Origin of the sequence: Streptomyces sp. NPDC006476, assembly GCF_040612015.1 — a bacterium.
In the GTDB taxonomy this organism is placed as follows: Bacteria; Actinomycetota; Actinomycetes; order Streptomycetales; family Streptomycetaceae; genus Streptomyces; species Streptomyces griseorubiginosus_B.
The window spans coordinates 286,733-343,285 of the sequence record NZ_JBEXPK010000003.1 but is presented as its reverse complement, the minus strand read 5'-3'; the positions used below and the strand labels follow the sequence as shown (position 1 = coordinate 343,285).

General features: G+C 72.1%; 49 protein-coding genes and 2 pseudogenes (2 of these 51 only partly in view). 25 read left to right on the top strand and 26 right to left on the bottom strand.

Annotated features, from left to right (window positions below; translation table 11 throughout):
* From ABZZ74_RS05485 to ABZZ74_RS05475, 3 genes are all read right to left on the bottom strand, one after another.
* Positions 1-167 carry the 5' portion of an SSI family serine proteinase inhibitor gene (locus ABZZ74_RS05485; RefSeq protein WP_356762005.1) on the bottom strand. The gene continues 250 nt to the left of window position 1, outside the view, so only the first 167 of its 417 coding nucleotides appear in the window; its start codon is at positions 165-167; the stop codon falls past the left edge of the window.
* Complete coding sequence (locus ABZZ74_RS05480; protein WP_356762064.1) at positions 164-1,513, bottom strand: M14 family zinc carboxypeptidase; 1,350 nt, start codon at positions 1,511-1,513, stop codon at positions 164-166. Before ABZZ74_RS05480 ends, ABZZ74_RS05485 begins: the two co-directional genes overlap by 4 nt.
* 164 nt (positions 1,514-1,677) lie before the next feature.
* Positions 1,678-2,229, bottom strand: a complete 552-nt coding sequence (locus tag ABZZ74_RS05475; protein ID WP_133041623.1) for an FHA domain-containing protein — start codon at positions 2,227-2,229, stop codon at positions 1,678-1,680.
* Positions 2,230-2,402: 173 nt separating this feature from the next.
* Between ABZZ74_RS05475 and treZ the strand changes: the two genes are divergently transcribed.
* The gene (gene treZ / locus ABZZ74_RS05470) at positions 2,403-4,148 is read left to right on the top strand and encodes a malto-oligosyltrehalose trehalohydrolase (RefSeq protein WP_356762004.1); all 1,746 of its coding nucleotides are present in this window, start codon (positions 2,403-2,405) and stop codon (positions 4,146-4,148) included.
* A gap of 537 nt (positions 4,149-4,685) precedes the next feature.
* Here treZ and ABZZ74_RS05465 read toward each other — a convergent pair.
* The 12 genes and pseudogenes from ABZZ74_RS05465 to ABZZ74_RS05410 form a co-directional block, all read right to left on the bottom strand.
* Positions 4,686-5,627, bottom strand: a complete 942-nt coding sequence (locus ABZZ74_RS05465; protein ID WP_356762003.1) for an aminoglycoside phosphotransferase family protein — start codon at positions 5,625-5,627, stop codon at positions 4,686-4,688.
* 46 nt (positions 5,628-5,673) lie between these two features.
* Complete coding sequence (locus ABZZ74_RS05460; RefSeq protein ID WP_356762002.1) at positions 5,674-6,801, bottom strand: aminopeptidase P family protein; 1,128 nt, start codon at positions 6,799-6,801, stop codon at positions 5,674-5,676.
* A gap of 117 nt (positions 6,802-6,918) precedes the next feature.
* Entirely contained in the window at positions 6,919-7,536 is a 618-nt protein-coding gene (locus ABZZ74_RS05455) for a LysE family translocator (RefSeq protein WP_356762001.1), read from the bottom strand.
* 76 nt (positions 7,537-7,612) lie between these two features.
* Complete coding sequence (locus tag ABZZ74_RS05450) at positions 7,613-8,197, bottom strand: PDZ domain-containing protein (RefSeq protein WP_356762000.1); 585 nt, start codon at positions 8,195-8,197, stop codon at positions 7,613-7,615.
* 117 nt (positions 8,198-8,314) lie between these two features.
* A pseudogene (locus tag ABZZ74_RS05445) lies at positions 8,315-8,839 on the bottom strand (LysR substrate-binding domain-containing protein); the annotation flags it as partial.
* 32 nt (positions 8,840-8,871) lie between these two features.
* Positions 8,872-10,749: an O-aminophenol oxidase PhsA gene (gene phsA, locus ABZZ74_RS05440; RefSeq protein ID WP_356761999.1), complete on the bottom strand. Its 1,878-nt coding sequence runs from the start codon at positions 10,747-10,749 to the stop codon at positions 8,872-8,874.
* 101 nt (positions 10,750-10,850) lie between these two features.
* On the bottom strand, positions 10,851-13,007 hold the full coding sequence (gene cyc2, locus ABZZ74_RS05435; protein WP_356761998.1) for a germacradienol/geosmin synthase Cyc2: 2,157 nt from the start codon (positions 13,005-13,007) through the stop codon (positions 10,851-10,853).
* A 99-nt stretch (positions 13,008-13,106) separates the two neighbouring features.
* The gene (locus tag ABZZ74_RS05430) at positions 13,107-13,859 is read right to left on the bottom strand and encodes an ABC transporter ATP-binding protein (RefSeq protein WP_356761997.1); all 753 of its coding nucleotides are present in this window, start codon (positions 13,857-13,859) and stop codon (positions 13,107-13,109) included.
* On the bottom strand, positions 13,856-14,716 hold the full coding sequence (locus ABZZ74_RS05425; protein WP_356761996.1) for an ABC transporter permease subunit: 861 nt from the start codon (positions 14,714-14,716) through the stop codon (positions 13,856-13,858). Before ABZZ74_RS05425 ends, ABZZ74_RS05430 begins: the two co-directional genes overlap by 4 nt.
* Positions 14,686-15,462: an ABC transporter permease subunit gene (locus tag ABZZ74_RS05420; RefSeq protein WP_356761995.1), complete on the bottom strand. Its 777-nt coding sequence runs from the start codon at positions 15,460-15,462 to the stop codon at positions 14,686-14,688. Before ABZZ74_RS05420 ends, ABZZ74_RS05425 begins: the two co-directional genes overlap by 31 nt.
* A gap of 17 nt (positions 15,463-15,479) precedes the next feature.
* The gene (locus ABZZ74_RS05415; RefSeq protein WP_356761994.1) at positions 15,480-16,451 is read right to left on the bottom strand and encodes an ABC transporter substrate-binding protein; all 972 of its coding nucleotides are present in this window, start codon (positions 16,449-16,451) and stop codon (positions 15,480-15,482) included.
* 56 nt (positions 16,452-16,507) lie between these two features.
* On the bottom strand, positions 16,508-17,371 hold the full coding sequence (locus ABZZ74_RS05410; RefSeq protein ID WP_356761993.1) for a TIGR03619 family F420-dependent LLM class oxidoreductase: 864 nt from the start codon (positions 17,369-17,371) through the stop codon (positions 16,508-16,510).
* A gap of 130 nt (positions 17,372-17,501) precedes the next feature.
* Between ABZZ74_RS05410 and ABZZ74_RS05405 the strand changes: the two are divergent.
* Positions 17,502-18,763: pseudogene (locus tag ABZZ74_RS05405) on the top strand (cytochrome P450).
* 6 nt (positions 18,764-18,769) lie between these two features.
* Here the strand turns inward: ABZZ74_RS05405 and ABZZ74_RS05400 are convergent.
* Both ABZZ74_RS05400 and ABZZ74_RS05395 read right to left on the bottom strand, forming a co-directional pair.
* Entirely contained in the window at positions 18,770-19,951 is a 1,182-nt protein-coding gene (locus ABZZ74_RS05400) for a damage-control phosphatase ARMT1 family protein (protein ID WP_356761992.1), read from the bottom strand.
* Between the two features lie 22 nt (positions 19,952-19,973).
* Entirely contained in the window at positions 19,974-20,621 is a 648-nt protein-coding gene (locus ABZZ74_RS05395; protein ID WP_356761991.1) for a ScbR family autoregulator-binding transcription factor, read from the bottom strand.
* A 396-nt stretch (positions 20,622-21,017) separates the two neighbouring features.
* On the opposite strand from ABZZ74_RS05395, the gene ABZZ74_RS05390 reads away from it, so the two are divergent.
* Positions 21,018-21,662: a ScbR family autoregulator-binding transcription factor gene (locus ABZZ74_RS05390; RefSeq protein ID WP_356761990.1), complete on the top strand. Its 645-nt coding sequence runs from the start codon at positions 21,018-21,020 to the stop codon at positions 21,660-21,662.
* Between the two features lie 253 nt (positions 21,663-21,915).
* A complete protein-coding gene (locus ABZZ74_RS05385) occupies positions 21,916-22,854 on the top strand; it encodes a lytic polysaccharide monooxygenase (RefSeq protein ID WP_356762063.1) in 939 nt (312 codons plus the stop codon).
* A gap of 18 nt (positions 22,855-22,872) precedes the next feature.
* Here ABZZ74_RS05385 and ABZZ74_RS05380 read toward each other — a convergent pair whose 3' ends face one another.
* Positions 22,873-23,526, bottom strand: coding sequence for a Tat pathway signal sequence domain protein (locus tag ABZZ74_RS05380; protein WP_356761989.1), 654 nt, complete (start codon positions 23,524-23,526; stop codon positions 22,873-22,875).
* A gap of 684 nt (positions 23,527-24,210) precedes the next feature.
* Here ABZZ74_RS05380 and ABZZ74_RS05375 point away from each other — a divergent pair.
* From ABZZ74_RS05375 to ABZZ74_RS05340, 8 genes are all read left to right on the top strand, one after another.
* Positions 24,211-24,864: a DUF6230 family protein gene (locus ABZZ74_RS05375; protein WP_356761988.1), complete on the top strand. Its 654-nt coding sequence runs from the start codon at positions 24,211-24,213 to the stop codon at positions 24,862-24,864.
* The gene (locus ABZZ74_RS05370) at positions 24,864-25,298 is read left to right on the top strand and encodes a DUF6114 domain-containing protein (RefSeq protein ID WP_356761987.1); all 435 of its coding nucleotides are present in this window, start codon (positions 24,864-24,866) and stop codon (positions 25,296-25,298) included. The genes ABZZ74_RS05375 and ABZZ74_RS05370 overlap by 1 nt, the downstream gene beginning before the upstream one ends.
* A gap of 160 nt (positions 25,299-25,458) precedes the next feature.
* A complete protein-coding gene (locus ABZZ74_RS05365) occupies positions 25,459-26,256 on the top strand; it encodes an SAM-dependent methyltransferase (protein ID WP_356761986.1) in 798 nt (265 codons plus the stop codon).
* Between the two features lie 193 nt (positions 26,257-26,449).
* Complete coding sequence (locus ABZZ74_RS05360; protein ID WP_356761985.1) at positions 26,450-27,463, top strand: substrate-binding domain-containing protein; 1,014 nt, start codon at positions 26,450-26,452, stop codon at positions 27,461-27,463.
* A gap of 164 nt (positions 27,464-27,627) precedes the next feature.
* Positions 27,628-30,474 (top strand): nitrate- and nitrite sensing domain-containing protein, encoded by a 2,847-nt coding sequence (locus ABZZ74_RS05355; RefSeq protein ID WP_356761984.1) that lies wholly within the window; start codon positions 27,628-27,630, stop codon positions 30,472-30,474.
* Between the two features lie 13 nt (positions 30,475-30,487).
* Positions 30,488-30,919 carry a roadblock/LC7 domain-containing protein gene (locus ABZZ74_RS05350; protein ID WP_133041600.1) on the top strand — a complete coding sequence of 144 codons (432 nt, stop codon included), beginning with the start codon at positions 30,488-30,490 and terminating at the stop codon, positions 30,917-30,919.
* A 1-nt stretch (position 30,920) separates the two neighbouring features.
* The gene (locus tag ABZZ74_RS05345; protein WP_133041599.1) at positions 30,921-31,277 is read left to right on the top strand and encodes a DUF742 domain-containing protein; all 357 of its coding nucleotides are present in this window, start codon (positions 30,921-30,923) and stop codon (positions 31,275-31,277) included.
* Positions 31,264-31,839, top strand: a complete 576-nt coding sequence (locus ABZZ74_RS05340) for an ATP/GTP-binding protein (protein ID WP_356761983.1) — start codon at positions 31,264-31,266, stop codon at positions 31,837-31,839. The genes ABZZ74_RS05345 and ABZZ74_RS05340 overlap by 14 nt, the downstream gene beginning before the upstream one ends.
* Before the next feature lie 19 nt (positions 31,840-31,858).
* Here ABZZ74_RS05340 and ABZZ74_RS05335 read toward each other — a convergent pair whose 3' ends face one another.
* Complete coding sequence (locus tag ABZZ74_RS05335) at positions 31,859-33,367, bottom strand: M81 family metallopeptidase (RefSeq protein WP_356761982.1); 1,509 nt, start codon at positions 33,365-33,367, stop codon at positions 31,859-31,861.
* A gap of 16 nt (positions 33,368-33,383) precedes the next feature.
* Positions 33,384-34,580 (bottom strand): ROK family protein, encoded by a 1,197-nt coding sequence (locus ABZZ74_RS05330; protein ID WP_356761981.1) that lies wholly within the window; start codon positions 34,578-34,580, stop codon positions 33,384-33,386.
* Between the two features lie 181 nt (positions 34,581-34,761).
* Here ABZZ74_RS05330 and ABZZ74_RS05325 point away from each other — a divergent pair, with 181 nt between their 5' ends.
* Genes ABZZ74_RS05325 through ABZZ74_RS05305 form a run of 5 tightly spaced genes read left to right on the top strand, consistent with a single transcriptional unit; the run spans position 34,762 to position 41,019 of the window.
* The gene (locus ABZZ74_RS05325; protein ID WP_356761980.1) at positions 34,762-36,501 is read left to right on the top strand and encodes a peptide ABC transporter substrate-binding protein; all 1,740 of its coding nucleotides are present in this window, start codon (positions 34,762-34,764) and stop codon (positions 36,499-36,501) included.
* 3 nt (positions 36,502-36,504) lie between these two features.
* Positions 36,505-37,464, top strand: coding sequence for an ABC transporter permease (locus ABZZ74_RS05320; protein WP_356761979.1), 960 nt, complete (start codon positions 36,505-36,507; stop codon positions 37,462-37,464).
* Entirely contained in the window at positions 37,461-38,345 is an 885-nt protein-coding gene (locus ABZZ74_RS05315) for an ABC transporter permease (protein WP_356761978.1), read from the top strand. The genes ABZZ74_RS05320 and ABZZ74_RS05315 overlap by 4 nt, the downstream gene beginning before the upstream one ends.
* Before the next feature lie 50 nt (positions 38,346-38,395).
* A complete protein-coding gene (locus ABZZ74_RS05310; RefSeq protein WP_356762062.1) occupies positions 38,396-40,063 on the top strand; it encodes an ABC transporter ATP-binding protein in 1,668 nt (555 codons plus the stop codon).
* Entirely contained in the window at positions 40,060-41,019 is a 960-nt protein-coding gene (locus ABZZ74_RS05305) for an ROK family protein (protein ID WP_356761977.1), read from the top strand. Before ABZZ74_RS05310 ends, ABZZ74_RS05305 begins: the two co-directional genes overlap by 4 nt.
* A gap of 183 nt (positions 41,020-41,202) precedes the next feature.
* Here ABZZ74_RS05305 and ABZZ74_RS05300 read toward each other — a convergent pair whose 3' ends face one another.
* Positions 41,203-42,165: an ABC transporter substrate-binding protein gene (locus tag ABZZ74_RS05300; protein WP_356761976.1), complete on the bottom strand. Its 963-nt coding sequence runs from the start codon at positions 42,163-42,165 to the stop codon at positions 41,203-41,205.
* Between the two features lie 360 nt (positions 42,166-42,525).
* On the opposite strand from ABZZ74_RS05300, the gene ABZZ74_RS05295 reads away from it, so the two are divergent.
* The 4 genes from ABZZ74_RS05295 to ABZZ74_RS05280 are packed head-to-tail and all read left to right on the top strand — an operon-like array spanning position 42,526 to position 46,997.
* Positions 42,526-45,456: an ATP-binding protein gene (locus ABZZ74_RS05295; protein WP_356761975.1), complete on the top strand. Its 2,931-nt coding sequence runs from the start codon at positions 42,526-42,528 to the stop codon at positions 45,454-45,456.
* Complete coding sequence (locus ABZZ74_RS05290) at positions 45,453-45,932, top strand: roadblock/LC7 domain-containing protein (RefSeq protein WP_133041590.1); 480 nt, start codon at positions 45,453-45,455, stop codon at positions 45,930-45,932. The genes ABZZ74_RS05295 and ABZZ74_RS05290 overlap by 4 nt, the downstream gene beginning before the upstream one ends.
* 56 nt (positions 45,933-45,988) lie before the next feature.
* Positions 45,989-46,408 (top strand): DUF742 domain-containing protein, encoded by a 420-nt coding sequence (locus ABZZ74_RS05285; protein WP_133041589.1) that lies wholly within the window; start codon positions 45,989-45,991, stop codon positions 46,406-46,408.
* Positions 46,395-46,997 carry an ATP/GTP-binding protein gene (locus ABZZ74_RS05280; protein ID WP_133041588.1) on the top strand — a complete coding sequence of 201 codons (603 nt, stop codon included), beginning with the start codon at positions 46,395-46,397 and terminating at the stop codon, positions 46,995-46,997. Before ABZZ74_RS05285 ends, ABZZ74_RS05280 begins: the two co-directional genes overlap by 14 nt.
* Before the next feature lie 99 nt (positions 46,998-47,096).
* Here ABZZ74_RS05280 and ABZZ74_RS05275 read toward each other — a convergent pair whose 3' ends face one another.
* The 3 genes from ABZZ74_RS05275 to ABZZ74_RS05265 are packed head-to-tail and all read right to left on the bottom strand — an operon-like array spanning position 47,097 to position 49,599.
* Positions 47,097-47,768: an ABC transporter permease gene (locus ABZZ74_RS05275; RefSeq protein ID WP_356761974.1), complete on the bottom strand. Its 672-nt coding sequence runs from the start codon at positions 47,766-47,768 to the stop codon at positions 47,097-47,099.
* On the bottom strand, positions 47,765-48,475 hold the full coding sequence (locus ABZZ74_RS05270; RefSeq protein ID WP_356761973.1) for an ABC transporter permease: 711 nt from the start codon (positions 48,473-48,475) through the stop codon (positions 47,765-47,767). Before ABZZ74_RS05270 ends, ABZZ74_RS05275 begins: the two co-directional genes overlap by 4 nt.
* On the bottom strand, positions 48,472-49,599 hold the full coding sequence (locus ABZZ74_RS05265; protein ID WP_356761972.1) for an ABC transporter ATP-binding protein: 1,128 nt from the start codon (positions 49,597-49,599) through the stop codon (positions 48,472-48,474). The genes ABZZ74_RS05270 and ABZZ74_RS05265 overlap by 4 nt, the downstream gene beginning before the upstream one ends.
* A 225-nt stretch (positions 49,600-49,824) precedes the next feature.
* Here ABZZ74_RS05265 and ABZZ74_RS05260 point away from each other — a divergent pair, with 225 nt between their 5' ends.
* Genes ABZZ74_RS05260 through ABZZ74_RS05245 form a run of 4 tightly spaced genes read left to right on the top strand, consistent with a single transcriptional unit; the run spans position 49,825 to position 53,100 of the window.
* Positions 49,825-50,061 (top strand): hypothetical protein, encoded by a 237-nt coding sequence (locus tag ABZZ74_RS05260; protein WP_356761971.1) that lies wholly within the window; start codon positions 49,825-49,827, stop codon positions 50,059-50,061.
* A 37-nt stretch (positions 50,062-50,098) separates the two neighbouring features.
* Positions 50,099-51,055 carry an ATP-binding cassette domain-containing protein gene (locus ABZZ74_RS05255; protein WP_356761970.1) on the top strand — a complete coding sequence of 319 codons (957 nt, stop codon included), beginning with the start codon at positions 50,099-50,101 and terminating at the stop codon, positions 51,053-51,055.
* A complete protein-coding gene (locus tag ABZZ74_RS05250; protein ID WP_356761969.1) occupies positions 51,052-51,852 on the top strand; it encodes an ABC transporter permease in 801 nt (266 codons plus the stop codon). Before ABZZ74_RS05255 ends, ABZZ74_RS05250 begins: the two co-directional genes overlap by 4 nt.
* 27 nt (positions 51,853-51,879) lie before the next feature.
* Positions 51,880-53,100 carry a cytochrome P450 gene (locus ABZZ74_RS05245; protein WP_356761968.1) on the top strand — a complete coding sequence of 407 codons (1,221 nt, stop codon included), beginning with the start codon at positions 51,880-51,882 and terminating at the stop codon, positions 53,098-53,100.
* Here ABZZ74_RS05245 and ABZZ74_RS05240 read toward each other — a convergent pair.
* The gene (locus ABZZ74_RS05240) at positions 53,090-56,251 is read right to left on the bottom strand and encodes a BTAD domain-containing putative transcriptional regulator (protein ID WP_356761967.1); all 3,162 of its coding nucleotides are present in this window, start codon (positions 56,249-56,251) and stop codon (positions 53,090-53,092) included. The two genes, ABZZ74_RS05245 and ABZZ74_RS05240, sit on opposite strands and share 11 nt — an antisense overlap.
* A gap of 26 nt (positions 56,252-56,277) precedes the next feature.
* Positions 56,278-56,553, bottom strand: the final stretch of a protein-coding gene (locus ABZZ74_RS05235; RefSeq protein WP_356762061.1) for an FAD:protein FMN transferase. 441 nt of this gene lie beyond the right edge of the window; the window shows 276 of its 717 coding nt (coding positions 442-717); its start codon lies off the right edge, out of view; it ends in the stop codon at positions 56,278-56,280.

The following is a 56,553-nucleotide window of genomic DNA, read 5'->3' as shown; positions in this document are numbered from 1 at the left end:
CCCCGGGTGTCGCTGGAGCGGGAGTCGCCCTTGGTGACGGTGAGGTAGAGCCAGTTGTCCGGCAGGCGTGGGCCGGGGGCCGCCTGGGCCTGGGGCGCGGCGGCCAGGAGCAGCGCGGCCGCCAGCAGGGCGCCGCGTACCGCTTTCGCTGTGGTGCTGATCGTCATTCCAGATGCATCGGCACGGCGGCCTCCGAACCCCACCCCGGCTCACCCGAACGGGAGCACGCGGGCGCGTACCGCTCGGCGAGTTCGAACGCGTGCAGGACGACGCGCGACTGGTACTCGACCTGACGCGCGACCGGGATCCAGCGGGCCCCGCAGCCGTCGAGGTAGTCGGCGCACCACTCGCCGATGAGCCGGTCCAGGTCGGGCAGCACCCCGGCCGGATCGCGCCCGGCACCGGTGACGAGCTGGTGCAGCAGCCCCGCCGTGCGCAGGGCGAGCCGCCGGCCGGCGATGCGCAGGGCGGCCAGATGGGCGGTGCTCAGCGGCGGGAGCGGGCGCGTCCCGTCGGCGATGTCGGGGTCCCAGGTGTCGGCGAGACCGGGGCAGACCAGTAAATAGTCGTCCACCGGGGCGAGCAGGCGGGCCGCGTCCGGCGCGCCCGTCGTGTGCGGGCGCAGCCGCGCCAGGAGCCGCTCCAGCAGCTGCGCGTCGCGTCGCAGGGTGTGGCTGACCGTGCGCAGCACGGCGGCGCGGTCGGCGGGCGGGGAGCCGTCCTCGACGGCGGCCACGCCCCACATGGGGGCCTCGACGACGGCCGTGACCGTGCCGTACCCGTGCGGGTGGTACCAGGTCGACTCGACGGCGGCCTCGGTGATGGCCGCGGCCAGATCGCCGGGCCGGGGCGGCGGGATGCGGTAGACGGCCGGACCTATGTTGGGCCAGTACAGGGTGTCGTACGGCCCCAGTTCGCGCGGGATGCCGAGGCGGGCCGCGGTGTGCGCGACGCGCTGGGCGAGGCCGGGCAGGTCGCGGGTGAGCTCGACGAAGCCGCCGCCGACGTCGACGCCGTGCAGCGAGCACTGCAGAAAGGGCCGCAGCTCGTCCTGGAGGTCGAGCAGGGTGCGGGTCTCCGGCAGGGCGGCGGCCGCCGCTCCGGCGGGCAGCCATTCGGGCTGTTCGTGGAAGCCGGGCCGGAAGAAGTTCCGGAAGTACCGGCCGAGGGTGTACGGGCCGGACAGCCAGCCCTCGTTGCGGCGCAGGCCGTCCGGATCGAGACAGAGCAGCAGGTTCCAGGTGGCGTCGGCGCCCTCGGTGAACCGCGGGTCGGCCAGGGCCCGTTCGGCCAGCCGCAGCGCGGTGGCGCCGCCGACGGGTTCGTTGGCGTGCGGAACGGCGACCACGAGGGCCTGACGGCTGCCGTGACCGACGGAAAGCAGCCACATGGGGGTGCCGGCCCGGGAGGTGCCGACGCGGCGCAGACGGGCGTCACGGGGGCGACGGGCGACGAGTGCCGCCGCCCGCGCGCCGAGCTCGTCGACGGTCGGATAGCGCAGGAGGGGCGGCAGGGCACACCTCCCCGATGCTGTGCCGTCGGTTCACCTGACGTGCATGACGTACGCACAGTCAGTCACGACTTGAGGGGTACGTCAACACCGCGGGGAGGAAAGGGATTTGAGCCATCACAGCAGCTCAACGCCGTGTCATGCTCAGGCCAAAGCTAAGGCGTGGCTCAGTCGGCTGCGAGCCGGAACGACATCCGACCGAAGCCGACCTGGTCGCCCTCGCGGACCACGGCGGCGCCGATGACCCGCCGTCCGTTGACCGTGGTGCCGTTGGTGGAGCCGAGGTCCCGCAGCACCCACATGCCGCCCTGACGGCTCAGTTCGGCGTGCACGCGGGAGACCGTCTCGTGGGTCAGCCGCAGTCCGTTGGCCGGATCCCGTCCGATGCGCAGCGGGTGGCCGCCCGCCGGGTGCGGGAGCAGCAGCTTGGGCAGCCGCTCGGCCTGCCAGGCCCTGCGCAGCCGTACGGTGAAGCCGGATACGGCCTCCACACTGCCGAAGACCAGGCGCGCCAGGCGGCTCTCCTGGGGCAGGTCCGCGGTGAGGGCCACGAGCTCGTCGGAGCGGCGGGCGGCGAGCGCCAGCTCCATGCGGCGGATGAACGTGTCGTGCGAGAGCCGCCCCATGGCGACGCCGTCCCGAAGCACCTTCAGCGCCTTGTCGCGCTCCGCGTCGGACAGTCGCGCGGGGTACGTGTTGAACTCGAAGGACGACGTCACGTTGGTGATTGTCGGTCAGTGAACCCCGGGTGTCCAGAAAACGAGAAAACGGCCGCCACGCGCGCGTACCCCGCGACACCGGCGCGGAAAGGGAGGATTCGAAAGCGCGCTGATCTCGTTTGAAGCACCATGGACGGGCTACATCACGGTGAGCAGACGAAGGGGAACCGTCCGTGCAGTTCGAGGTGTGGGCACCGCAGGCCGGCCGTGTGACGCTCCATTGCGACGGCGCCACGCGCGCGTTGGAGCGAGATCCGGAACGCGAGGGTTGGTGGCGGGGCGAGGCCGACGCGCGGGACGGCTCGCGCTACGGGTTCGCGCTGGACGACGGTCCCGTGCTGCCCGACCCGCGCTCGCGCCGCCAGCCGGACGGCCCGGACGGGCTGAGCGCGGTCGTCGACCAGGGCCGGTACGCGTGGCGCTCCGAGTGGGCCGGACGGCCGCTGCCGGGCGCCGTGCTCTACGAGCTGCACGTGGGCACGTACACCCGTGAGGGCACCCTGGACGCCGCCGCCGAGCGGCTCGGCCATCTCGTCGAACTGGGCGTCACCCACGTCGAGTTGATGCCCCTGTGCCCCTTCCCGGGGCGGCACGGCTGGGGGTACGAGGGCGTCTCGCTGTGGGCCGTGCACGAGCCGTACGGCGGGCCCGAGGGGCTGAAACGGTTTGTCGACCGGGCGCACGAGCTGGGACTCGGGGTGGTCCTGGACGTCGTGCACAATCATCTGGGGCCGTCGGGCAACTACCTGCCGGCGTTCGGGCCGTACTTCACGGACACTCACCACACGCCGTGGGGTTCCGCCGTGAACCTGGACGCGCCCGGGTCGGACGAGGTGCGGACGTATCTGGTGGACAGTGCCCTGTCCTGGCTTCGGGACTACCGGATCGACGGGTTGCGGCTGGACGCGGTGCACGCGCTGGCGGACACGCGCGCGTGCCACTTCCTGGAGGAGCTGTCGACGGCCGTGGACGCCCTCTCGGGCGATCTGGGACGCCCGCTGTTCCTGATCGCCGAGTCCGACCTGAACGACCCGCGGCTGATCACCCCGCGCGCGGAGGGCGGCCTCGGGCTGGACGCGCAGTGGAACGACGACTTCCACCACGCCCTGCACACCGCGCTGACCGGCGAGGCGCAGGGCTACTACGCCGACTTCGGGCGCGCGCCGCTGGCCGCGGTCGCCAAGACGCTCACCGGGGGCTACTTCCACGACGGCACGTACTCCAGCTTCCGGGGCCGCCGTCACGGGCGGCCGCTGGACACCACGCGCGTGGCCGCGCACCGGCTGCTGGGCTACACCCAGACGCACGACCAGGTCGGCAACCGCGCCCAGGGCGACCGTCTGTCCGCCACCCTCTCCCCCGGGCTGCTGGCCTGCGCGGCCGCGTTCGTGCTGACCGCGCCCTTCACGCCGATGCTGTTCATGGGCGAGGAGTGGGCTGCGGGGACGCCCTGGCAGTTCTTCACCGACCACACCGACCCGGATCTCGCCGAGGCGGTACGGCGGGGCCGGCGGCGGGAGTTCGCGGCGCACGGCTGGGCCGAGGAGGACGTGCCGGACCCGCAGGACCCGGCGACCCGGGACCGCTCCTGCCTCGACTGGAGCGAGCCGGAACGCGAGCCCCACGCGCGCGTGCTCGACTGGTACCGGCGTCTCATCGCCCTGCGCCACGAACAGGCCGACCTCACCGACCCCGACCTCGGCGACATCAAGGTCGCCTACGACGAGCAGGACCGCTGGATCGCCTTCCGACGCGGTGACGTGCGGGTCGCGCTGAACCTCGCGAAGGAACCGGCGGCCATCCCGCTGGGCCCCCGCGAGGCCCGCGTACTGGCCGCGTGGGAGCCGGTGCGGGCCCCGGGCGCCGACGGGGTACTGCACGTACCCGGCGAGTCGGCCGTAATCCTGCTCCAGACCTGACAAAACCCCACCGGGCCGCCGAACGGGGGGCTGGTGCATCTCCCGCTCGTGCATCTCCCGCGCGGGCCGCTGAAGGGGGTCCTGCTGATCCCGCGCGCGACCCGCCAAACCGGGGCTCCTGCTCGTCCTTCCCGCAGGCCGCCAAACCGGGCCCTGCAAAGTCACGTGCGCGGGCCGCCAACCGAAGCTCTTACAGGCCCCGCGCGGTCCGCCGAACGGGGCCTCCTGCACATCCGGCGGGCCGGGCCCCCGGACGGTGGGCCGCCAGCGGGCGGCCAGGGCCGGGACGCCGCTGACCGGCGGCGGGGCGGGCGGGGCGCGCAGGGCCCGGCCGAACCGGGGCTCCCGCGGGACCCCCGCGCGGGCCACCGATCCAGGACTCCTCCGCATCCCGCGCGCGGGCGCCCAACCGAGGCCCCCGCACATCCCGCGCACGATCCGCGGGACCCCGCGCGGGCCGCCGATCCAGGGCTCCTGCACATCCCACGCGCGGGCTCGAAGCGGGTGGTGCGTGCGGGTGATTCCGGGTCGGTGGTGTCAGAACTCCTCGCCTCCGTCGGCCTCCCGGAATTCCGTCACCCGCTCCAGCAGGATTGCCTCCCAGGCGCGGCGGAGCTGGCGGCCGAGCACGGGGAGGGGGGTCGTGTCGCCCCGTTCGATGTGTGCGGCGAGGCGGATCACCGTGTCGCAGCGGGCCAGCCACAGGCCGCGCAGACAGGGGCGGGCGCCGTAGCCGGCGAGGGTGGCGGCGCGGACGGCGGCCGGGGAGCCGACGGCGACCGCGAGGCCCGCGATGTCCTCGGCGGGGTCGCCCACGGCCGCGTCGGTCCAGTCGAGGACCCCGCGCACCCGTCCGTCGGCGCTGACGACGAGGTGCTCGCCCCGAAGGCCGTGGTGGGCGAGGACCGCGGTGCCGGGCTGCGCGGCGAGCTGGACGGCGGCCGCGGAGGTGAGCTGGTGCAGCCGTACCGGGTCGAACTCGTCGGTTCCGGCGAGCAGGTGGGCGGCCTTCTCGGCGGCCCGGCGCAGGCCCTCCAGGGAGCGCGGGGCGGTGCGCGGGACACCGAGCGTCTCGGCCTGCCGTACGGGCACCTCGCGCAGCCCGGTGAGCAGCCCCGCGAGGTCGGCCTCGCCGACGGCGGAGACGTCGTGCTCCTCCGCCGTGTCGCCCGGCACCTTGGTGTCGAGCGTGTACGTCAGCCCGGGCGCCCACTCGCCGTGCGCCACGCTGGTCGGGACGGCGAGCGGGAGGTGGGGGCGGACGAGGTCGCGCAGCCGCAGTTCCCGGCGCTGGCGCAGGGCGGCCTCGCGGTCCGGGGCGAGGCGCAGCACATGGCGGGTGCCGACCCACCAGGTGGAGTGCCCAACGCCCTCGGCGACGGGCCGTACCTCCGGACCGGCCGTCCCCCCGCCGTCCTTGAGCAGGGAACTGACCAGCCGGCGGACGGTGTCCGCGGTGGGTGTCGGTGCCTGGGTCATGGTCGCGCCGTTGTCACTCGGGGGTGTGCGGGGGCTCCTGGGACGCTCAGTCCACTATGACCATCTCGCGGTCGGTGGTGTTCAGCCGCCGGCCGCCGTCCTCGGTGACCGTCACGATGTCCTCGATCCGCACCCCGAACCGGCCGGGCAGATAGACGCCGGGCTCCACCGAGAAGCACATGCCGGGCACGAGCGGCTGCCGTTCGCCCTCGATCATGTACGGCGGCTCGTGCGTGGTGACGCCGATGCCGTGCCCGGTGCGGTGGATGAAGTACTCGCCGTACCCGGCGTCCTCGATGACCGAGCGGGCGGCCCGGTCCACCTCCTGGCAGGCCACGCCCGGCTTCACCGCCCGGACCCCGGCCTCCTGGGCCTCGCGGACCAGGTCGTGCACCCGGCGCTCCTCGTCGGTGGGCTCGCCCACGTGCACGGTGCGGGAGGTGTCGGAGCCGTAGCCGTCCTTGAGGCCGCCGAAGTCCAGGACGACCATGTCGCCGCGCTCGATGACCCGGTCGCCGACCTCGTGGTGCGGGTTGGCGCCGTTCGGGCCGGAGGCGACGATGGTGAAGTCGACCTGGGAGTGGCCGAAGCGCCGCAGCAGACCGGCGAGGTCGGCGCCGACCTCGGACTCCGTGCGGCCCGCGAAGGGAACCTTCCTGATCTCCTCGAACGTCGCGTCTGCGGCCGCGCCCGCGGCCGCCATCAGTTCCAGTTCCGTCGCGTCCTTGACGGCGCGCAGCATCGGCAGGGCCTCGGTGAGGGAGACGTGGCTGGTGCCGGGCAGCGCCCGCTGCAGGCCGAGCAGGTGCATCGCCCAGGCGTTGTCGCTGATCCCGAAGCGCCCGCTGACGTCGAGGAGCGCGGCGGTGGCGGCGTAGGGGTCCTTGCCGTCGGTCCAGTCCCGCAGATTGAGCGCGCCCGCGCCGGGTGCCCGCGCCGCGTCGGGCGCCTCCAGGGTGGGGACGACCAGGACGGGGGCGCGGCCGGGGGCGAGGACCAGCAGGGTGAGCCGTTCGGTGGCCGCGGGGGGCGTGTAGCCGGTCAGCCACACCAGGTCCGGGCCCGGGGCCACGAGGAGCCCGGCGAGACCGGCGTCCGCCGCGGCGCGCGCGGCGCGGTCCATACGGGCCCGGTAGTCGTCGGCGGTGAAGGGCGCGGGCGCGGTGCCGGTCATCCGGGCCTCCCTGGGCGGGTTGAGGGACCACAAGGGACTACGGGCAGCATCCTGCCCGGACAGCGGGGGCCGCGCGACCGGTCTGCGGGTCCTGGCACGCCTCGGCCGGTCATGGCGTCAGCTCTCCAGGGCGAGGCGCACACCGAGGAGCAGCAGCACGCCCCCGGAGACCTGTTCCAGGCGCCGGCGCACCCCGGCGCGGGAGAGCACGGTCCGCATCCGGCCGACGAACCACACGTACAGGCCGTAGTAACCGATCTCGTAGACCGCCCACAGCGCGGCGAGACCGATCATGGCGGGCAGGTGCGGGGCTCCCCGGGGCACGAACTGCGGCAGGAAGGACATGGCGAAGATCGCCGCCTTGGGGTTGGCGAGGTTGAGCAGCAGCCCGCCCCGGTAGGCGGCCCAGCCGCTCTTCTCGCCGCCCTCCCAGCCGGCCGCGGCGTCCCCGGTGTGCCGCGCCTGCCGCAGCGCCTGGACGCCGAAGGCGATCAGGACGACCGCGCCGACGATCCGCATCACGTCGTACGCCAGTTCGGAGGCCGCGAGCAGCGCGGTCAGACCGAAGGCGGCGACGACTCCCCAGACGAAGACCCCCGTCTCGTTGCCGAGCACGGTCAGCAGACCGGAACGCCTGCTGCGCAGCGACTGCTTGATGATCAGCACCGTGCTGGGGCCGGGCGAGGCGGCGATGAGGGTGCAGGCGCCGAGGAAGGCGAGGAGGGTGCTCAGCATGCGCCCCATGGTGGTCGGTGCCCGGGCAGCCGGGCCAGCGGTTTTCACCGCGCCTGCGCGGCCCGGCTCCGTGGGGTCAGGTGACGACTCCGGGTACGGCCGTCAGCCGCTGGTATCCGCCGCCGCGGTGACGGACGGTCAGTGTGACCCGCGTGCCGGGGCGGGCGTGGGCCACGGCGCGGGCGAGGTCGGCGGCCGTGTCGACGCGGGTGCCGCCGAACGCGAGGAGTACGTCGCCGCGGACCAGGCCGGCCGAGCAGGCGGGGCCGGGGACGTGGACGCCGACGACCAGGGCGCCCGGTCCGCGGTCGTCGACGGCCTCCAGGCCGAGGGTCGCGGCGGCGGGTGCCGGGGACGCGGACGGGGCCGGGCTCGGGGACGCGGAGGACGGCGAGGGGACGGGGCGGGCCGGCACCGGGGTGTGCGCCCGGCGTTGCAGGTCGGCGAGCTTGCTCATGCCGATGACCGTGGCGCCGACGGTGCCGATGCCGACGCCGGACAGCACCAGGACCGTCCCGACGAACAGGCCGAACAGCACGGCCCTCAGCCGCCTCGCGCGTCGTCGCGCGGCATGCGGGCGACGGGCCGGGGTGCCGGGGCGGGCACCACCGCCGGGGTTCCGGCCGGGCATCGGCTTGGGACGCAACGCAGTCTGTTCCATGGATCGCCTCCGGTCGGAGCACTACCCGGCGCACCGGCGCACGACGAGCCACGAACGAGTGAGACTGACCCGCGGTCAAGGGCGGGAAGACGCGTGTCGCCCGGCGCGGGCGCGAGGTCACCCGCGTGCGCCCAGCGCCCGCGCCGGCGTCACCGCCGCCCCGGCGAGTGACCCCACGTACACCAGTTCCGTACGGTGCACCACGCGCGGGTGGGTGAGCGCGACGGCCGTCGCGCCGGGGACCGCCGTGGCCGCCGACTCGGGCAGCAGGGCCAGGCCGTGACCCGCGGCGGCGAGGGTGGTGAGGGTGCGGACGTCGGTGCCCTCGTAGCGCAGGGCGGGGCGGAAACCGTGGCCGCCGTTCGCGGCGCGGAGGTGGGCCAGCGGCAGACCCGCGTCGGGGGCGTCGAGCTGGGGGCACCGCCCACGCCCTTTAGGCAGTCGGGGAGGGCGTCGGCGAGGTCGCCGAGGCGCAGGCCGGGGCGCCGGGCCAGCGGGTGGCCGGCCGGGGAGGACGCGGACGGGCTCCTCCCCGGCGCAGTGCGTGGTCAGCGGGGCCACGTCGGGCAGCCGCAGGGGGTCGCTGGGGGCGGCGAGGCCGTCGACCAGGCCCAGGTCCACGGTGCCGGTGGCGACGGCGGCGCCGCGGTGGAGCACGCGGCGCGGGCGGGGTCTCAGCCCGTGTGACCCTCGCCGTGGCCGCCGTGCGCCCCGCCGTGGTCGAACCGCATGGCCTCCTCGGGCATGACGACGAAGGGCCGCATCATGCCCATGTCCTCGTGTTCGAGGAGGTGGCAGTGGTACATGAACCGGCCGTACGCACCGTCGAACCTCCCCATGACACGCAGTATCTGGCCGCCGGGCACCCGGAAGACGTCCTTGTAGCCGCGCTCGTTGGGCGCGAGCGGCAGCTGCTTCGTCGCGTCGAACGCGATCGGCACGCGGGTGCCGCCCGCCGCCGGGTCGAAGCCCGAGACGTCGTAGGCGTCCCGGCCCAGCAGCTGGAAGTCGGCCAGGTGGATGTGCATCGGGTGGACGATCGGCGCGAGGTTGAGGAAGCTCCACTGCTCGTAGGAGCCCTCGGCGACGGTGAAGCCCAGGCCGTCGTTGAAGGTCCGGGAGGTGCGCCGGTACGTCTTCGTGGTGCCGTCCGCGCCGGTGAGCTGGATGACGCCGTCGGCGGGCGGCTGGAGCTCGCCGGGATCGTCGACCTCGGTCATCTCCCAGATCTCCGGGTGGCCGCCGGAGCCCTTGGTGCCGGGCACGGTGAGCACGACGAGGCGGTGGCCGTGCGGGATGTCGTGCGTGAGCCGGCGGAAGGAGCCGGAGAGCACCTCGGGCAGCTCGAAGGTGTCCGTGCACTCGCCCGCCCCGACCCGGAACTCCATGACGGCCGGGTAGCGCACGTCGTTCACCGGGTCGGGCACGCCCGGGGCCTGGCCACGGCCCTTGTTGACCAGGCGCAGTTTCTTGCCGGCGAGGTCGCGGAAGTCGACGAGCAGGTCGAAGCGCTCGGCAGGCGCGGCGGTCAGCGTGGGCAGCGTCTCGTCGAAGTCGACCGGGACCGGGCGCGGCAGGAGCCCGCCGTCGCTGCCGATCTGGTGGACGACGCCCGGGACCGGGTTGTCGTCCTCGTCGACCAGGACGAGCTCGTAGATGCGCGCGTTGGAGGCGTTGACCAGCCGGAAGCGGTACCAGGCGGCGTCCACCTCGGCGTACGGCCAGATGCGGCCGTTGACCGTCGTGTACGGGCCGGTGAACGGGATGGTGACCGGCTTTCCCGTCTCCGGGTTCTGCTGCTGGACGATCACCGTCTTGTGCAGCAGCCGTCCGTTGAGCCTTCCGTCCTCGTCGGTGTCGAGGTTGCGGTCGGCGAGCAGCAGCGGGATCTCCCGGTCCCCGCCGGGCAGCCCGAGGGCGTCCTCCTCGTCGTCCCGCAGCAGGTAGGTGCCGTACAGGCCCGTGTGCACGTTCCACCGGGTGATGTTCATGGCGTGGTCGTGGTACCACCACTGCACCGCCTGGTGGTCGTTCGGGTACTCCGACAGCTGGGCGTCGCCGTACCCGACGGCGTTGTCGGCCCAGCCGTCGTTGCCGCCGCCCGTCTGCGCTCCGTGCAGATGGGTCACCGTCCAGGCGGGCAGGGCCGCGACGTCCTTGTTCGGTTCGACGCCCTCGCGGCCCGGCTCGGTGGTGGCGGGCGGAGTGCCGGGCGCGCGGACGGGTACCTCGACCGAGGTGACCGGGTACTCGCTGCCGCTCGGTACGCGGTTGGTCCAGGCGATGCGGACCCGCTGCCCCCGGCGTACCTCGATGGTCGGTCCCGGTACGTGGCCGTCGTAGCCCCACATCAGGGTCGGCGGGAGCTGCGGGTGCAGCCGGACCCAGGTGGGGCGGACGGCGATCTCCGTCTCGCGCAGGACGTCGCCGGCGCCCGGCCGCAGGACGGGCGGGACCGGTAACGGCGTGACGTACGGCACCAGTTCGTCCGGTGCCGGTGCCGCCCTTCCCGTGCCGTCGTTCTCGGTGATCCTTTCGATGATGTCGGTCAAGTCGAACACCCCCGTGTGTTCTGTTGTCTGTTCCCCTTGTCTCAGAAGACTCCTGGCATCCCGGTGAAGTTCCCTGAATGTCCCGTTCCGCACGAAAAGTTTCAGTGGATGGTGACAGCGGCTCGCGGATCGGGCAGGAAGCCGTGGGTGCGCCGGGCGAGGTGGTCCGCCTTGTAACGGTCCACGGAGCGGTGCCAGTTGAGGATGCCGGCCATCCAGTTCTCCAGGTCGGCCACATAGCCGCGCATGACCTCGCGGGCCTGCTCCGACAGGTCGAAGTCGTCGTAGACGACGGGCAGTTCGTGGGCGGTGACGTGCTGGAACTGGCGCATGCGCTGGGTCATGAGGTCGTGGACGACCGAGAGCGCGGTCGGGTAGTCGACGCCGAAGAAGTTCTGCACGACGAGGATCGCGTTGTGGATCTCGCCCTCGTACTCGATCTCCTTCTGGTAGGAGAAGACGTCGTTGAGGAGGCAGGCGTAGTCGACGGCGGCGTTCTCCAGGGAGCGGACGGGTCCGCTGCGGTAGACCTCGGGCGGTACGGCGGGGCCGTGCCCCATGCGGCACAGGCTGAGGGTGAGGTCGGAGCCGAAGGTGGCGCGGCGCATCTCCAGGTAGTCGACCGGGTCGGGGATGCGGTGCTGCAGCTGGTTGGACAGCTCCCACACCCAGCTCTCGGTCATGACGTTCACCGCGTCCTTGAGGACACGCCTCTCGCCGGGGGTCATCTCCGCCGTGGTGCGCGCCCACAGGTCGACCAGTCCGCGCTCGATGCCGTTGGCGGGGACGAGGACCGGTTCGCCGTCGACGGGCATGCAGTCCGCCAGGCGCCGGGTGGTGAGGCGGGCGGCGGCCAGGTCGCGGCGGTGGCCGTGGACCAGGGGGTAGTAGTCGTCGCCGTACGTGCCCCAGGCGAGCCACTGGGAGGCGAGGTCGAGGGCCTCCGGCGTGGCGTCCGGATCGAGGCCGGCGGCGCACAGCGGGAGGTCCGCGGCGGCGAGCCTGTCCTCGTCCCAGACGCCCTCCTGCAGCATGCCCATGCGGTGCATCCAGCCGGTGAGGCGTTCGCGGGCGCCGGGCAGGTGCGGGCTCAGCTCGACCTGGAAGGGCATGTGGAAGTCGGGCAGCAGGGACGGTCCGACCTTCTGGTACGGCACGTGCGTGTACGCGCGCAGGCGTTCGGCGCCGGCCGCGGCGAGCAGCGCGCCGACGTCGGCGGCGGAGGATCCGGGACCGGTCAGTCCGTGCCAGGGCCTGGCGTCACGCGCGCGTGCGTTCATGTAGCGGCTGGAGCGCATGTGCCACTCGTGGCCGCCGGACTGCCAGTCCGTGAGGCCCTGGGCGTACCGGGCGACGGCGGCGACCTCGGGCGGGGTGAGGCCCGCGTCCAGGGCGAGCGCGGGGACCTCGGTGAGCGCGGTGTGCTCGAACTGGTGCAGTCGGGAGGTCAGGATGTCGTTGACGGTGTCGGCGGCCTCCTGGGTGGTGCAGCCGAAGAAGGTCTCCAGGACCAGCACGCCGTTGCTGAGCTCGCCCTCGTCCTCGACCTCGCGCTGGTAGGAGAACAGGTCGTTGCGCAGATGGACGGCGTCGGAGAAGGTCTCCATCAGCACCCGCAGCGGCCTCGACGCGGCGACCGACGCCGGGACCTCGGCCGTCGCGTACTCCACGAGGCCCGCCGACCAGGGCGCGCCGCCGACCTTGCGGCGCATCTCGATGTACTCGACCGGGTTGGCGATCCGGCCCTCGTTGATGTTGGACAGCTCCCACAGGGACTCGTTCAGCAGGTGCTCGGTCGCCACCGCGAAACGGCGGCGCCAGTCGGCGGACATCGACGGCACGGTGCGCGTCCACAGGTCCGCGAGGCCGGCCTCGACCGGGTTCTGCGGCTCGGGCACGGGGGTCGCCGGGTCCATCGGCATGAACAGCGGCAGCCGGTCCAGATAGGCCTTGCCGCCGGCCCGGTCCTGGGTGCGCTTGAAGGTCTCCAGGAAGTGGTCGTCGAAGAAGAACACCCACACGTACCAGTCGGTGATCAGGGAGAGCGCCGGGCCGTCGCAGTCGGGGTGGGTGTAGGCGCACAGCAGTCCGTAGTCGTGCGCGTCGAGGTCGGATTGCTCCCAGATCCCGGACCCCTCCAGCATGCCCATCTCGCGCGCCCACGCCGTCGAGTGGGCACGCGCCTCGTCGACATGCGGGTTCAGCCGCGCGGGGTACGGCATGTAGAAGTGCGGGAGTTCGAAGGGCTGCTGCGTCATGGCCGGGCCCTACCCAGGGCCCTCGGGGGGCATCCGCGAGCCGGGACATGATCACACCATCGCGTGAACCGACGGGGAATCCGGGAACCGGGCAGGGGCTCATGCTCCCCGCACGGCCCGCCCCACCTCCGCCCGCAGCGCGACGAACTCCGGCAGGCCGCGGGTGCCGATCTGGTCGCGTTTGCCGGGGAGTTCGACGGGGAGGTCGAGGACGACGCGGGAGGCGGGGCCCGGCGAGAGGACGACGACGCGGTCGCCGACGTAGACGCTCTCGTCGATGTCGTGGGTGACGAACACGATGGTGGTGGCGTCGGTGCGGTGCACCTCGAGGAGGAGGTCCTCCAGGTCCTCCCGGGTCTGGGCGTCCAGGGAGCCGAAGGGCTCGTCCATCAGCAGCAGCGAGGGACGGCAGACCAGGGCGCGGGCGATGGCGACGCGTTGCTGCATGCCGCCGGAGAGCTGCCAGGGGTGGCGGCGGGCGGCGCCGTCCAGGCCGACGCGCTCCAGGATGCGGTCGGCCTCGGCCCGCCGCGCGGCCCGGGCGAGGCCGCGGCGGCGCAGCGGGAGCGCCACGTTGTCGCGGACCGTGAGCCAGGGGAAGAGCGAGCGGCCGTAGTCCTGGAAGACGACGGCGAGATGGTCGGGTACGCCGCTGACGGGCACGTCGTCCAGGGTGATGGTGCCCTCGCGGGCCGGCTGGAGGCCGGCGACGGTGCGCAGCAGTGTGGACTTGCCGCAGCCCGACGGGCCCACGACGCACAGCAGTTGACCGTCGGGGACGGTGAGGGTGATGTCGTGCAGGACGGGGTGGTCGCCGTAGCGCTGGCCGAGGGCGTCGAGGCGGAGGGTCACGAGGGTCTCCTTCTCCCGGTCATCCGTCGTTCGACGGCCAGGAGGGCGGTGTTGAGGAGGTGGCCGAGGACGCCGAGGAGGAGGAGCGCCGCCCACACGGTGAGCAGGTCGGAGCGGGACTGGGCGTCGGTGAGGGTGAAGCCGATGCCGTTGGCGGTGCCGGGGAGGAGTTCCGAGAACACCATGAGGATGAGGGAGAGGGACAGGCTCAGGCGCAGCCCGGCGAAGATGTGGGGCAGTGCGGAGGGCAGGAGCAGGTAGCGGAGCCGTTCGAAGGGGTTCAGGCGCAGGACGGCGGCGACGTCGAGGCGCAGGGGGTCGGTGGCGCGGACGCCCTCGGCGGTGTTGATGACGACGGGCCACACCGCGCTGAACGCGATCGAGGCGATCTGCATCGGCGTACCGAAGGCGAACACGACGACGAAGACGGGCACGAGCGCCGGGGGCGGCACGGCGCGGGCGAACTGGAGCACCGGGTTGCACAGCGCGTACGCCCGTGCCGAGCGGCCCACCAGTACGCCGGCCGCGATCCCGCCGACGGCCGCGATCCCGAACCCGGCCGCCATCCGCCCGAGACTCGGCAGCACGTCCCCGGTCCCGGCCGCACTGAGGAACGCGTGTCGGGTGGGCCCCGAGAACCACAACTCCTGCGCACGGAGGGCGATACGGCTCGGCGGCGGAAAGTACACACTCCCACCGGCCAGAGCGCCCCACTGCCAGGCGCCGAGGACGACGAGCAGCACCACCAGCCGCAGCACGGCGTGCCGCCAGGAGAAGGCGGGGCGTGCGGCGGGGTGGGGGTGGCCGACCGTCCCCCGCCCTCCGCTCACGCAGCCGCCCTCCGATCCGGTGTCCACGGGAACAACCGCCGTTCCGCCCGGACCAGGACGCTGTTGATCGTCAGGCCGATGGCGCCCGCCCAGAGCACGCCCGCGAGGACGTCGCGGGTGCCGTCCGTGGCGAGGGAGGCCTGGGCCATGAAGATGCCGAGGCCCTCACCGAAGCCGGAGAGGATCTCGGTGGCGACGGCGAGGATCAGCGCGATCGCCGCCGAGATACGGACGCCGGCCGCGATGAACGGCGCCGTGGCGGGGAGTTCGGCGCGCAGGAGGACGGAGAGGCGGCCGAAGCCGAAGACGCGCAAGGTGTCCTTGGCCAGCGGGTCGGTCTCGCCGAGGCCGTAGATCGTGTTGAAGAGGATCGGCCACACCGACGCGTAAACGATCAGCGCCACCTTGGTCTCCGTGCCCGTACCGAGAAGCAGGGACACCAGAGGGATCAACGCCACGGAGGGCAACGGCCGCAGGAACTCGACGATCACCCGAACCGCCGAGTCGACGATCGGCACGCTGCCGAACAGCAGGCCGAGCGGCACCGCCAGCACGATCGCCAGGCCGAGCCCCAGCGCCCACGCCCGCAGCGTCGCGCCGATCCCGGCGAGGAAGGCGCTGTCGCCCGCCAACTCCACCGCACGGGCCAGGACTTCGGAGGCCGGGGGCAGATAGTCGCGCCGGACGATCCCCGCGCGGCCCACCGCCTCGCAGGCGCCGAACGCCAGCAGCACACCCAGGCCACCCAGCACCAGTTCCTGACGTCGCTTCACGTTCCGCCGCCCCCGCCTCACTTGACCAGCAACGTCCCCGGATCGATCGCCTTCTTCAACAGGTCCTGTTTCCGCATGAGTTCGGTCAGCCGCCGCAGCTGTGCGAGGTCCGTGGCGGTCGCGTACGTCGGCAGGCCGATCGACGTGGCCTGGTCCGCGGTCACCTTGGTGTACTTGGGGAGTTCGGCCCGTACGGCCGAGGGGTCGGACGCGGCGATCTTCGAGGCGGCCTCGACGGCACGCCGGAACGCGGCGGCCGCCCGTGGGTGACCGTCGGCGAACCTCCGTGTCGTGACGTACCCGCTGATGGGCAGCGACCCGACGGGCGCCGACGCCCCGTCGAGCAGCACCCGTGCCTTCAACTGCCCCTGGATCGCGCTGTCGAAGGGCTCCACGGCGTGTACGGCGTCCACCTGTCCCCGCTGCAGCGCGGGCCCCATCTGCGGGAAGGCGATCTGCCGGTACACCGGCCGCCCGACGCCCCGCTGGTCGAGGATCGCGTTGAGGGTGAGCGACTGGATGTTGTTGAGGATGTTGACGGCGACCGTGCGGCCCGCGAGACCGGCGAGGGTCTTGATGCCGGAGTCCTTCGGCACCAGGACGTCCATCATGTGCGGCGCGGTCCGCACCCCCTCGGCGAGGACGCGCACGTCGAGCGTGCCCTTCTCCTCGGCCTGCAGGAAGGTCACGTAGTTCGCTCCGGCGATCACGTCGACCTGTCCGTTGGCCAGGGCGGGCAGCGCCTGGATGCTCTGCTGGACGGGCTGGACGGTGACGTCCAGCCCCGCCTTCTCGAACAGTCCGCGGTCGCGGGCGAGATAGACCGCCGCCGTGTCCGTCAGGGGCAGGGCGGCCACGGTGATCTTCGTGCGGCCCCCGCCCGTCGTCGTGGAGCCCCCTTTGTCGCCGCAGCCGGCGAGGAGCAGTGTCAGGGCGGCCAGGACGACCGCCGGCTTTCCGATTCCCGGCCGCAATCGACGTAACGCCATGCGGGCATGACTATCAAGGAATTGTCATGATCACCACATGGGAAGGCGTCGAAGCGTCACTCTTTGGAGAAATGCGAAACGACCTCCTCGGCCACCCACCCGAGCGCGTCGGACAGCGCCTCGGTGGCGACAGGCAGCCACAGCGAGCAGACGGAGAGCCCCGCCTCGGCCAGCGCGCCGAGCTCGTCCCGCACGCTCTCCGCGCTCGCGTCAGGGCCGCCCAGCAGGCGCCCCGGTGCCTGTACGGCAGCCGTGAACCCCGGCGGCACGAGCGAGAGGCCCGCGGTCAGCCCCAGCGTCCGCGGATCCCGGCCCGCCGCGTCCCCGAGCGCTTCGAGCCGCTCGCGCACCGCCCGCAGCCCGGCCGCGTCGAGCCCGGCGCCGTGCCAGGCGGCGCCGTACCGCAGTGCCCGGCGCAGCGCCGCGTCACTCTGCCCGCCCACCCACACGGCCGGCCCCGACTCGGTGCGCGGCCGCACACCGAGCCGCACCTCCGCTTCGTCGCGCCACAACTGCCGTACGGCGGCCAGCTGTTCGTCCGCCCGTCGGCCTCGCCCGGCGAAGGGCACGCCGACGGCCTCGAACTCCCGCTGGTCCCAGCCGGTGCCGACACCCAGGGTGAAGCGGCCCCCGGAGAGCCGGTCGAGGGTGGCCGCCTGGTGGGCGAGGAGGACCGGGTCGTACAGCGGCAGCACGAGCACGCTGGTCACCAGGCCGACGCGGGTGGTCGCCCCGGCCACGGCGGCCAGGGTCACCAGCGGGTCGGGCGTCACGCCGGTCTCGCCGGCGAGTGCGTGGCCGCTGACGAAGACGTGGTCGAAGCCCAGCCGCTCGGCGGTGCGGGAGGTCTCCAGCACGCCGTCGACCTCCTCCTCCCGCGCGGGCCACAGACGGTGCGGTGCCACCCCGATGCGCAGCATGTCGTTCGCTCTCCCCTCGTACGGCGACGCGGACACCCGAGCCGGTGAGCGGCCCGGCGACAGACGCAACAACGCGTGCGCCGCGCGCGTTCCCTTGCCCGGCCACCGGCCGTGCGGTCACCTTGGTCGCATGACCATGCGCGAGGCCCCGCCCGTCCCGGACGTCTTCGATCCGCGGCGCTATGCCACCGGGGTGCCGTACGACGCCTACCGCGTCCTGCGCGACCATCACCCCGTGGCCTGGCAGGAGGAGCCGGAGGTGCTGGGCTGGCCGGCCGGTCCCGGGTTCTGGGCGGTGACCCGGCACGCGGACGTCGTCCGTGTACTGAAGGACTCGGGGACGTACTCCTCCCGTCTCGGCGCCACGCAGATCCGCGACCCCGATCCCGCCGACCTGCCCTTCATTCGGCGCATGATGCTCAATCAGGATCCGCCGGAGCACGGCCGGTTGCGGCGTCTGGTCAGCCGTGCGTTCACCCCGGGCCGTGTCGACCGGTTCACCGCCGTCGCCCGGGAGCGGGCCCGCACCCTGCTCGACGAGGCCCTGCGGACGGCGCGGACGACGGACGGCACCGTGGATCTCGTCGGCGCAGTCACCGACGACTACGCGCTGCTCAACCTGTCCGACCTGCTCGGCGTCCCGGACTCCGACCGCGATCTGCTGCTGCACTGGACCCGGCGGGTCATCGGCTACCAGGACCCGGACGAGGCCGGTCCAGCCACGCTCGACGCGGCGGGCAAGCCGGTCAACCCCCGCTCCCCCGCCGCCCTGGCCGACATGTTCGCCTACGCCCAGCGGCTGGCCGCCCACAAACGCCACCATCCCGCCGACGACGTGATGACGACACTCGCCCACGAGCCCGAACTCGCCGACGCGGAACTGGAGATGTTCTTCTTCCTGCTCACGGTCGCGGGCAACGACACCGTACGCAGCGCGGCCCCGGGCGGCCTGCTGACCCTGGCCGAGCACCCGGTGGCGTACGAGCGACTCCGTGCCGGAAAGGCGGAACTGCCGGTCGCCGTGGAGGAGTTGCTGCGCCGGCATCCGCCCGTGCTCACCTTCCGCCGACCGCCGCTCAGGACACGACCCTCGCCGGCCGCCGCATCCGCGCGGGTGACAAGGTGGTCGTCTTCCACGCCTCCGCCAACCACGACGAGCGGGTCTTCGCCGACCCCGACCGTCTCGATCTCGCCCGCACCCCGAACCCGCACGTGTCCTTCGGCGACGGCCCCCACGTCTGTCTGGGCGCCCACTTCGCCCGGCTGCAACTGCGGGTCCTCTACGCCGAGGCGCTGCACGCCCTGCCGGTCCTGCGCCCGGCCGGACCGGCCCGGCGACTGGTGTCGAACTTCATCAACGGCATCAAGTCGCTGCCCACGCAGGTGTGTTGAGGCGGATCAGGTCCGCACCTGGATCAGCGCGTGGGTCCCGCCGGTCCGCCATCGCTGCCCCTCCGCCGCCACCAGGGCGGACTCCGTCTCCGCGGCCAGACCGGTGATCACGTCGGACTTCAGGGTGCGCAGGGCCGCCACGGGGGTGGGGAAGTGAGCGGTGACACCGGCGAACGGGGTGGTGGGCGGCCAGCGGCGGTCGCCCACCAGGCGACGGTAGTTGAGGTCGCCCTTGACGATCGTCAGGGCGCTCGGGGCGAGGTCGTCGCGGAGGTCGGCGGGCAGGTCGGCGAAGGGCAGCGGGGCGGCGGCGAAGGGGTGGGCGCGCAGGACGAGGCGCCCGTCCGTCATCGCCGCCCACAGCACCCTGCCGTACGCGGCCGCCGCGCCCTCCGCCCCGTTCAGTCGCCGGAGCGCGTCGAGCACGTCGGCGGTCGTCGCGTCGGAGACGTAGTACGGGTACGGCTTGACGTGCAGGAACGCCCGCCGTACCTGGCCGCTACGGAGGAGGTGGGCGATGAGGAGCAGGTCGGGGATGAGTTCGCGGCCCGCGTTGTCGGCGATCAGGGACAGGGTGGCGGCGCCGGAGGGCGGGAGCAGGGACCAGAGCAGGTCACTGTCGTCGGCGACCAGGCCGGGCGCGGCCTCCTTGGCGCCGGCGCTCGCGTCGGAGAGGCGGAAGCCGAGGTCGGCGCGGTTGCCCCAGAGGGAGCCGTGCAGTAGGGCCTGTGCCTGTTCGGCGGGCGGCAGGTCGGCGAGGCGGTCGAGTGCGGTCAGTTCCTCCGCCGTCTCCGGGGCGTCCAGCTCGGCCAGTTTGGAGGGGCGGAAGGGGTCGATGCCCTGCCAGGGGCCTTCGGTGAAGTAGTCGACCGCGTCGAGGAGTTGGCGGTAGAAGTAGCTCTCGGACCAGAGCCAGGGGAGGTCGTACCAGGAATGACCGACGTACTCGTCGAGGCCCCACCGCCTCCAGCGGTCACGGTCGTGGGCGTCGGGCGGGAGCGGTTCGACGACGCCCTTGGTGCAGCTTTCCAGCAGGGCGTCGAGGGCGCGGTGCCGGGCGGGGCCGTACGGGAAGGCGTCCCGGACCTGCCGGATGATCGCGGGGTGCCGCTCGGCGAGGACGCCGTACGGGAAGGTACCCGGCTCGTTGCCGAGGATCACGGGCGGCGCGGACGGGGTGTCGGGCATGCGCCTCACCGTACCGCGCGGGTCAGGCGGTCCTGATCTCCCGCTCCAGGCGTGCGGTGAGGTTCAGATAGCGGGCGCGGCGGGTGACCGGGACCAGGCCGCGGATCATGACGTGCCACATCTCGGCGACGCGGCGCGGCTGGCGGGCGACCGGTTCCAGGTGGCGGCCGACGACGCGGGTTCCGACGAACCAGCTGACCAGGGCGTGGGCGGTGGCCTCGATATCGATGTCCGGGTGGATGTCGGACTCCCTGACCGCGCCGTGCAGCTTGCGGGAGGCGAGCTCGCGCCACTCGGTGAAGGGGTGGGTCAGCGGCGGGCGCACCTCTATGGCGCCGGTGGCGAGGCGGAGTCCGGCCCGCTGGATGGGTCCCTCGACGGACATGCGGGAGATGCGGAAGGTGATGCGGATCAGGGTCTCGAGGGAGGAGTAGCCCCGGCCCTCCAGTTCTCCCGCGACCTCGCGCGAGGCCCGGGACTGGAGCTCCATGATGGCGTGGGCCAGATCCTCCTTGGCCGCGAAGTGGAAGTACAGGGCGCCCTTGGTGACTTGGGCGTGCTCCACGATGTCGCTCAGGCTGGTCGATTCATAGCCGTGGCGGTCGAACAGTTCTGCTGCGGCCGTGATGATCGTCGCGCGGGTCTGTTCGGCGCGTAACTGCCTCGCCATCGGCTGAACACTCCTGGGACTGGGAAAACGGGTCGTGCAGTATGTTTCTCACTCCCCGTACACGATATCTCACCGTACGACGGCGCCGACAGCACACCCCGAGAGCGTCGACCAGCCCTGCCCGGGCGGGAGTTGGGCGCAAGCCGGGCATCGCCGAGGAAAACAGCACGCGCAGTACGGACAGACCACCGGGACCTGCCGGGACACGTGTCACCGCCGCGTACGGGACGCCGGTCGACGACGACCGTCAGGGTCGGTTGAGGCATGTCCCTCCTCGATCCCCCCGCCGCGGACGCAGGGCCTACAGTACGAGGCGACCGGTTGGTTTGCCAATGAGACGTTGGTTTGCCAATGAGACGAGGGTGACTGCCAACTCGGCTCAGCAGAGGGGCACTTATGGCGAGACAGGAGCGCGCCGTCCGGACCCGCCGGACGATCCTCGAGGCCGCGGGCGCGGTCTTCGACGAGCACGGCTACACGTCCACGACCATCGCGATGGTGCTGGCACGGGCCGAAGTGACCAAGGGCGCCCTGTACTTCCACTTCCCCTCCAAGGAGTCGCTGGCCCGGGCCGTGCTGGACGAGCCGCTGCCCGTCGGTGCCGTTCCGCCGCAGCCGTGCAAGCTGCAGGAGATCGTCGACGTCACCTTCGTCTTCGGTCAGCACCTTCTCGACGACGCGCTGCTGAAGGGCGGCGTCCGACTCGCCGTGGACCGCAGCGTGCCCGGGGTCGAGCACAGCGGGCCGTTCCGGCAGTGGACCGACCGACTGGTGTGTCTGCTGCAACAGGCCCGCTCGCAGGGGGAGTTGCTGCCGTCGGTGGAACCCGGGGACACGGCCGAGCTGGTGGTCGGCGCCTTCGCGGGGATCCAGTTGCTGTCCCGGGCGCTGACCGGCCGGGGCGACCTCGCGCAGCGGATCTCGGTCCTGTGGGCCCACGTACTGCCCAGCGTCGCGGTACCGGGCCTGCTTCCCCGCATCGACACGGCGCCGGACCGGGGGCCACGGGTAATGGCGTCGCTCGCCTCGCACGCCTCCTGAGGCGGTGGTATGTGACATAGCACTGAACCCTCTCAGTGCTATGTCACATACCACCGAGCCCCGGAGGGCGGGCGGGCCGGCCCCATTCGCACCGGCCCGCCCGTCGAGGGCCCGCCTCCCCATGTACGGCGTGCCGTGCCTTGTACGCGTGGACCGCGGACGGCGTTCACTCGGGCACCGTGAACGCCTCGCGCCGGTTTCCCGTACTCCACGGGAGCAGCCCGTTCCCGTGTCGGCCGAGGAGGCGTACCGGATGGTCCGGATGACCGCATACCGCACCGCCCTGGCGGCCGCCGTCGTGACCCCGTTCCTGCTGCCGCTGTGGGCGGCAGGCCCGGCGCAGGCGCACGGCGCGCCGACTGATCCGGTCAGCCGGGGCTACGCCTGCTCCCCGGACGGCGGGGCGAACGTCAGGACGGCGGCCTGCAAGGCCGCGGTGGCGGCCAACGGCGCCCCGTTCACCTTCTGGGACGACGTACGGGTCTCGGACGTGAACGGCCGCGACCGGCAGACCATCCCGGACGGAAAGCTGTGCAGCGGCGGCCTTGCGGAGTTCAAGGGCCTCGACCTCGCTCGCTCCGACTGGCCGTCGACGAGCCTGAAGCCGGGCGCGACGCTGAGCATGACGTACGCCGCACCGATCCCGCACGCGGGCACCTTCCGGCTCTATCTCACCAAGCCGGGGTACGACCCGACGAAGCCACTGACCTGGTCCGACCTGCCGGCCCAGCCGTTCGCCTCGGTCAAGGACCCGGCCCTGACCGGCGGCGCCTACCACTTCACGGCGAAGCTCCCGGCGAACCGCACCGGACGTCAGGTCCTCTTCACGATCTGGCAGACCAGCAGCACGCCCGATACGTACTACTCCTGCTCGGACGTGGTGTTCCCGGGGGCGAGCGGCGGCGGTTCGACGGCCTCGGCTTCGGCGCCCGCGTCGAGCGGCGGCGGCCGGACCGCGAGCGCGACGCCCGCGCCGACGGCCGAGAAGCCGCGTACGCCGGCGAGTCCCGCGCAGCGGACGACGACGGCCGGGGATGCAAGCGCGGCGCCGTCGCAGCCCGACAGCACGCCCGTCGCCGCCACCGAGACCGCCGACTCGGGTCCGTCCGCGCCCATGATGGCGGGCGGCGCCGCCGCGGTGCTGGTGCTCACCGGGGGCGCCGCCCTGGCCCTGCGTCTGCGTCGACGCTGAACTAGCGGACTGCGAGGGTCAGTTGACGTAGACCGTCGCGCCGTTGTCCGTCACCGGGGCGTACTTGGCGGTGAAGTAGCCGCTGCTGAAGCAGAGCGACGAGCCGGACACCTTGGTGAACTGCTGGTTGGTGAAGTTGATGCTGGCGTCGGTGTTGCTGGTGGTGCCGCTCAGGCTGGGGGCCTGGTAGACGCAGGAGATGGAGCCCAGCAGGGTCTTCAGCTTGACCGTGGTCTGGATGGTGGAGCCGCTCGCCGGGGTCACGGTGAGCGTGCCGTCGGAGGCCACGGTGGTGGTGTACGGCAGGTTGTCGACCGTGATGCTGGTGACGCCGGTCACGCCGAGGACGTTGCTGGTGCAGCTGCTGCTGTCGAAGGTCTGTGCGCCGACGGACTCGGTGGCCGTGCCGGGGGCGCTGGGGTTGTCCGTGACCGTGGCGGTGAACGTCGAGGACGTGCAGGAGACACCGCTGGTGCCGGTCGCGCTGGAGTACAGCGTGGCGGCGGTGCCGCTGGCGAGCGGCGCGGAGAGGACGTCGCCGACCGCGACGGCGGTGCCGCCGGTGGAGCCGGTGGTCAGCACCGGGGTGTCGGCCGCGGACGCCGGCATGGCGGCCGGGATGGAGAGGGCGGCGACGGTGCCGACGAGGGTGAGCAGGGTGCGAGTGCGCATGCGAGTGCCTCTTTCGAAAAGTGGGGGTTGGGGGTGATGTGGGACGTGGGGGGTGGCTGGAGACGAAGGCGCGTGCCGGCATTCGTCGTTGCCGGTCCGTGACGCCTTCTCCGTACGTCACGGACCGGCAAGGACGACCGGCCGGCGACCGGCCGAAGACCCGTGGGGAGGGCCGGCGGCCGGGCCGGACGGAAGATTCGGCCCGGCGCGGAGCAGGGGGGAAGTGCCCGTGCCGGGCCGTGGAGGGTTTGTGCCGGGCGGCGCTGCGCCCGTGATGGACAACTGAGGTCCGGGAAACGCGGACGGTGCCGCGTGGCTGGGATCCGGCGCCACGGATCCGGGGGAAGCCAGAGGAAGTTGTAGACCTGAGGATCAGTCAACGTCAAGCGGTGGCAGGCGAGTTGACGATCATTCAAGGAATCGCACCGAGGAGCCGCGGTGCCCGGGTAAAGCCACTGCCAGCAGCGGGGCACAGGCGATACACAATCAACATCCTTTTTTCACAACCACCTTGACCCCCCAAAGTAACCACGGGTAACTTCCGGGTTGGCTACTGCGGAGTACGAGAAAGCCCTTCCATCCGTCCGGGAGTTGGGAGGAGGCGTGCGCTCGCAGCCGCTGTCCGCGCCAGGACAACGCGCCGCTGATGCCCAACCCGCACTGACTATGCACATGGGAGCAGAAATGGCCTCGTCCGCCGACCTCACACCAGGGAACCCGGAAAGCGGTTCCTCGCCCGACCCCGCAAGACGCGGGCGGGTCCGGCTGCGCCGCGCCGCGGTGATGGCGGTCCCCGCCGTCGGAGCCCTCGCCGGCCTCGCGATCCTCACCGCCCAGGGTGCTCTGGGCGTGTCCTTCTCGATCTCCGGCATGCCCTTCACGGTCACCGCCAAGTCGCTCGACGGCACCGGCTTCGAGCAGTTCGGCGCGCTCGACAGCATGATCGACAACAGCCCGAACGCCGGTGACACCGGCGGTCAGGTGCTGGTCGTCACCTCCGCCATCAAGAGCGCGACGCTGGACAGCCTGTGCCAGAGCGTCGACCTCGGTGGCACCAACCTGCTCATCAAGGCGGGCAGCGGCTCGTCCAAGGTGCAGGCGACCAATCTGACGACGGACTCGACCCAGCTGACCGGTGACGCCTCGTTCAACAACATCGAGATCGGCAACGACGCGAGCACGCTGTCCAAGGCCGGTGTGAAGGGCCCTGCGGGCGTCTTCAGCCAGCAGTCCGACACCGTGCACATCGACAACCTGCGGCAGACGAACTACGCGACCACCGCGGGTGTGTTCAAGCTGCCCGGTCTCAAGCTCAGCTTCAGCGACTCGGGTTGCTGATGTCCGAGGACACTCCACGTCAGGAGTGGCGGCCCGCCTTCGACGGATGGCGGGCCCGTCGGCCGTTCTGGGGCGGGCTGCTGCTCGCGCTCGGCGGAGCGGAGATCCTCTTCACCGAGAAGGCCTCGTTGAAGGTCATCATGCACATCGGCATGCAGGGCCTGGCCGGGTATCTGCTGCCGACCGTGATGCTGCTGTGCGGGCTGCTGACCATCCTCAGCCCGGGGCAGCGGCTGTTCTACTCGATCATCGGAATCCTGTCCTCCCTGGGCACCTGGCTCACCTCCAACCTGGGCGGCTTCTTCATCGGCCTCGCCCTCGGCGCCGTCGGCAGCTGCATGGCCTTCGGCTGGCTGCCGGACCAGGAGCCGCGGGTCAGCCGGCGAAAGCGCAGGGAGGAAGCGAAGTCCTCGGCGCAGGCCGTACAGCTGTAGGACCGCGGAGCGACAGGACCCCGTGCCACGACCGTCGTAGACGGCGGCGGGCGCGGGGCCCCGAGTCGTGTCCGCTCGCGCGCCGAGGAAACCGGCACCCGTCCGCCATCCGGCCAACGTTCCCCGGTTAGTGCGGAGTTGACGGTGGGATGGGAGGTGCATGGAGAGAGACATCGACACCGGGACGGCCCACGCGGCGCGGATCTACGACTACATCCTCGGCGGCAAGGACCACTACCCGGCCGACCGGGAGGCGGGCGACGCCATGTGCCGGGAGTGGCCCGCCCTGCCCGTCCACATGCGGGCCAACCGGGACTGGATGAACCGTGCGGTGCACTGGCTGGCCCGGGAGGCGGGGGTACGGCAGTTCCTCGACATCGGTTCCGGCATCCCCACCTCACCCAACATCCACGAGATCGCCCAGTCCGCGGCCCCGGCGTCGAGAGTGGTGTACGTCGACAACGACCCGCTCGTCCTCGCCCTGTCCGAGGAACTGCTCAGCAGCACGCCCGAGGGCCGTACGGCGTACGTCGAGGCGGACATGCGCGACCCGGCGGCCATCCTGGACGCGCCCGCGTTCCGCGAGACCCTGGACCTGTCCGAGCCGGTCGCCCTGACCGTCATCGCGATCGTCCACTTCCTGCTCGACGAGCACGACGCCGTCGGCATCGTCCGCCGCCTCATGGAACCGCTTCCGGCGGGCAGCCACCTGGCGATGTCCATCGGCACGGCCGACTTCGCGCCCCAGGAGGTCGGCCGCGTCGCCCGGGAGTACGCGGCCCGCGACATGCCGATGCGGCTGCGCACCCTCGCCGAGGCCGGGGAGTTCTTCACGGGCCTCGACCTCGTCGAGCCGGGCATCGTCCAGGTCCACAAGTGGCACCCCGACGGCACGGCCGCGGACGCGGTCCGCGACGAGGACATCGCCATGTACGGGGCGGTGGGCCGCAAGCTGTAGACGCCACGCATCTCATCACGATGCGGCAGCAGCAACTCACTGAAAGTGGCTGCTCACTTGACTACCGGAGGTCACACGCGATTGGCTCCGGCCAACGAGAGTCACCCGGATGGCGCACGGCACGCCGGACGGTGTCCGGGGGCTCCTCTCGCCGTTTCTCCAGTTCGGCCGCACAGCGAGGTGCCGCACCCTCATGAACACTCCTCCCCCGCCTCCCGCCTCCCAGAGATCCGTGCGTGTCGCCGCCCTCGCGGTGGCCCTCGGGCTTCTCGTGACGGGGTGCTCCGCCTTCGGCGGTCAGTCGGAGTCCGACGCCGGCTCCGCGGGCAAGGCCGGCAGCGGCGGCCGTATCAGGATCGCCATGGTCACGCACGGCGCGAAGGGCGACGCCTTCTGGGACCTGGTGAAGAAGGGCGCCGCGGAGGCGGCCGCGAAGGACGACGTCGATCTGACGTACACCAGCGACCCGGACGGGTCGGGGCAGGCCGAACTGGTGCGCGACGCCATCCGGGAGAAGGTCGACGGTATCGCCGTGACCCTGGCCAAACCGCAGGCGATGCGGGGGCCGATCGCCCAGGCCAAGTCGGCGGACATACCCGTCGTCGGCCTCAACTCGGGGACCGACTCCTGGCGGCCGGACGGGCTCCTGGAGTTCTTCGGCCAGGACGAGAGCGTCGCCGGGCGGGCCGTCGGCGACAAACTCAACGGCCTCGACGCCAAGCACGCGCTGTGCGTCATCCACGAGCGCGGCAACGTGGGCCTGGAGGCCCGCTGTGCCGGGGTGAAGAAGACCTTCGGCGGCCAGACCGAGAACCTCTACGTGGAGGGCACCGACCCGACCGCCACCTCCGCCGCGATGACCGCCAAGCTGCGGCAGGACCCGAGCATCGACGAAGTGGTCACCAACGGCGCCCAGTTCGCGCTGCTGGCCGTCAAGGCGGTGCAGGCGGCCGGCAGCCGGGCCGGGGTCGCGACCTTCGATCTCAACAAGGACCTGGTCAAGGCCGTGCAGAGCGGGGACGTGCAGTTCGCGGTTGATCAACAGCCGTATCTGCAGGGCTACCTCGCCGTGGACGGGCTGTGGCTGTACCGGACCAACGGCAACATCAGCGGCGGCGGTGTCTCGCCGGTGCTCACCGGCCCGGCGTTCGTGACAAAGGCCAACGTCGCCTCCGTCGCCCGGTTCGCCGACGGCGGGACCCGCTGAGCCGCCCGCGCGCGACATTTCGTACGCCGATGTCGCGAAATATTTCGGAGACCCGTGGCACGTGCGGTCACTTGTGCGGTTAGCATCCTGTGCACCCCTTCTCGCCCTGCTCACGGCCACCCCCGTCACTCTCCGCTCCGCTCCGCTGACTGCCTAGGACGACCATGTCTCCACGGACAGGTGCCCGGCCCCGCCGTCTCGGCTCCATACGTCTGTCGCTGATCCTGCTGGCCCTGGTGCCCAGCGTCACCCTCGCCGCGATGTGGGGCGTGACGACGACGCAGATGTTCACGGAGGGGCTGCGGCTGCGCTCGCAGACGCAGTTGAGCCGGTCGACCGGCGCGATGGGCACCGAGGCGACCCTCGCCCTGCAGCGGGAGCGCAGTCTGTCGGCGGCCTGGCTGGCCGGCGACCCGCGCGGCTCGCGGGCCGCGCTGGAGGCGCAGCGCAAGGTGACGGACAAGGCGGTCGCCCAGCTGGTCGGCCAGTCGGACGCGATCAAGATGGCCCCGGCGCGCATCTCGGACCGGCTGTACTCGGTCCTCGGCTCGGTGGGCAGCCTCGAGTACTACCGGGGTCAGGTGGACGACCCGACCGACATCACCGCGGCGCAGGCGCTGGACCAGTACAGCTCGATCATCGACGACCAGATCCACGCCTTCCAGGAGCTGTCCCAGGTCGACGACGGCGACCTGACCTCGCAGGCCGGTCCGCTGGTCGCCCTGGAGCACGCGGCGGAGCTGGTCGCACAGGAGGACGCCCAGCTCACCCAGGCCTGGCCGTCCGGCCGGCTGACCGACAAGTCGTGGATGACGTTGACGCAGTTGGTCGACACGAGGCGCTGGCTGGTCCAGGACCAGATCGTGCCCTCGCTGCAGGGCAGCGCCAAGACGCAGACCGAGCGGATCCTGCAGAGCCCCGAGTGGCAGGGCGTCCAGAGCATCGAGGACAAGGTGCTCGCGGCCCGGCCGGGCGCGGACGGCAGGGTGGTCCTGCCCGCCGCGCGGGACCAGTGGGCGGTGGCCTTCGCGAAGGTCGGCGACGAGTACGGCCGGATGATCCGGGTCCAGACGTCCGCGCTGCTGGACCGCAGCGGGGACAAGGCGCACAGCCTGCTGGTGACGGCCGCGTCGCTGAGTGCGGGCGGGCTGGTGGCGCTGCTGCTGTGCGTGGGCATGTCCTGGCGGATCACCCGCTCGCTGTCGCGCCGGCTGCGGGGTCTTCGGGAGGCCACGCTGAGCCTGGCGGAGGAGCGGCTGCCGGACGTGGTGGCGCGGCTGGACCGGGGCGAGACGGTGGACGCGGACCTGGCGACCCCTCCGCTCGACTACGGCGGTGACGAACTGGGCCAGGTGGCGCGGGCGTTCAACAAGGCGCAGCGGACGGCCGTCCACACGGCGGTCGAACTCGCCGACATCCGGCGGGGTTTCCAGAAGGTGATCCTCGGTATCGCGCGGCAGTCGCAGAACCTGGTGAACCTGCAGCTGACCAAGCTGGACACGCTGGAGCGCGAGCACACCGACCCGGACGTCCTCAAGGGCCTGTACGAACTGGACTCCACGGCCAGCCAGTTGCGGCGGTACGAGGAGAACCTGGTCATCATCAGCGGGGAGCAGCCCCGGCGCAGCTGGCGGGAGCCGGTCGCGCTGATCGACATCCTGCGCAGCGCGGTCGGGGAGGTCGCCGAGTACCAGCGGGTGGAGGTGCACACCGACGAGGACGTGTACCTGGCTCCGCCGGCCGTGGCCGACGTGATCCATCTGCTGGCCGAGCTGATCGACAACGCCACCGCGTACTCGCCCGCTCCGTCGCCGGTCAGTGTCCGGGCCGCGCTGGTCGCCAAGGGCCTGGTCGTCGAGGTGGAGGACCGTGGGCTCGGGATGGCGGAGGAGGACTACGCCTCCTTCAACGCCCAGTTGGCGGTGGAGCCGAAGTTCGACGTGGTCGCCCTCGCCGACGACCTGCGCCTCGGCATGTTCGTGATCGCCCGTCTGGCCACCCGGCACGGCATCGCGGTCACCCTGCGCCCGTCGCCGTACGGCGGCACCACGGCGATCGTCCTGCTGCCGCACGACATCGTGGTGCGCGAGGTGCCGGAGCCGGCCCGGGCCGCCGGACAGGCCTGGGACGGCGTCACCGGGCCGGACGCGCCTGAGTGGCACGAGAGCGCCGTGGGGACGTCGGCCGCGCGGACCGGGGGCGACGAGTACGCGCAGAACGGCACCGGCCCCGGCCCCCGCCCGCAGACCGGCCTCCTCAACGGCACGGAACACGCCCGCGCGACCGGGACGGGGGCCGCGGAAACGGCAGGCGCCTACGGAACCGCGGGCACGGCGGACACCGGCCTCCACGGCACCGGACCCGCGGGCGGCCCCTATGGCACCGCAGGACCGGCGGACACCGGCGCCTACGGGACCGGGGGCGTCGCAGAGGCCGGGGGCGCGGGGGATGCCGTAGCCGCTGACTGGCGCGCCGAGGAGGCCGTACCCACGGGCGGACGGCCCGAGGAGGCCGTACCCGGTGCCGGACGGCCCGAGGAGGCCGTACCCGGTGCCGGACGCCCCGAGGAGGCCGTACCCGCCCCCGGGCGGCCGGGACGGGCCCGGTATCCGGGTGAGGAGCGGTGGGTGTCGGACGCCCGGCATGCCGCGGCCGCCGCGCGCGGCGGTGAGGCCGAGCGCGAGGCGGGCACCGGCGACCGCGCCGGGCAGCCCGGCAGACACGCCCGTCGCCCCGGGCTCGCCCCGCTCCCCCGGCGGGTCCCGCAGACCAGTCTGGTCGCCGAGCTCCTCGATGACGGACCGCGCGGTGAACAGCAGGGCCCGTTCGAGGAGTTCACCCCCGAGCAGGCCGCTTCCTCGCTCGGGGGATTCCAGCGGGGAACGCTCCGGGCACGTGACGAGGGCGCCGAGACGCAGTACGACCAGGAGGAGGCCGCCGTAACGGACGACACGGACGCATCCAGCCCCGCCCCCGGTACATCCGCCGCAGGCACCCCCGCCGACCGCTGACGAAGGACACGTCATGACACGCCCCATCCCAGCCACCCATACCGCGCTCGATCAGCTGCTGACCGGCCTTGTGGACCGGGTCGCCGAGGTGAACCACGCCGTGGTGCTCTCCGAGGACGGCCTGGTCGTCAGCAAGTCCACCGGGTTCCTGCGGGACGACGCCGAACGGCTCGCGGCCACCGCCTCCGGGCTGATGAGCCTCAGCAAGGGCGTCAGCATGGACTTCCGCGGCGGGCCGGTGCGGCAGGCGCTGATCGAGATGGCCCACAGCTATCTGATCCTCACCTCGGCCGGGCCCGGCGCCCATCTCGTCGTCCTCACCAGCCAGGGCGCCGACGTCGGCGTCGTGGCGTACCAGATGAACATGCTCGTCAAGAAGATCGGTGAGCATCTCAGCGCCGCCCCACGGGCCGGCATCGGCCCCACCGTCGATTCCGGCGCGTGAGGTGGGCGGAGGCGACACGGCAGGCCGCCTGGTACGGCCGTTCGCGCTGACGGGCGGACGCACCCGGCCGAGCCGCGCCGACTTCACGCTCATCACGACGGTTACCGCGGTGGACCCGCCGCCGACCTGGGCCACCCGACCTCAGCCGGAGCAGCAGCGCATCCTGCGCCACTGCGCCGAGCCGATCGCCGTCGCGGAACTCGCCGCCCGGCTCGACCTCCCGGTGAGCGTGATCGTGATCATGCTCTGCGATCTCCTGGAGTCGGGCCGGATCACGTTCCGTCCGCCCCATCCGGTGACCCGGACCCCGGACCTGGACCTGTTGCAGAAAGTGAGGGACGGCCTTGGCCGACTCTGACACCATCACCCGGTCGGCACCCGACACGGTCAAGATCCTGATCGCCGGCGGTTTCGGCGTGGGCAAGACCACCATGGTCGGGTCGGTCAGCGAGATCGCACCGCTGCGCACCGAGGAACGGCTGACCTCCGCCGGCCTCGGCGTCGACGACCTGGAGGGCATCGAGGAGAAGCAGGCCACCACCGTGGCCCTGGACTTCGGCCGCATCACCATCGGCGACGACCTCGTCCTGTATCTCTTCGGCACCCCGGGCCAGCAGCGCTTCTGGTTCATGTGGAACGACCTCGCGATCGGCGCGCTGGGCGCGGTCGTGCTCATCGACGTCCGCCGTCCCGAGACCAGCTTCGCCGCGATCGACTTCTTCGAACGCCGCGGCATCCCCTTCGTCGTGGGCGTCAACGGCTTCCACGGCGAACACCCCTACCCGCCCGAGGAGATCCGTGAGGCCCTGGCCCTCCCCGAGCACGTCCAGGTCCTGCTGTGCGACGCGCGGGAACGCGGCTCGTGCCGGGACGTACTCATCGCGCTGCTGGACGAGTTGATCGCCGCGGCGGTCAACTGACGGTCTTCCCGGGGCCGGTTCACTCGTCGGGGCCGGTCAGGGGCTCGTTCGACGGCGCGACGATCCGCGCCGTCAGGTCCGGGTCCGGCATGTCCCGGTCGAAGGGGAACATCGGCCGCCGGATGCGGTGGTGGCCGAGCCGCTCCAGGTCCTGGTCGACTCCGCCCGGGGTCAGGGCCATCCTCCAGTCGGCCGCCATGGCGAAGAGCTCCGGCTCCAGATAGCCGATCTTGACGATCACGAGATCCGCCTCGCGGGGGGCCAGGTCCAGGTCGGTGAAGTCGTGTTCGTGGTGGTACGGCTTTCTGAGCCGGGTGAGGATCACGTGCACGCTCCCCACCCGCAGCACCACTTCGGTCCCGGCGTCCCGGTCGCCGTGCCGGATCGCGTGGACCGTGCCGGTCAAGGTGAGCGGGCCGGCGTGGCGGTCGTCGACCTCGGCGCCCGCGGTGACGGTGACCGTGGCGCCGACACCGGCCTCGACGGCGGTGTCGACGGCCGACGGGCCCGGCAGGGAGGCGTAGAGGACAGTCGGGCCGTCGGGGTCCTTGAACTCCGGGCGCGCGAGGACCTGTTGGAGGCCCCAGGTGACGTCGCCCGCGCCGCCCGCCGTCGGGTTGTCGCCGGTGTCGCTGATGAAGTACGGGCGTGCTTCGGCGGCCAGGGCGGTGTCGAGACAGTCGTCCAGGGTGCCCGTCGGGGCGACGAAGGCGAAGTCGCGCCGGGCCGCCCAGAAACCGTGGGCGAGTCGTTCCGCGCCCGCGGCCACGGCGGTGCGGTCGGGGCCGGTGACCACGACCGCAGCCCGGTTGCGCGGCTCGTCGGCCCAGGCGTAACCGACCCAGATCGCCGCGTCCGTGACCCCGTCGGCCGCCTCCACGTCCTCGACGGCCGCGTACACGCTCCGCGCGGGCTCGATGCGGGTGGAGGTCTGCTCGCCGGCCAGCAGCACCGGCACCGGGATCCAGGCCTTCACCGGCCGGTGCGCGCCGCTCGTGAGGAGGTCGACGAGGTTGCGGGCGGCCCGTTCCTTCGTCTCCATGGCGTCCTCGTGCGGGGCCATGCGGTAGCAGGTGATCAGGTCGCTGAGGTGGACGAGGTCACGGGAGACGTTGCCGTGCAGGTCCATGGAGGTGGACACCAGGACGTCCGGGCCGGTCACCTCGCGGACGCGGGTGAGGAGGTCGACCTCGGCGTCGTCCAGGCCCTCGACCGTCATGGCACCGTGGATGTCGAACCACAGGCCGTCGACGGGGCCCGACCGGCGCAGACGGTCGAGGAGTTCGGCGGAGAGTTCCGCGTACGCCGCCGCGGTCACCGTGCCGCCCGGCAATGCCTTGCCGACCAACGCGCCTCTCCAGTCGGCGACTTCGCGCAACTCGCCGCCGGGAGCGAGGAAGGGGTAGCGAGCCAGGACCTCGTCCCCGCGCTGCGGGTGGAAGGCGGGGGCCTCGGTGCGGGCCGGGGAGAAGGTCGACGACTCGATGCCGAGGCCGGCGACGGCGATCACGGGACGGGATGCCGGCATGGAATCCTCCGGAGGGTCAGGGGCGGTGGTTGCCGGTCGCCGTGTGCAGCGCGTGCGCCAGGGCCCGCTGCAGGGCCATCTGGCCCGCGCCGGCCAGACCTGCGTCGGCGCCGAGGACGGCCCGTTCGATCACCAGGTGTTCGGTGACCAGCGGATGGCAGCCCTCGTAGAGCTGGCTGCGGACGGCGGCGACGAACGGCTCCAGCGTGGAGAGGATGCCGCCCAGGTACACGGCGTCGGGGTTGAAGAAGTTGACGTTGGCGGCGAGGACCTGACCCAGGTAGCGGCCGGCCAGCCGGACGGCGCGGGTGGCCTCCGGGTCGGCGTCGGAGGCGAGGCGTACGACGTCCTCGGTGGACGTCACCTCGCGTCCGCGCTCGCGCAGGATGCGCACCAGGGCCGCGCCGGAGGCCACCGTCTCCAGGCACCCGGTGTTCCCGCAGGAGCAGGGGATGTCGTGGGCGGCCTCGACCCGGACATGGGTGATCTCGCCGGCGCCGCCGGTGCCGCCGCGGTAGAGACGGCCGTCGGCGATGACACCGGCGCCGATCCCGGAGCCCGCCTTGACCATGATCGACTGACGGTGAGAGGAGGGCCGTACGCTGTGCTCGCCCACGGCCATGCAGTTGGCGTCGTTCTCGATGGCGACCGGCACCGCGAACCGCTCCTCCAGCCAGTCCCGTACCGGGAAACGGTTCCAGCCCGGCATCCTCGCCGGCAGCGTCACCAGTCCTGGCTCCACGTCGACCGGGCCGGGCAGGCACAGGCCCACGCCCCGCAGCAGACCCCGGCCGTGCCGTTCAGCGAGCGAGGAGAGCGTCTCCACCAGTCCGGGCAGGGCCGCCTCGGGACCGTCGGCGGTCGGGAACGGCACGGTGGAGACGTCGGTGAGCCCGCCCCCGGGCAGCACCACGCCCACGTGCGCGTGCTTGCCGCCGAGTTCGGCCGCCACGGCGAACCCGTCGCTGCCGCCCAGCCGCAGCACCTTGCGCGGCCGGCCGCCCGCGGACGACACCGTGCCCTCCTCCGCGACCAGCCCGTGGTCCATGAGCTGACCGACCGTGAAGGAGATCGTCGAAGGCGCGGCGCCCAGCAGTCCGGCCAGTTCCGTACGGGTCGTGGCCTGGCCGGAGGCGAGGAGTTCGAGGACGCGCTCGGCGAGCGAGGTGACGCCGACGAGGTGTTTGCGGCGCGGTGGACTTTTTTCGGTCATGGACGAAGTAACTTCCGTCGACGGCGTTCGGGGCGACGAGCGTATGCCCCGGAAACCACCTGCGCGCTTTTTTCAGAACAGCAGTAACAGGCTTTTTACGGCGGTGCGTCTGTTTCTTCGACCACACGGGTCGTTGACTGTCCCTCACCCCGCCGAGCCCACCCTTGTTCCGAGGAGAGCCATGTCCCCTGCCCGCACGAGACTCCTGGCCGGTGTCACCCTCTCCGTGGGCACGCTGCTGCTCGCGGGCTGCTCCGGATCGAGCGGCACGTCGTCCGCGGCCAAGGACTCCATCGACTACGCGCTGCCGGCGAACTTCACGCCGAACTGGATCCTGCCGATCGGCACGGCGGCGCACCTCAACACCAACAACATCTCCATCGCCAACGCGTTGTGGGAGCCGCTGGTGGCCTACGACGGCTCGAGCGGCAAGATAGCCTGGAACAAGGCCGGTTCGATCGCCACGGCCGCCGACTTCGCCGCCGACAACAAGAGCGTGAAGATCACCCTGGGCGACCGGCACTGGAGCGACGGCAAGCCCGTCACCGCCAAGGACGTGCGGTTCTGGTTCGACCTCATCAAGGCGAACAAGACGCAGTGGGCGGGCTACAACCCGGGCAAGGCGCCTGACAACTGGACCTCCTTCACCATCCAGGACGACCGCCACTTCACCATCGCCTTCGACCGGGCCTACAACCCGCAGTGGATGCTGGCGAACGAACTGAGCTCCATCAACCCGCTCCCCGAGCACGCCTGGGACAAGGGCGACCCGAAGCGGACCTGGACCTACCTCAACGACGCGGCCAAGAACATCGGCGGTTACGCGTCCAACCCGCTGTGGAAGACCATCAGCGGCCCCTACGCCGTGAAGTCCTTCTCGACGGCCGGCAGGGTCGTGCTCACCGCCAACAAGAAGTACGACGGCGGGGAGAAGCCCGGCATCCCCACGGTGAACCTGCTTCCCTTCACCACGGCGGACGCCGAGAAGAACGCCCTGCGCTCCGGGAGCGTCGACTACGGCTACATCGAGCCGACCGACCTCGACCAGGAGGCGAGCTTCACCGCGCGGGGCTACGAGGTGAAGCCGTGGTCGGGCTGGGCCATCACCTATATGCCGTACAACTTCAACAACCCCGCCATGGGTGCCGTGTTCAAGCAGCTCTACGCCCGGCAGGCGGTCCAGCGGTCGATCGACCAGACGAGCCTGGCGAAGGTCGTCCTCAACGGCACGGCGGTGCCCGGCTACGGTCCGGTGCCGCAGGGGCAGGCCTCCGACTTCGTCTCGCCGACGCAGAAGGACAATCCGTACCCGTTCTCGACGAGTGCCGCCAAGTCCCTGCTCACCAGCCACGGCTGGACCGAGCAGGGCGGGGTGATGACCTGCACCGACCCGGGCAGGTGCGGTGCGGGCATCGCCCAGGGCACCAAGTTCGAGATGACGGTGCTGTCGCAGTCCGGATCCACCGTCACCGACAACATGATGAGCGCGATCCAGTCCTCGCTCGCCAAGACCGGCATCAAGTTCTCCATCAGGACCGCGCCGGTCAACTCGGTGCTCTCGCAGACCCCGCAGTGCACCGCCGGCCAGTCGATCTGCAAGTGGCAGCTGTCCTTCTTCGGCACGGCGGGCAGCTGGTACTTCCCGGCCTTCCCGACCGGTGACTCGCTCTTCCAGACCAAGGCGGGCTCGAACTTCGGCAGTTACTCCAACCCGGACGTCGACCGGCTCATCACCGCGTCCACGACGTCGAGTTCGACCCGGGCGGTGCAGGACTACAGCGCCGCCCTCGCCCAGGACCTGCCGGTGATCTGGCTGCCGGAGCCGGACTACCAGATCTCCGTGATGAAGAAGGGACTGGGCGGGTTCTCCCAGGACTCGCTCGCCAACTTCCACCCCGCGCAGTGGAAGTGGACCGGCTGAGCCATGGAGACCCTCGTCTACCTGGCCCGGCGGACGCTCCAGGCCCTCGCGGTGATCCTCATCGTGACGGTCGTGGTCTTCTGCCTGCTGCACGCGCTGCCCGGGGGTCCCGCGCGCGGGATCCTCGGACCGCAGGCGACCGCCCAGCAGATCACCGCGTTCAACCACGACCAGGGGCTGGACCGTCCGCTGCCCCTCCAGTACCTCTACTACCTGCGCACCCTGCTGCACGGGGACCTCGGAACGTCGTACACGCTCAACGAGGCCGTCTCCCAGCTGATCGGGCAACGGCTGCCGAAGACACTGGTGTTGACGGTACTGTCCGCGCTCGTCGGGCTGCTCCTCGCGATCCCGCTGGGCATGTGGCAGGCGGTGCGGCGCAACAAGCCCGCCGACTACGTGATCACGACGCTGAGTTTCGTCGCGTACTCGACCCCGGTGTACTTCCTGGGCCTGATCCTGGTGCTGGTCTTCACCCAGACGCTGCGCTGGTTCCCCTCCCAGGCGCCGCAGGGGGACACGCTCGGGCAGGTGCTCGGCGATCCGGTGGCGCTCGTGCTGCCGGTGATCACGGGCGCCGCGTCGATGGTGGCGGTCTTCAGCCGGTACATGCGGGCGGCGACGCTGGAGAATCTGGCCGAGGACTACGTGCGCACCGCCCGGGCGGGCGGTGCGCGGCAGTACGCGATCCTTTTCCGGCACGTCTTCCGCAACTCGCTCACGCCCGTGATCGCGATGCTCGGTTACTACGTGCCCGTCCTGTTCGGGGGCGCCCTGGTCGTCGAGCAGCTCTTCAACTACCCGGGGATGGGGCTGCTGTTCTGGTCCGCCGCGCAGTCGTCGGACTATCCGGTGCTGCTCGGCTGCGTCCTCGTCATCTCCGTCGCCACGGTCGTGGGCACGCTGCTCGCCGACGTCGTCCAGCGTGTCGTCGACCCCCGAGTGAAGGCGGGCCAGGCATGAGCGCCGTCCTGCAGACCACCACGCCGACGACCGACCCCCTCGCGGGCCATCGTCTCTCGCTGCGCCGGTTCACCCGCAACAAGCTGGCCGTGGCCGGTCTCGCGGTGGTGGTCCTCTTCCTGCTCCTCTGCTTCGTCGGCCCCCTGCTGTACTCCACCGACCAGACCCACACCGACCTCACCCAGGTCAACCTCCGGCCCGGCGGCTCCCATCTGCTCGGTACGGACGCCGTGGGCCACGACGAGCTGGGGCGGCTGATGTACGGCGGGCAGGTCTCCCTGCTCGTCGGGCTCGCGGCCGGGGTGCTCGCCACCGTCATCGGCACGGTGTGGGGTGCCGTGGCCGGGTACGCCGGCGGCTGGGTGGACGCGGTGATGATGCGGATCGTGGACGCGGGCATCGCGATTCCCGCGCTGTTCATCCTGCTGGTCGTGTCGGCGATCACCACCCCGGACACGCTCGGGCTGATCCTCGTGCTCGGACTGGTGTCCTGGCTGGTGCCCTCGCGGCTCGTGCGGGCGGAGACGCTGACGCTGAAGGGCCGTGACTACGTACTGACGTTGCGCGCGACCGGCGGCACGCACGGCCGGGCGATCCGCCGGCACATCCTGCCCAACTCGGTGTCCACGATCGTCGTCGCGGCCACCTTCCAGGTCGCCGACGCGATCCTGCTCGTCGCCTACGTCTCGTATCTGGGCCTCGGTGTCCAGCCGCCGAAGACCGACTGGGGCGGGATGCTGTCCGCCGGTCTGACGGCCGCGTACTCGGGACGCTGGTGGCTGATCGTTCCGCCGGGCCTCGCGATCATCCTCGTCGTGTGCGCGTTCAACGCGGTCGGGGACGGGCTGCGGGACGCCTTCGACGTGAGGGGGCGTGGGTGAAGGACGCAGGGAAGGCGGTGGAGGGGGCGAACGTGCCGGAGGGGGAGAAGGTGCGGGAGGGGGCGAAGGTGCCGGCGGAGAAGGTGCTGGAGGTCGAGGGGCTGGGGGTCACGTTCGGGACCGAGACGGGTGACGTGTCGGCGCTATGTGACATATCACTGCACGTGCATACGGGTGAAACCCTCGCCCTCGTCGGCGAGTCCGGCTCCGGGAAGTCCACCGTCGCCCTCGCCGCGATGGGCCTCCTGCCGGGCAACGCCCGTGTCTCGGGCCGGGTGAGGATCGACGGCAGGGACGTCGTCGGGGCCGGCGAGGGAGAGCTCGCCCGGTTGCGCGGTCGTACGGCGTCGATGGTGTTCCAGGAGCCGGCCACCGCCCTCGATCCGCTCACCCGGGTCGGTGCGCAGATCGCCGAGGTCATCCGCAACCACCATCCCCTCTCCCGCGCCGAGGCCGCCGGTGCGGCGGTCGAGTTGCTCCGCAGGGTCGGCATTCCCGAGCCGGAGCGGCGGTCGAAGGCGTTTCCGTTCCAGTTGTCGGGCGGCCAGCGGCAGCGCGTCGTGATCGCGATGGCGATCGCCAACTCGCCCGGTCTGCTGATCGCGGACGAGCCGACGACCGCGCTGGACGTCACCGTGCAGGCCGAGATCCTCGATCTGCTGCGGGGGCTGGCGGCCGACTCCGGCACCGGGGTGCTGCTGGTCACCCACAACATGGGCGTGGTCGCCGACTTCGCGGACCGGGTGGCGGTGATGCTGCGGGGCGAGATCGTGGAGAGCGGGCCGGTGGACGAGGTGCTGCTGCGGCCGCGGCACGACTACACGCGGAAGCTGCTGGCGGCGGTGCCGCGCCTGGTGGTCGACGAGCCGAAGGCTCCGCCGGCCCCTTCGGCGCAGGGCGAGCCGGTGGTCCGGCTCCAGGACGTGTCCGTGAACTTCGGCCGTGGTCCTCGTACCGTACGGGCGCTGCGCGAGGTGTCGATCTCGGTGCGGGCCGGCGAGACGGTCGGGCTGGTGGGCGAGTCGGGGTCGGGCAAGTCGACCGCGGCGCGCGTCGCGCTGGGGCTGGTGGCGCCCGCGTCCGGGTCGGTGTCGCTGTTCGGTGCCGACCTGGGCCGCACCCGGGGACGCGCGCGCCGGGCCCTGCTGTCCGGGGTCGGGGTGGTGCTGCAGGATCCGGTGGCCTCGCTGGACGCGCGGATGAGTGTCGGGGAGTGCGTCGCCGAGCCGCTGCGGATGCACCGGCGGGGGATGTCGGCGGCCGAGCGGCGCGCCCGGGTCGCCGAAGTGCTCGAACGGGTGCGGCTGTCCGGGGAGTTGGCGGGGCGTGGGCCGCGTGAGCTGTCCGGTGGGCAGCGGCAGCGGGTCAGTCTCGCCCGGGCGCTGGTGCTTGAGCCGCGGCTGCTGGTCGCGGACGAGCCGACGAGCGCGCTGGATGTGAGTGTGCAGCAGACGGTGCTGGAGGTGATCGCCGAGTTGCAGGGCGAGCTGGGGTTCGCGTGCCTGTTCGTCTCGCACGATCTGGCGGTGGTGCAGCAGTTCGCGCAGCGGGTCGTGGTGATGCGTGACGGGTGCGTCGAGGAGGAGGGGCCGACCATGACGACCCTGTTGCGACCGGAGTCCGCCTACACGCGCCGGCTCATCGCGTCGGTGCCGGTACCGGATCCGGTGCTGCAGCGGCGCCGGCGGGCCGAGGACCGGACGGGGGCCACCGCGTGACGCGTGCTCCCGAGGTGGTCGCGGGCGTCGACATCGGCGGCACGACCACCCAAGTGCTGCTGTGCGCGGGGGACTTGAGGATCATGGACCGTCTGGAGGTGGCGACGCCCGCGGCCGAGGGCGGGGCGGCGATGGTCGGCGCCGCGCTGGATGCCGTACGGCGTCTGCTGGGCCGTACGCCCGCGCGGCTGCTCGGTGTCGGGGTGGGGGCGGCGGGGGTGGTGGACGCGCGGGCCGGGCGGGTGCTGGTGGCGAGCGACTCCTTTCGCGGCTGGGCCGGTTTCGAGGTGACCGCGGCGGTCGAACGGGGCCTGGGCGTACCGGCGTTCCTCGACAACGACGTCAACGCGTTCCTGCGCGGCGAGGTGACCGCCGGGGCGGTGGCGGGCGAGCCGGACGTGCTCGGAATGACGCTCGGCACCGGGGTCGGCGGGGCGTTGTGGCTGAAGGGCGCCCTGTACGACGGGCCGGAGGGCGCGGCGGGCGAGATCGGTCATGTGCCCGGCTTCGGCGAACTGGCCTGCACCTGCGGAGGCCGAGGCCATCTGGAGACGCTGGCCTCGGGTCGTTCGATCGCCGCCCGGTACCGGGAGCGCACGGGCCGCGCCGGCGCGGGCCGCGGAGTCGCCGAGGCGGCGGGCCGGGGTGATCCCGACGCGCTCGCGGTGTTCGAGGCGGCGGGCGCCGCGGTGGCCCGGGCGCTGCTGGTCACGGCCGGCCTGCTGGACGTGACGACCTTCGTGATCGGCGGCGGTGTCAGCCGGTCCTGGTCGCTCCTGGAGCCCGCCGTCCGGCGGGCGTTGAACGCCGAACCCCCGGTCAGCGGACGCCCGTTGCGGGTGCTGCCGGCCGGTCTGGGCGAGGACGCGGTTGCCGTCGGCGCGGCGGCCCGGGCGCGGGCGGACCTCGATCCGCACACCGCTCCCACAGGGGGCGGCAGGGTGAACGAAGCGTAAGCAGGACGGCACGTTCGTGGTGCCGGCGACCGACCTCAACGGCACCGACTGGACGTACGTCAGCCAGTACATCCCTGTGTGGGACTCCGCCGATCTGCGTAGTTTCCGCGTCGGATACTGAACGGCGGCAGGCGCGGGTGCCGCCCGTGACGGGGGCACCCGCGCCGGACCGTGCGAAAGGGCTCAGCTCAGGCCGGCCGTCTTCAGCCAGGCCTTGGCGACGTCCAGCGGGTCCTTGTTCTCGAGCTGGACCTGCGAGTCCAGGTCGAGCAGGGTCTTGGTGTCGAGCTTGGCGGAGACCGCGTTCAGCGCGGAGACGCCGTCCGAGGACAGACCGCTCTTGTATACGAGCGGCTGGACGTTCTCGAAGCCGAAGAGGTTCTGCGGGTCCTGCAGGACGACGAACTTCTCCTTGGTGATGTTCGGGTCCGTGGTGAAAATGTCCGCGGCCTGCACGGTGTTCTTCTTCAGCGCCGCCAGGGTCAGCGGGCCGCCCGCGTCCAGCGCCTTGAAGCCCTTGAACTCCAGGCCGTACACCGACTTCAGGCCCACCAGGCCCTGCTGCCGGGTCTGGAACTCCGGCGAGGCGCCGATGGTCAGGTCCTTCGCCACGTTCTTGAGGTCCGCGATGCTGGACTCGCTGGTCAGCTTGTACTTGTCCGCGGTGGCCTTGTTGACCGTGACGGAGTCCTTGTCCTGCGCGGAGGCGGGGTCCAGGAGCGTCAGCTTGGAGTCCAGCTTGGCCTCGATCGCGGCCGTGGTGGCCTCGACCGTCTTGGGCGCGGCCTTCGGGTCGAGGTAGGCCAGCAGCGCGCCGTTGTACTCCGGCAGCACGGTGATGGAGCCGTTCTTCAGCAGCCCGTACGTCGTCTCGCGGCTGCCGATGTTCGGCTTGTAGGTGACCTTGACGCCCTTGGCCTTCAGGGCCTCGCCGTAGATGTCGGCGATCAGGATGCTCTCGGCGAAGTTGTTGGATCCGACGACGACGGACTTGCCGTCCGACTTACCGCCCTGCAGCGGGTCGGAGGACTTGCTGTCGGAGGAGGAGGAACCACATCCCGCCAGCAGGGCCGTGGTCGCGGCGAGCGCGACGGCCGCCGCGGGGTAGCTCCTGAAGGACCTGGGGCGTGGGGCTTTGGAAGTCACGATTCCCGTTCCGGACTCGGGGGATTGATGAGAAGCAAGCGCTGCAACTGATCCAATCCAGCCGGTTCTCCCTCAGTCAAGAGCAGTCTGGTCACCAATTGGCCTCAATGCGTGATCGGTTGTGAATGCGGTGTGAACAGACTGAAGCGGAAGCAGAGGCGCTTTGTAACGGATTCTTGACGTAGGGCGACGCCCTTGATCATTCAAAGAGACGGTAGTCTCACCGCAGTTGGCGTCGGTCACAGCGGTGTGCGGGGGCCGCTGCGGTGTCATCCGCACCATTCCTCATGATCCAGTCATCGATCAGAATCGGTCAAGGCGCGTCGTCGCGCGCGGCCGAGACCGCACGAAGGAGGCCCGGTGTCCACGAAAGAGGTGGACGCGACCGCCCGGCCCGCCCCGCCGTCGCCGAGAGGCGGCATCCGGGGGTTTGCCGACCGGTGGCCGTTCCGGCGCAAGCTCAACCTCCTGGTCGGCGTTCCGCTGGCCGTCGTAGCCGCCCTGCTCTCCTATCTGATCGCCGGCCAGATCGGCCAGGCCCAGGACGCCTCGTCCGCAGCGGATCTGGTGCGCAACAGCGAGCAGGTGGCCACCCTGGTCAACGAGGTTGAGAGCGAGCACCAGCTGGCGATCCTGCTCTCCGTCCGCTACGAGGCCGGCGGCAAGGGCACTGAGTCGACCCGGACCGCCTACCGCAAGGCGCAGCGGGCGGTGGACGACCAGATCGCCAAGGTGCGGTCGGTCTTCGGCGGGGAGCTGCCGGACAGCGAGGCGCAGGCGTTGAAGGAGGTCGAGGGCCTCACCAGTCTGCGCGGGACGGTCGAGCAGAGCTATCTGCCCGCCAGCAACATCGACCCCGCCTACGACAACGCCGCCAAGACCCTGATCGACGGTCTCGGCCTGGACCGCAACGCCGAGTTGGCCGCCACCTTCACCGGCAACCTCCTGGACTCCCTGCTGCGCGCCGACGCCGCGCACGGCTCCTTCGAGACCGGCGTGTTCTCGGCGACGACCGGTGACACCAACGCGCTCATCGAGTTCACCACCGCCGTCGGCGCCTACGAGCTCTACCGCAACCAGGCCGACCGCTTCGCCCGGTTCGCCACCGCCGACCAGGCCGACGAGCTCACCGGCGTCGAACACACCGACGCGATGCGGGAGATCTCCGAGGCGTACGCCGAACTCCAGGTCGCACCCAGCACCCTGCAGGCCAACTCGCCCGCCGACATCAAGGCCGCGTTCCAGGACGCCCTCAGCGACTACCCCTCGTACCCCGAGCAGGCGCAGAGCCGGCTGAAGATCACCACCTCGCTCATCGACCAGATCGCCAACCGCGCCGACCGCGCCTCCAGCGACGCGACGTGGCGGGCCGGACTGCTGCTCGCCATCGGTCTGCTCGGCTTCGCGCTGTGGATCGCCTTCTCGGTGCTGGTGCGCCGCTCGGTGGTACGTCCGGTGCAGGCCCTCACCGGTGCCGCGCAGGAGGTCGCCGACGTGGCCGGGCGCGAGCTGGCCCGGGTCGCCGACGACGACGCCGAGGACGACAGCCCGCCGAAGCTGCGGGAGATGCCGGTCACCGCGAACGACGAGATCGGTGAGCTGGCCGAGGTGTTCAACCGCGTGCAGACCACCTCCATCGCCCTGCTGGAACGCCAGGTGCTCAGCCGGCGCAACGTCGCCGAGATGTTCGGCAACGTGGGCCGCCGCGTCAGCAACCTGACGACCCGTCAGCTCGCGTTGATCGACGCGGTGGAGCGCGGTGAGACCGACCCTGCCCTGCTGGAGCGCCTCTACTCCATCGACCACATCGCCGTCCGGCTGCGCCGCAACGCCGACAGCCTGATGCTGCTCGCCGGTATCCGCGAGACGGTCCTGGACTCCGGACCGACGCCGCTGACCAACGTCGTACGCGCCGCGCTGGGCCAGATCGAGGGCTTCCAGCGGGTACGGCTGCACGCGCGCACCGAGGTCATGGTCGAGCCGGACATCATCGGCGACCTCACGCTGATGGTGGCCGAACTGCTGGAGAACGCGGTGTCGTTCTCGCCCGCCGGCAGCCCCGTCGAGGTGTACGTGCGGGACACCTCCGGTGAGGAGGCGCCGGGCGGCGCGGCGATCGTCATCGCCGACCACGGCCTCGGGATGAGCGCCGACCGGCTCGCCGAGGAGAACGGCCGGCTGATCCGCCGCGAGCGACTGGACGTCGTACCGACGAAGGTGCTCGGCCTGTTCGTGGTCGGCACCCTGGCGCGGCGCTGGGACGTCGGGGTCAATCTCTCCCGCACCCCGGGCGGCGGTGTGACGGCCGAGGTGACGGTGCCGCCGTCGCTGCTGCTCGCGATGAGCCCGGTGGAGGTCGCCGTCGGCGGTTCGACCGGCCGACGGGGCTCCATCGCCTCGGAGTCGGCAGCCGCGTCCGGACCCCGGTCGTCGTCCGCCGTCGAGGAGAACACCCGGTTGTCGTCCGACACCGCGCGGGGCGGTCAGCCGGGGCCGCTGCCCCGCCGCGTGCCGCGCCGCGAGATCCCCACGGGCACGGACGCTTCCTCGTCCCGGCCGGCTGCCGCGGCTCCGGCTCCGGCCGATGCCCCAACTCCGGCCGACGCGCCCACCGGTGAACGCACCCCCTTCATCCCCCCGGCCCGCAGCGAGGCACCGCCGCAGTCCAGGGCGAAGGAGGCGACCCGCCCGAGCTGGGCCAGGGACACCGACCCACGCCCCGAGGACACTTCGCACGCGCACGAGGCGGTCGGCGAACCGCGTTCCGGTTGGACCGACGCCCCGGCGTCCGCCCGCCCCGCCGAGGACGCTCCGGCTTCCCATGAGCCCGCCCTCCCGACCCGCTCCCACTGGAGCGAGGAGGCGCTGTCCGCGCGGCCCGCTGAGGACATGAGCCCCTCGCGTCGTTCCGGTGCCGGCGACTGGGTATCGTCGGGCGGAGCCCCGGGCGGCGAGACGGCGTTGTCCGCCGAGGGCACGAGCGGCGGCGCGAACCCGGCGTTCCCCGGTGACGGCTCCGTCCGTCCGCTGCGGCGGCGGGTGAAGGGCGCGACCCTCCGTACGACCGTCGACGCAGCCCAGCACGCGGCGCGGCAGGTCGCCCGGCCCGCCGACGCGGACGCCGTCCGCGACGCACTCGACGAGTTCGAGGCCGCCGTGGAACGGGCCAACCGCGACAGTGCCGTCGCGGCCAACGGCAATGCCGGCGGTGCGGACGCCACGTCCGGTGCCGCCCGTCGGACCACGGACCCGCACGACCAGAACCACCTCCCGGAAGGAGCCGAGCAGTGAGCACGTCGACAGGTGACACTCCCCCTGCGGGAGCCACCACGCCGGCCGAACTGCAGGCCGCGGCAGCCGACTTCACCTGGCTGTTGAACCGATTCGCGACCGAGACCGCGGGCGTCGTGGACGCCATCGCCGTCTCCTCCGACGGACTGCTCATCGCCGTCTCCGAGCTGCGTGAGCACGCCGACTCGGAGCGGCTGGCCGCGATCGTCTCCGGCATCACGTCCCTGGCCGCCGGTGCCTCCGGCAACTACGGCCTGGGCGCCCTCAACAAGGTCATCATCGACCTCGAGGGCGGCCATGTCCTGGTCTCCGCGATCGGCAGCGGCGCCGTGCTCGGCGTGGTCACCGACAAGGAGGCCAAGCTGGGCAACATCGCCTACGAGATGACGCTGTTCGCCAACCGGGCCGGCAGCGCCCTCAGCCCCCAGCTGGTGCTCCAGCTCAAGAACAGCGTCGGCGCGGCATCCGCGCGCTGACCGGTTGCCGCCCCCGGGACCCGTCCTGAGGGCGCGATCGAGGAGGAAGACACCCCATGGCGGACGGCTCCCCACCGCCGGGCGACCCGGACCCGGTCGGCCCCGCCCCCGCCGTACGGCCGTTCCTGGTCACCGCCGGCCGCGTCGCGCCCACCGCGGCCGGCCGGCCGGTGCCGGTGGAGACCCAGGTGGTGGCCACCGCCGAGGGTCTCGTCGTGCTCGACGAACTCGACTTCGAGCAGCACGACATCGTCGCCGCCTGCCGGCGGCCGCAGTCCGTCGCGGAACTCGCGGCCCGGCTGCGGCTGCACCTGAACGTGGTCCGGGTCCTCGCCGAGGACCTGCGTGCGGCCGGCTACCTGACGGTGCACGTGCCCGACTCCGGCGTCACCCACGACGCCTCCGTCCTGCGCAGGGTCATCGAGGCCCTGCGTGCCATCCCCGACTCCCGAGGGGTACTCCGTGACTCGGACTGAACCGGCCGCCCCCGCCGTGGCCGCCCCGGCGGCCGCCGTAGCACCGCCGCTGCCGGTCAAGCTGGTGATCGCGGGCGGCTTCGGCGTGGGCAAGACCACCGCCGTGGGCTCGATCTCCGAGATCGAGCCGCTGACCACCGAGGCCGCCATCACGGAGGTCGCGGCGGGCGTGGACGACCTCAGCCACACGCCCCGCAAGACCACCACCACGGTGGCGATGGACTTCGGCTGCATCACCATCGACCCGACGCTGAAGCTGTACCTGTTCGGCACGCCCGGTCAGGAGCGGTTCGGCTTCATGTGGGACGACATCGTCGAGGGCGCGGTGGGCGGGCTGGTCATCGTCGACACCCGCCGTCTGGACGACTGTTACGCCGCCGTGGACTACTTCGAGCACAAGCAGATCCCGTTCGCGGTCGCCGTCAACGCGTTCGACGGGAAGGTCGAGCACACGCTGGAGGAGGTCCGCTGGGCGCTGGACGTCGCCGAGCGGGTGCCGGTGGTGGTGTTCGACGCGCGGGAGCGGGGGTCTGTGCGGGACGCTCTGCTGGTTGTGCTGGAGCAGGCGTTGGCGCGAAGCGGAGGGTGACGTAACGGGCCCCCATCGGTTCCGCTTTGTCTGCGGGTCCGGTGGAGGCTTGTCGCGCCCGCGCGGCGGCAGCCGCAAATCGAGTACAGCCCCGCGCCCCTATGGGGCGCTTCTGCGTACCCCGGGTGACACGGTGAACCGTGCCACCAGCCAGAAGAACCCGAGTGTCACCAGAGCGAGTACGGCCACCAGGGTCGCCCCGCCCACCACCTTCTCGTAATTGCGTTGGTAGAGGCCGTCCACGATGTAGCGGCCGAGGCCGCCGAGGGAGACGTAGGCCGCGATCGTGGCCGTCGAGACGATCTGGATGGCTGCCGAGCGCAGGCCGCTGAGGATCAGGGGGAGGGCGACGGGGAGTTCGACCTGGAAGAGGACCCGTGACTCGGCCATGCCCATGCCGCGGGCCGCGTCCACCGGGGACGGGTCGACGGAGCGCACCGCCTCGTAGGTGGTGACCAGGATCGGCGGTACGGCGAGCACGACCAGCGGGATCATCACCGGGGTGAGCCCGAGTCCCAGCAGGACGAACATCAGCACCAGCAGGCCGAAGCTGGGCAGCGCCCGTCCCGCGGTGGCGATGAACGCGACGGTGTTGCCGCCCCGGCCGGTGTGGCCGGTGAGCAGGCCGACCGGCAGGCCGATGGCGGCCGCGATGGCGAGGGCGATCAGGGAGTACTGGATGTGCTCGCGCAGCCGGGTGGGGATGCCGTCGTAGCCGTGCCAGTGGGCGCTGTCGCTGAAGAAGTTGTTGATGAAGTGGAGGACGTTCATCGGACGGCGTCCTCCAGGGCGGCCTGCAGGGGTTCGGGTTCGTCGACGGGGCGGGGTTTGCGGTTTCCGCGCGGCATCCAGGGGGTGACGAGGACCCGCACGAGGACCAGCAGGGCGTCCGCGATGATGGCGAGGACGGCCGTGCCGACCACGGACAGCCAGATCAGCCGGGACTGGTGGTAGATCATGCCGTCGTTGAGCAGGTTGCCGAGCCCGCCCTGGTTGCCGATCAGCATGCCGACGCTGACGAGGGAGATGCTGGAGACAGTGGCCACGCGCAGGCCGGCGATGATGGCGGGCGCGGCGATGGGCAACTGGACCTGGAAGTAGCGTCGTACGGGTCCCAGGCCCATCGCGGTGGCCGCGTCCAGGGTCTCCTGCGGGACCGAGCGGACGCCGTCCACGATGGCCGGGACGAAGACCACGAGGCTGTAGACGCCCAGCGGGATCATCACGGTGGTCTCGGTCTGGCCGGTGTAGTCGATGAGCACGACGAAGAAGGCCAGCGAGGGGATGGCGTAGAGGACGGTCGTCACCCACAGCACCGGCGGGTACAGCCATCGCAGCCGCACGCAGAGCTGGGCGACGGGCAGCGCCACCACCAGGCCGACGGCGACCGGGATCAGCGCCTCGCGCAGATGCAGTCCGACCAGTCCCCAGTACGTGTTCTGCAGGTCGCTCGGGATGTCGAAGAGGCCGCCGCTCATCCGGCGACCTTTTCCGTGCGGCCCTCTGCGTGCGCGGCGCGGATGGCCTCGCCGATGGTCTGCTGCGAGACCACGCCGGTGACCCGGCCGTCGGCGCCGACCGCGACGGCCCAGCCGGTCGGCGAGAGCACGGCACCGTCGAGGGCGGCGCGCAGGGACTCCCGGCCGTGCTCGAAGGGGCGGCCGTGGGAGAGGAGTCGGGCCGGGTCGACCGACCCGGCGGTCAGCGCGGCCGGCTCGCTCCAGCCGAGGGGACGGCCGTCGACGTCGGTGACGAGGAGGTAGGGCACGTCCTTGGAGGTGCGGGCGGCGATCTGCTCGGCGGTGGCGTCGACGGCGACGATCGGGGTGGTCAGCAGGTCGAGGCCGGAGGAGGAGAAGAAGGACAGGCGCCTGATGCCCCGGTCGGCGCCGAGGAAGTCCTCGACGAAGGCGTCCGCGGGGTCGGTGAGCAGCTCGGCGGGCGGGGCGAACTGGGCGAGATGGCCGCCGGTGCGCATCACGGCGACCATGGTGCCGATCTTCACGGCCTCGTCGATGTCATGGGTGACGAAGACGATGGTCTTGCCCAACTCGTCCTGGATGCGCAGGAGTTCGTCCTGGAGTCCCTTGCGCACCACCGGGTCGACGGCGGAGAAGGGCTCGTCCATCAGCAGGACCGGCGGGTCGGCGGCGAGCGCCCGGGCCACGCCGACGCGCTGCTGCTGGCCACCGGAGAGCTGGTAGGGGTACCGCTTGGCGAGGGAGCCGTCGAGCCCGACCCGCTCCATCAACTCGCGGGCGCGCGCCCGGGCCCTGGCCTTGTCCCAGCCCAGCAGGCGGGGCACGGTGGCGATGTTATCGATGATCGTGCGGTGCTGGAAGAGGCCCGCGTTCTGGATGACGTACCCCATCGACCGGCGCAGCGTGTTCACGGGCTGCCGGCTGATGTCCTTGCCGTCGATGGTGATCGTGCCCTCGCTCGGCTCGATCATCCGGTTGATCATGCGCAGTGTCGTCGTCTTGCCGCAGCCCGACGGGCCCACGAAGACCGTGATGGATCGGTCGGGTATCTCCAAGGAGAGGTTGTCGACCGCCACCGTGCCATCGGGGTAGCGCTTGGTGACTGAATCTATCCGTATCAAAACGCCGAACGCCCTTCGGGACTGGATCGTTGGGTGCAGATTCTAGACCGCATGTGTTTCCGGATTCAGTCGGGAACCTGGCGAAATCCGGTATGCACCGAGGCGGTATCGGTCTGTGACCGACCTGTGAGTCCACTGATTCCCACTGCCCGCTCAGCGGCCGCTCAGCGAGCCCACAGCGAGGGCCCCGATCGTCATGGCCATGAGCGAACTGGAGAACGCGTCATGACAACCCTCGCCCCGCCTCCCGCGCCGGCCCAGGAGGGCAGGCACCGGGCCTCGAACCGCGGTCAGTCCACCAACTCCCAGATCGCCACCTGGGTGAAGAAGCACGGCACGGCGGTGAGCGCCTACAGCGGCCTGTACCGCCTGAACGCCTCCGACGCCGGCTGGCCCTTTCTCCCCCACCCCCAGCGGGGGGCCGCCGGTTTCAGCCCGCGGCTCCCGCTGAAACCGCCGTGAAGCCGCCCTGAAGCCGGCCCCCGGCACGCTCTGCGGCATGAACCAGACGACGACACCGGCCATCGAGGTGACCGGCCTGAGCAAGGCGTACGGCGACAAGGTCGTCCTCGACGGCATCGATCTCTCGGTCCCGCGCGGCACGATCTTCTCGCTGCTCGGCCCGAACGGCGCCGGCAAGACCACCACCGTCCAGATCCTGTCCACCCTGATCCGCGCCGACGCCGGCGAGGCCCGCGTCGCCGGGCACGACGTGCGCGAGGCCCCGCAGTCCGTACGTGCCGCGATCGGCGTCACCGGCCAGTTCTCCGCCGTCGACCAGCTGATCACCGGCGAGGAGAATCTGGCGCTGATGGCGGACCTGCACCACCTACCCCGCGCCGAGGGCCGCCGGGTCACCGCGGAACTGCTGGCCCGCTTCGACCTCGTGGAGGCTGCGCGGAAGCCCGCCGCCACCTACTCCGGCGGCATGCGGCGGCGCCTCGACATCGCCATGACGCTGATCGGCTCACCCCGGGTGATCTTCCTCGACGAGCCGACCACGGGGCTCGACCCGCGTTCCCGGCACGCCGTGTGGCGGATCGTGCGCGACCTCGTCGACGGCGGGGTCACCGTGCTCCTCACCACGCAGTACCTGGAGGAGGCCGACCAACTCGCCGACCGCATCGCGGTGCTGAACGGCGGCCGGATCGTCGCCGAGGGCACGCCCGACGAACTCAAGCGTCTCGTCCCCGGCGGCCATGTCCGCCTCCGGTTCCTCGACCCGGCCGAACTCCACCGCGCCGCCCGGGTGTTGGACATGGGTCTGCGCGACGACGAGGCGCTCACCCTCCAGGTGCCGGGCGACGGCAGCGTGCACACCCTGCGCGCCCTGCTGGACGTCCTCGACGCGCACGGTGTCGCCGTGGACTCCCTCACCGTGCACACCCCCGATCTCGACGACGTCTTCTTCGCGGTCACCGGCCGCCCCGAGCACGAGAAGGTGCAGAGCCGATGAGCAGCGCCGTCCAGCCCGCCACCCCACACCTGCGCGACTCCCTCACCATGCTGCGGCGCAACCTGCTGCACGCCCGCCGCTACCCCTCGATGACGCTCCAGGTCGCGCTCATCCCCGTCTTCCTGCTGCTGTTGTTCGTGTACGTCTTCGGCTCCGCGCTCGGCGCCGGGATCGGCCAGGGCGGCGGCCGCACCGCCTATCTCGCCTATCTCGTCCCCGGCATCCTGCTGATGACGGCGGGCACCGGGTCGGTGCCGACGGCGGTCGCCGTGTGCACGGACATGGCCGAGGGCATCGTCGCCCGCTTCCGCACCATGGCGATCTCCCGGGCGTCGATCCTGGTGGGCCATGTGGTCGGCAGTGTCCTCCAGACGGTCATCAACCTGACCCTGGTCACCGCGGTCGCCCTGGCCATCGGGTTCCGGCCCGACGCGGGCCCCGTCGAATGGCTGGCGGCCTGCGGTCTGCTCGTCCTCTTCGTTCTCGCGCTGACCTGGCTCTCGGTCGCCCTGGGGCTGATCAGCAGGACGCCCGAGGGCGCCAGCAACGCCCCGCTGCCGATCTCGTTCCTGCTGCCCTTCGTCAGCAGCACCTTCGTGCCGGTCGGCTCGATGCCGTCCTGGATCCGCTGGTTCGCCGAGTACCAGCCCTTCACCACGGTCATCGAGACCGTGCGCGGCCTGCTGACCGGCACGCCGATCGGGCACAACGGCTGGATGGCGGTGGCGTGGAGCATCGCGATCGCGGTCCTCGGCCTCGTGTGGTCCCTCCGCCTCTTCGACCGCGACCTCCGCTGAACCTCCCTCCGCAGAAAGGCAGTTGCCATGAACGCCGTGTCCCTCACCCCCGAACTCGTCGAGAACCCCGTCGGCGCCTACGCCGGCCTGCGCTCCCGGCCCGGCCTCGGCCATGTCGTCCTGCCGGGCCTGAGCACCCCCGTGCGCCTGGTCACCCGGCACGAGGACGTGAAGGCCGCGCTCACCGAACCGCGCCTGGTCCGGGACCGGTCGACGGTCTCCGGCTCCGACATGCCCGACCCCCAGGCCGAGTTGCTGGCCCAGGGCGCCGACGGTCTCCCGCCCGAGTACGCCCGCTACCTCTCCGGCCACCTCGCCCTCTTCGACGGCGACGAGCACAGCAGACGGCGCGGCCCCCTCACCCGGGCCTTCACCGCCCGCCGGGTGGCCGCCTTGCGCCCCTTCGTGGAGAAGACTGCACGGGACCTGGCCGACACCCTCGCGGGGCGTGAACAGGCGGATCTGCTGGGCGAGTTCGCCTATCCGCTGAGCACGGCGGTGATCTGCGCGCTGGTCGGTGTGGACGCGGGCGACCAGGACAGGGTCTGCGGCTGGATCCGGGACTTCGCGTACGGCGACGGCAGCCGGGTCCTCGAAGGGCTCGGCGCGCTCGTGGAGTACACCAAGGACCTGGTCGCCCGGCGCCGGGCCGAGCCCGCCGGCGACCTGGTGTCGGCGCTCCTCGCCGACGGCGGTATGACCGACGACGAGATCGTCACCGTCTTCTTCCTGCTGATCAACACCGGCATCACCCCGCCCGCCCTGTTCCTGGCGCACGCGATGCTCGCCCTGCTGGACAGCCCCGACCAGCTGGAGCGGCTGCGCGCCGAGCCGGAGCTGCTCAGCCGGGCGGTGCCCGAACTCCTGCGGTACGTCACCCTGGTGCGCATGGGCGCCACCCTGTACGCCACGGAGGACTTCGAGTTCGCCGGGACCCTGCTGAGGAAGGGCGAGGCGGTGACGGTCGCGCTGTTCGCCGCCGACCACGACCCGGCCGCCTACGACTCCCCCGAACACCTTGACGTCACGCGGGAGTTCGGCCGCGGCGACGGCCATCTCGCCTTCGGGCACGGCCCGCACTACTGCATCGGCGCGGCCCTCGGCCGGCTGGTGACGGGCGTCGTCCTCGACGAGCTGGTGGTACGGCGGCCCACCGCCCCGAAGCTCGCCGTGGACCGGGCCGAACTAGCCTTCGGGCACTGGCCCGGCGACGGCTTCCACCTGCTGGCGCTGCCGGTCAGTCTGTGACCCGCTGCCGCACCAGGCCGAGCGCGGCCTCGCACAGTCCGTCGTCGTCCAGGGCGGCGTACCGGGACACCGCGTCCTCGTACGCCGCCCTGTCGGCATTCCGGGCGTCCTCGCGGGCCCGGGCCAGGGACATGGTGGGCTGGAAGTTGCGCAGGTAGCGCAGCCGCTCGGCGAGCGCGATCAGCCGTACGCCGCCCGTGTCCCCCTGCGCCAGGTCGGCCGTGCCGAGGGCGAGCAGCAGCGCGCCGCACAGCGGGAAGCAAGCGGGCCGGGCGGCCGGGGAGCGGGCCAGCAGGTGCGTGACGCGGCCGGGGAACGCGGTGAGGAGACGGTCGACGAGGTCGGTGCGGCCGTAACGGGCGTGGGCGGTCACGGCGACCGCCTGGAGCTCCGGTCCCCAGGCCTCCATCACCGGTTCCCCGCCGGGTGCCGGGTCGGCGGTGTGCGTCAGCCGGTCCAGGGCCCGGCGCCACAGGCCGAGTCCCGTCTCGATGTCGCCGCGCGCGAGCGCCATCTCGGCGCGGGCTCCCAGGTCGGGGGTGAAGGGGTCGGACACGGCGCCCTCGGGCTGGTGCCGCAGCGCCTGCTCCAGCCAGTGTTCCGCCTCGTCGATGTCCCCGGCCTGCAGGTTGGCGAGCATGATCCCCCAGCGCAGTCCGATCGTGTCGGTCCACTCGCCGAACTCCTCGAGGGCTTCGAGGGCGGCCCTCATCGGTCCGATCGCCTCCGCGCCGCGTTCCGTCTGCAGGCACAGTTCGGCGAACCGGGCCCGCGGCCAGATCCGCAGCAGCGGGATGTCCTGGCCGGCGACCGCGTCGAGCATCCGGCGGGCGGCCGTGAGGGCCCGCTCGGGGTCCCGGTCGTGCTCACCGACGTAGCTGGCGGCGCCGTTGGCGATGGCCGCGAGCAGGGGCCGGTCGCTGTCGCACAGTGCGTCGAGGACGCGGCGGCCGCCGGGCGCGAGCATCTCGGGAAGGGCGCTCAGCACGCCGGCCACGGCCCGGATGACGGTGTCCGGCGGGGCGGGCGGCAGGCGGCGCAGCGTGACGAGGACCCGCCCGGCGCCGGGGCCGAGGCCCAGCAGGGAGTTGGCGGCCAGCAGGGCCGCCGCGGTGCGCGCGGGTTCCATGTATCCGGGGGCGGGCCGGTAGTGGGAGAGCAGCGGTGCGGTGTCCTCGGTGAGGGCGAGGAGGCGGGCGTGGTTGGCGCCGGCCTCGGTGGACCACAGGCTGCCCAGGACGGCCGTGACCGCGACGACGGTGTCCTGGTCCCCGAGGTCGAGGGCGCGCCGCAGGGCGTGGACGAGGTTGTCCTGCTCGGCGCGGACGAGCCGCCAGGACGCGAACGGCTCGGCCCCGAAGGGCGCGTCGTGGTGGGCGACGCCGAACTCCCGCGCCCAGCCGAGGAACCGCTCCGTGACGGCCGCGTCCTCCCCGGCCCCCGCCCGGTGCGCGGCGGCGAACTCCCGTACCGTCTCCAGCATCCGGAAGCGGGTGCCGGTCGCGGTGTCGGTCACCTTGAGCTCGGTCACCTTGAGCAGGGACTGGTCGACGAGGTCCTCGAGGATCTCCAACACGTCCGGATCGCCCACGAGTTGCTCCGCCGTGCCGGCGGTGAAGCCGTCCGGGAAGACGGAGAGGGCGCGCAGCGCGGACCGCCCGCGTTCGTCGAGGAGGTTCCAGCTCCAGTCGACGACGGCGTGCAGGGTGCGATGGCGTTCGGGCGCGTCCCGGCGCCCGCCCCGCAGCAGCGCGAAGCGGTCCTGAAGCCGGCTGTGGATCTCGGCGACCGACATCACCCGCACCCGAGCGGCGGCCAGTTCGGCGGCGAGCGGCAGTCCGTCGAGGCGGCGGCAGAGGGCGGCGACGGTGTCGGCGGGCAGGTCGGCGTCGGGGCGGGCGGCGCGGGCCCGCTGCTGGAACAGCTCGACGGTGGTGGCGAGATCGAGTTCGGGCAGGGGGTGGATGGTCTCGGAGGACAGGCCGAGCGGGGCACGGCTGGTGGTGAGGACGCGCAGGTCCCTGGTCCGCGACACCAGCGCCTGGACGAGGTCGGCGACGCCCTGGACGACCTGCTCGCAGTTGTCCAGGACCAGCAGCGCGGGCCCGGCACCGAGGGTGCCCAGAATCCCGGTGACCGCGTCACCTCCCCCACCGGGCCGCAGGCTCTCGCCGGCGCCCAGCGCGGAGGCGACCTCGGCGGCCACGTCGGCGTCGCGGCGGACACCGGCGAGCGGCACCAGGTGCACCATCCGCTGTTCGGCGTCGCGGGCGACGGCGGCCGCGAGGCGGGTCTTGCCGAGACCGCCGGCGCCGACGACGGAGACGACGCGGGCGCCGTGCAGCAGGCGGGTCACGGCGGCGACGTCGGCGTCCCGGCCGAGCAGCGGGTTGGGTTCGTGCGGTACCCCGCGCCGGACGGCCGGGGCCTCGCCGCGCAGCAGTTCCTGGTGCAGTTCCTGCAGGGCGGGCCCGGGGTCGGTGCCGAGTTCGTCGCGCAGACGGCGCCGGTGGGTGGCGTACGTGGCGAGGGCGGCGGCCGGTCCCGCGGTGGCGGTGCGGCAGCGCATCAGCTCCAGCAGGAGTTCCTCGTCGTGCGGCCGCGCGGCGGCCAGGTCGGTGAGCGGGCCGACGGCCTCCTCGCGCCGGCCGGTGCGGGCAAGGGCGAGGGCACGGGAGCGGGCGAGTGCGCGGTGGGTGCCGGCGCGCTCGGCACGCAGCTCGGCGACCGGGTCGCCCAGAGCGGGTGCCTCGACGGCCGGGGCGCCGTTCCACAGCGCGAGCCCCTCCTCCGCCTCCGCCAGGGCGCCCGCGTGGTCCCCGGCGCGGCTCTTCTCGGCGGCCGCGGCGGCGAACAGCCGGACGGCGGCGGTGTCGACCTGGTCCTCGCGCAGGGCGAGCCGGTAGCCGGTGGGGGTACTGGCGATGACGTCGGCGCCGAGCTGACGGCGGGCCCGCGACACGAGGATCTGCAGGGCCTTGGCCGGGTTCTCCGGCCGCTCCTCCGGCCACAGTCCCTCGACCAGCCGGGCCGTGCCGCACCCCGCCCCGAGTTCCCCGGCCAGCAGCGCGAGCAGCCCCCGCAGCCGGGGCGCGGTGATCTCCCGGCCCCGGTGGGAGACGGCGGACAGGAGCGTAAACTCGATGGTCACCGGGCCAGGTTAGTCAGCCCGGTGGGTCATGCCGCCCGGGACCGCGAGGCCACCGGGAACCCCTCCGTCCGCAGCACCTGTCCCGCCGCGTCCACGGCGAACACCTCGCACCCGGGCTGCGCGGCCGCCCACGCGACACCCTCGGAGCCCAGCGCGAAGGCAGCCGTGGCCACGGAGTCCGCCTCGGTCAGCGAGGCGGCGACCACCGTCATGCTGAGCAGTCCGGTCGCCGGGCGCCCGGTACGGCCGTCGACGATGTGGTCGCCGCGCTCGTAGCGGGCGGAGGTGGCCACCGCGCCGTC

Coding starts and splice junctions, on each gene's coding strand:
- ABZZ74_RS05465 (WP_356762003.1), bottom strand. CDS start 5,627: ATGACCCAGGCACCGACACCCACCGCGGACACCGTCCGCCGGCTGGTC.
- ABZZ74_RS05460 (WP_356762002.1), bottom strand. CDS start 6,801: ATGACCGGCACCGCGCCCGCGCCCTTCACCGCCGACGACTACCGGGCC.
- ABZZ74_RS05455 (WP_356762001.1), bottom strand. CDS start 7,536: ATGCTGAGCACCCTCCTCGCCTTCCTCGGCGCCTGCACCCTCATCGCC.
- ABZZ74_RS05450 (WP_356762000.1), bottom strand. CDS start 8,197: ATGGAACAGACTGCGTTGCGTCCCAAGCCGATGCCCGGCCGGAACCCC.
- cyc2 (WP_356761998.1), bottom strand. CDS start 13,007: ATGACGCAGCAGCCCTTCGAACTCCCGCACTTCTACATGCCGTACCCC.
- ABZZ74_RS05415 (WP_356761994.1), bottom strand. CDS start 16,451: ATGGCGTTACGTCGATTGCGGCCGGGAATCGGAAAGCCGGCGGTCGTC.
- ABZZ74_RS05410 (WP_356761993.1), bottom strand. CDS start 17,371: ATGCTGCGCATCGGGGTGGCACCGCACCGTCTGTGGCCCGCGCGGGAG.
- ABZZ74_RS05400 (WP_356761992.1), bottom strand. CDS start 19,951: ATGCCCGACACCCCGTCCGCGCCGCCCGTGATCCTCGGCAACGAGCCG.
- ABZZ74_RS05395 (WP_356761991.1), bottom strand. CDS start 20,621: ATGGCGAGGCAGTTACGCGCCGAACAGACCCGCGCGACGATCATCACG.
- ABZZ74_RS05390 (WP_356761990.1), top strand. CDS start 21,018: ATGGCGAGACAGGAGCGCGCCGTCCGGACCCGCCGGACGATCCTCGAG.
- ABZZ74_RS05385 (WP_356762063.1), top strand. CDS start 21,916: ATGGTCCGGATGACCGCATACCGCACCGCCCTGGCGGCCGCCGTCGTG.
- ABZZ74_RS05380 (WP_356761989.1), bottom strand. CDS start 23,526: ATGCGCACTCGCACCCTGCTCACCCTCGTCGGCACCGTCGCCGCCCTC.
- ABZZ74_RS05375 (WP_356761988.1), top strand. CDS start 24,211: ATGGCCTCGTCCGCCGACCTCACACCAGGGAACCCGGAAAGCGGTTCC.
- ABZZ74_RS05370 (WP_356761987.1), top strand. CDS start 24,864: ATGTCCGAGGACACTCCACGTCAGGAGTGGCGGCCCGCCTTCGACGGA.
- ABZZ74_RS05365 (WP_356761986.1), top strand. CDS start 25,459: ATGGAGAGAGACATCGACACCGGGACGGCCCACGCGGCGCGGATCTAC.
- ABZZ74_RS05360 (WP_356761985.1), top strand. CDS start 26,450: ATGAACACTCCTCCCCCGCCTCCCGCCTCCCAGAGATCCGTGCGTGTC.
- ABZZ74_RS05355 (WP_356761984.1), top strand. CDS start 27,628: ATGTCTCCACGGACAGGTGCCCGGCCCCGCCGTCTCGGCTCCATACGT.
- ABZZ74_RS05350 (WP_133041600.1), top strand. CDS start 30,488: ATGACACGCCCCATCCCAGCCACCCATACCGCGCTCGATCAGCTGCTG.
- ABZZ74_RS05335 (WP_356761982.1), bottom strand. CDS start 33,367: ATGCCGGCATCCCGTCCCGTGATCGCCGTCGCCGGCCTCGGCATCGAG.
- ABZZ74_RS05330 (WP_356761981.1), bottom strand. CDS start 34,580: ATGACCGAAAAAAGTCCACCGCGCCGCAAACACCTCGTCGGCGTCACC.
- ABZZ74_RS05325 (WP_356761980.1), top strand. CDS start 34,762: ATGTCCCCTGCCCGCACGAGACTCCTGGCCGGTGTCACCCTCTCCGTG.
- ABZZ74_RS05320 (WP_356761979.1), top strand. CDS start 36,505: ATGGAGACCCTCGTCTACCTGGCCCGGCGGACGCTCCAGGCCCTCGCG.
- ABZZ74_RS05315 (WP_356761978.1), top strand. CDS start 37,461: ATGAGCGCCGTCCTGCAGACCACCACGCCGACGACCGACCCCCTCGCG.
- ABZZ74_RS05285 (WP_133041589.1), top strand. CDS start 45,989: ATGGCGGACGGCTCCCCACCGCCGGGCGACCCGGACCCGGTCGGCCCC.
- ABZZ74_RS05275 (WP_356761974.1), bottom strand. CDS start 47,768: ATGAACGTCCTCCACTTCATCAACAACTTCTTCAGCGACAGCGCCCAC.
- ABZZ74_RS05270 (WP_356761973.1), bottom strand. CDS start 48,475: ATGAGCGGCGGCCTCTTCGACATCCCGAGCGACCTGCAGAACACGTAC.
- ABZZ74_RS05260 (WP_356761971.1), top strand. CDS start 49,825: ATGACAACCCTCGCCCCGCCTCCCGCGCCGGCCCAGGAGGGCAGGCAC.
- ABZZ74_RS05255 (WP_356761970.1), top strand. CDS start 50,099: ATGAACCAGACGACGACACCGGCCATCGAGGTGACCGGCCTGAGCAAG.
- ABZZ74_RS05250 (WP_356761969.1), top strand. CDS start 51,052: ATGAGCAGCGCCGTCCAGCCCGCCACCCCACACCTGCGCGACTCCCTC.
- ABZZ74_RS05245 (WP_356761968.1), top strand. CDS start 51,880: ATGAACGCCGTGTCCCTCACCCCCGAACTCGTCGAGAACCCCGTCGGC.